This is a genomic window from Oceanicella sp. SM1341, from assembly GCF_003448965.1.
Lineage (GTDB): Bacteria > Pseudomonadota > Alphaproteobacteria > Rhodobacterales > Rhodobacteraceae > Paroceanicella.
Genome location: NZ_QRGC01000014.1, coordinates 1 through 55,895, shown reverse-complemented (window position 1 = coordinate 55,895; position 55,895 = coordinate 1). Strand labels below are relative to the sequence as shown.

Annotated in this window: 51 protein-coding genes, 1 tRNA gene and 1 pseudogene; 26 read left to right on the top strand and 27 right to left on the bottom strand. The window is 71.8% G+C overall.

The genetic code is table 11. The features are described 5' to 3' along the window. Positions 1 to 87 precede the first annotated feature (87 nt). Entirely contained in the window at positions 88 to 909 is an 822-nt protein-coding gene (gene hisN, locus D3P35_RS14005) for a histidinol-phosphatase (protein WP_118135361.1), read from the top strand. A 75-nt stretch (positions 910 to 984) separates the two neighbouring features. Here hisN and D3P35_RS14000 read toward each other — a convergent pair whose 3' ends face one another. Together D3P35_RS14000 and D3P35_RS13995 are read right to left on the bottom strand one after the other, a co-directional pair. Then, on the bottom strand, positions 985 to 1,959 hold the full coding sequence (locus D3P35_RS14000; protein WP_157982152.1) for an alpha/beta fold hydrolase: 975 nt from the start codon (positions 1,957 to 1,959) through the stop codon (positions 985 to 987). A 5-nt stretch (positions 1,960 to 1,964) separates the two neighbouring features. Beyond that, positions 1,965 to 2,255, bottom strand: a complete 291-nt coding sequence (locus D3P35_RS13995) for an SCP2 sterol-binding domain-containing protein (RefSeq protein WP_118135359.1) — start codon at positions 2,253 to 2,255, stop codon at positions 1,965 to 1,967. Positions 2,256 to 2,354: 99 nt separating this feature from the next. On the opposite strand from D3P35_RS13995, the gene D3P35_RS13990 reads away from it, so the two are divergent. The 5 genes from D3P35_RS13990 to D3P35_RS13970 all read left to right on the top strand — a co-directional run bounded on the left by D3P35_RS13990 (position 2,355) and on the right by D3P35_RS13970 (position 7,652). Further along, a complete protein-coding gene (locus D3P35_RS13990) occupies positions 2,355 to 2,951 on the top strand; it encodes a tetratricopeptide repeat protein (protein WP_232830509.1) in 597 nt (198 codons plus the stop codon). A 64-nt stretch (positions 2,952 to 3,015) separates the two neighbouring features. Continuing rightward, on the top strand, positions 3,016 to 6,090 hold the full coding sequence (locus tag D3P35_RS13985; protein ID WP_118135358.1) for a helicase-related protein: 3,075 nt from the start codon (positions 3,016 to 3,018) through the stop codon (positions 6,088 to 6,090). A 7-nt stretch (positions 6,091 to 6,097) separates the two neighbouring features. Next, positions 6,098 to 6,388, top strand: coding sequence for an RNA-binding S4 domain-containing protein (locus D3P35_RS13980; protein WP_118135357.1), 291 nt, complete (start codon positions 6,098 to 6,100; stop codon positions 6,386 to 6,388). 113 nt (positions 6,389 to 6,501) lie between these two features. Further along, positions 6,502 to 6,840: a ferredoxin FdxA gene (gene fdxA, locus D3P35_RS13975; RefSeq protein WP_118135421.1), complete on the top strand. Its 339-nt coding sequence runs from the start codon at positions 6,502 to 6,504 to the stop codon at positions 6,838 to 6,840. A 293-nt stretch (positions 6,841 to 7,133) separates the two neighbouring features. Then, the gene (locus tag D3P35_RS13970; protein ID WP_118135356.1) at positions 7,134 to 7,652 is read left to right on the top strand and encodes a CarD family transcriptional regulator; all 519 of its coding nucleotides are present in this window, start codon (positions 7,134 to 7,136) and stop codon (positions 7,650 to 7,652) included. Positions 7,653 to 8,238: 586 nt separating this feature from the next. On the opposite strand, the gene cobS is transcribed toward D3P35_RS13970, so the two are convergent. Continuing rightward, positions 8,239 to 8,982 (bottom strand): adenosylcobinamide-GDP ribazoletransferase, encoded by a 744-nt coding sequence (cobS, locus tag D3P35_RS13965; protein WP_232830511.1) that lies wholly within the window; start codon positions 8,980 to 8,982, stop codon positions 8,239 to 8,241. Between the two features lie 156 nt (positions 8,983 to 9,138). On the opposite strand from cobS, the gene cobT reads away from it, so the two are divergent. Next, positions 9,139 to 10,149, top strand: a complete 1,011-nt coding sequence (gene cobT / locus D3P35_RS13960) for a nicotinate-nucleotide--dimethylbenzimidazole phosphoribosyltransferase (protein ID WP_118135354.1) — start codon at positions 9,139 to 9,141, stop codon at positions 10,147 to 10,149. Positions 10,150 to 10,297: 148 nt separating this feature from the next. On the opposite strand, the gene D3P35_RS13955 is transcribed toward cobT, so the two are convergent. Beyond that, positions 10,298 to 11,020: a tyrosine-protein phosphatase gene (locus D3P35_RS13955; protein WP_157982151.1), complete on the bottom strand. Its 723-nt coding sequence runs from the start codon at positions 11,018 to 11,020 to the stop codon at positions 10,298 to 10,300. 137 nt (positions 11,021 to 11,157) lie between these two features. After that, positions 11,158 to 11,231 (bottom strand) — tRNA-Cys (locus D3P35_RS13950). A gap of 218 nt (positions 11,232 to 11,449) precedes the next feature. Here D3P35_RS13950 and D3P35_RS13945 point away from each other — a divergent pair. From D3P35_RS13945 to puuE, 6 genes and pseudogenes are all read left to right on the top strand, one after another. Next, complete coding sequence (locus tag D3P35_RS13945; protein ID WP_118135352.1) at positions 11,450 to 12,103, top strand: protein-L-isoaspartate O-methyltransferase; 654 nt, start codon at positions 11,450 to 11,452, stop codon at positions 12,101 to 12,103. Between the two features lie 58 nt (positions 12,104 to 12,161). Next, a complete protein-coding gene (locus tag D3P35_RS13940) occupies positions 12,162 to 13,580 on the top strand; it encodes a TolC family outer membrane protein (protein WP_157982150.1) in 1,419 nt (472 codons plus the stop codon). A gap of 131 nt (positions 13,581 to 13,711) precedes the next feature. Beyond that, positions 13,712 to 14,071: a hypothetical protein gene (locus D3P35_RS13935; RefSeq protein ID WP_157982149.1), complete on the top strand. Its 360-nt coding sequence runs from the start codon at positions 13,712 to 13,714 to the stop codon at positions 14,069 to 14,071. Positions 14,072 to 14,167: 96 nt separating this feature from the next. Then, on the top strand, positions 14,168 to 17,164 hold the full coding sequence (locus D3P35_RS13930; protein ID WP_118135420.1) for a valine--tRNA ligase: 2,997 nt from the start codon (positions 14,168 to 14,170) through the stop codon (positions 17,162 to 17,164). A 63-nt stretch (positions 17,165 to 17,227) separates the two neighbouring features. Next, positions 17,228 to 18,328 (top strand): pyridoxal phosphate-dependent aminotransferase, encoded by a 1,101-nt coding sequence (locus D3P35_RS13925; protein WP_118135349.1) that lies wholly within the window; start codon positions 17,228 to 17,230, stop codon positions 18,326 to 18,328. A 169-nt stretch (positions 18,329 to 18,497) separates the two neighbouring features. After that, positions 18,498 to 19,388: pseudogene (puuE, locus tag D3P35_RS13920) on the top strand (allantoinase PuuE); the annotation flags it as partial. A gap of 232 nt (positions 19,389 to 19,620) precedes the next feature. Here the strand turns inward: puuE and D3P35_RS13915 are convergent. Next, positions 19,621 to 20,715: an alkene reductase gene (locus D3P35_RS13915; protein WP_118135347.1), complete on the bottom strand. Its 1,095-nt coding sequence runs from the start codon at positions 20,713 to 20,715 to the stop codon at positions 19,621 to 19,623. Between the two features lie 182 nt (positions 20,716 to 20,897). Here D3P35_RS13915 and alc point away from each other — a divergent pair, with 182 nt between their 5' ends. From alc to D3P35_RS13895, 4 genes are all read left to right on the top strand, one after another. Beyond that, positions 20,898 to 21,908 carry an allantoicase gene (gene alc / locus D3P35_RS13910; RefSeq protein WP_118135346.1) on the top strand — a complete coding sequence of 337 codons (1,011 nt, stop codon included), beginning with the start codon at positions 20,898 to 20,900 and terminating at the stop codon, positions 21,906 to 21,908. Positions 21,909 to 21,910: 2 nt separating this feature from the next. Continuing rightward, on the top strand, positions 21,911 to 22,375 hold the full coding sequence (locus D3P35_RS13905) for an ureidoglycolate lyase (RefSeq protein WP_370031376.1): 465 nt from the start codon (positions 21,911 to 21,913) through the stop codon (positions 22,373 to 22,375). A gap of 17 nt (positions 22,376 to 22,392) precedes the next feature. Then, positions 22,393 to 23,586: a winged helix-turn-helix domain-containing protein gene (locus D3P35_RS13900; RefSeq protein ID WP_118135344.1), complete on the top strand. Its 1,194-nt coding sequence runs from the start codon at positions 22,393 to 22,395 to the stop codon at positions 23,584 to 23,586. A 66-nt stretch (positions 23,587 to 23,652) separates the two neighbouring features. Continuing rightward, complete coding sequence (locus D3P35_RS13895) at positions 23,653 to 24,270, top strand: hypothetical protein (RefSeq protein WP_118135343.1); 618 nt, start codon at positions 23,653 to 23,655, stop codon at positions 24,268 to 24,270. Between the two features lie 313 nt (positions 24,271 to 24,583). On the opposite strand, the gene D3P35_RS13890 is transcribed toward D3P35_RS13895, so the two are convergent. Continuing rightward, on the bottom strand, positions 24,584 to 25,615 hold the full coding sequence (locus D3P35_RS13890; RefSeq protein ID WP_118135342.1) for a GlxA family transcriptional regulator: 1,032 nt from the start codon (positions 25,613 to 25,615) through the stop codon (positions 24,584 to 24,586). Positions 25,616 to 25,804: 189 nt separating this feature from the next. On the opposite strand from D3P35_RS13890, the gene D3P35_RS13885 reads away from it, so the two are divergent. Together D3P35_RS13885 and serB are read left to right on the top strand one after the other, a co-directional pair. Beyond that, positions 25,805 to 27,181 (top strand): class II 3-deoxy-7-phosphoheptulonate synthase, encoded by a 1,377-nt coding sequence (locus D3P35_RS13885; protein ID WP_118135341.1) that lies wholly within the window; start codon positions 25,805 to 25,807, stop codon positions 27,179 to 27,181. Positions 27,182 to 27,266: 85 nt separating this feature from the next. Further along, positions 27,267 to 28,115 carry a phosphoserine phosphatase SerB gene (gene serB / locus D3P35_RS13880; RefSeq protein WP_118135340.1) on the top strand — a complete coding sequence of 283 codons (849 nt, stop codon included), beginning with the start codon at positions 27,267 to 27,269 and terminating at the stop codon, positions 28,113 to 28,115. A gap of 7 nt (positions 28,116 to 28,122) precedes the next feature. Here the strand turns inward: serB and D3P35_RS13875 are convergent, their stop codons facing one another. Next, positions 28,123 to 28,782: a PAS domain-containing protein gene (locus tag D3P35_RS13875; RefSeq protein ID WP_157982148.1), complete on the bottom strand. Its 660-nt coding sequence runs from the start codon at positions 28,780 to 28,782 to the stop codon at positions 28,123 to 28,125. Positions 28,783 to 29,005: 223 nt separating this feature from the next. Here D3P35_RS13875 and D3P35_RS13870 point away from each other — a divergent pair, with 223 nt between their 5' ends. The 3 genes from D3P35_RS13870 to D3P35_RS13860 are packed head-to-tail and all read left to right on the top strand — an operon-like array spanning position 29,006 to position 31,084. Then, positions 29,006 to 29,899 carry a YicC/YloC family endoribonuclease gene (locus D3P35_RS13870; RefSeq protein WP_118135338.1) on the top strand — a complete coding sequence of 298 codons (894 nt, stop codon included), beginning with the start codon at positions 29,006 to 29,008 and terminating at the stop codon, positions 29,897 to 29,899. A 10-nt stretch (positions 29,900 to 29,909) separates the two neighbouring features. Further along, entirely contained in the window at positions 29,910 to 30,554 is a 645-nt protein-coding gene (gene gmk / locus D3P35_RS13865) for a guanylate kinase (RefSeq protein WP_198670622.1), read from the top strand. Next, a complete protein-coding gene (locus D3P35_RS13860) occupies positions 30,551 to 31,084 on the top strand; it encodes a gamma carbonic anhydrase family protein (protein WP_118135336.1) in 534 nt (177 codons plus the stop codon). Before gmk ends, D3P35_RS13860 begins: the two co-directional genes overlap by 4 nt. 378 nt (positions 31,085 to 31,462) lie before the next feature. On the opposite strand, the gene D3P35_RS13855 is transcribed toward D3P35_RS13860, so the two are convergent. Further along, positions 31,463 to 32,077: a histidine phosphotransferase family protein gene (locus D3P35_RS13855; protein WP_157982147.1), complete on the bottom strand. Its 615-nt coding sequence runs from the start codon at positions 32,075 to 32,077 to the stop codon at positions 31,463 to 31,465. A gap of 45 nt (positions 32,078 to 32,122) precedes the next feature. Between D3P35_RS13855 and D3P35_RS13850 the strand changes: the two genes are divergently transcribed. The 3 genes from D3P35_RS13850 (at position 32,123) to D3P35_RS13840 (ending at position 34,154) form a co-directional block, all read left to right on the top strand. Then, positions 32,123 to 32,302 carry a DUF3553 domain-containing protein gene (locus tag D3P35_RS13850; RefSeq protein WP_118135334.1) on the top strand — a complete coding sequence of 60 codons (180 nt, stop codon included), beginning with the start codon at positions 32,123 to 32,125 and terminating at the stop codon, positions 32,300 to 32,302. A 230-nt stretch (positions 32,303 to 32,532) separates the two neighbouring features. Continuing rightward, on the top strand, positions 32,533 to 33,321 hold the full coding sequence (locus tag D3P35_RS13845; RefSeq protein WP_118135333.1) for a GNAT family N-acetyltransferase: 789 nt from the start codon (positions 32,533 to 32,535) through the stop codon (positions 33,319 to 33,321). Beyond that, positions 33,318 to 34,154 carry a 1-acyl-sn-glycerol-3-phosphate acyltransferase gene (locus D3P35_RS13840; RefSeq protein WP_118135332.1) on the top strand — a complete coding sequence of 279 codons (837 nt, stop codon included), beginning with the start codon at positions 33,318 to 33,320 and terminating at the stop codon, positions 34,152 to 34,154. Before D3P35_RS13845 ends, D3P35_RS13840 begins: the two co-directional genes overlap by 4 nt. Positions 34,155 to 34,873: 719 nt before the next feature. Here D3P35_RS13840 and D3P35_RS13835 read toward each other — a convergent pair. The 6 genes from D3P35_RS13835 to mazG form a co-directional block, all read right to left on the bottom strand. Beyond that, positions 34,874 to 35,512, bottom strand: coding sequence for a thiamine phosphate synthase (locus tag D3P35_RS13835; RefSeq protein WP_118135331.1), 639 nt, complete (start codon positions 35,510 to 35,512; stop codon positions 34,874 to 34,876). 178 nt (positions 35,513 to 35,690) lie between these two features. Next, a complete protein-coding gene (locus D3P35_RS13830; RefSeq protein WP_118135330.1) occupies positions 35,691 to 36,113 on the bottom strand; it encodes a cupin domain-containing protein in 423 nt (140 codons plus the stop codon). Positions 36,114 to 36,367: 254 nt separating this feature from the next. Beyond that, positions 36,368 to 37,645: a phosphopyruvate hydratase gene (gene eno / locus D3P35_RS13825; RefSeq protein WP_118135329.1), complete on the bottom strand. Its 1,278-nt coding sequence runs from the start codon at positions 37,643 to 37,645 to the stop codon at positions 36,368 to 36,370. Next, positions 37,642 to 38,073 carry a Fur family transcriptional regulator gene (locus D3P35_RS13820; protein ID WP_118135328.1) on the bottom strand — a complete coding sequence of 144 codons (432 nt, stop codon included), beginning with the start codon at positions 38,071 to 38,073 and terminating at the stop codon, positions 37,642 to 37,644. The genes eno and D3P35_RS13820 overlap by 4 nt, the downstream gene beginning before the upstream one ends. 470 nt (positions 38,074 to 38,543) lie before the next feature. Then, positions 38,544 to 39,545 carry a Fe(3+) ABC transporter substrate-binding protein gene (locus tag D3P35_RS13815; protein ID WP_118135327.1) on the bottom strand — a complete coding sequence of 334 codons (1,002 nt, stop codon included), beginning with the start codon at positions 39,543 to 39,545 and terminating at the stop codon, positions 38,544 to 38,546. Between the two features lie 179 nt (positions 39,546 to 39,724). Further along, complete coding sequence (mazG, locus tag D3P35_RS13810; protein ID WP_118135326.1) at positions 39,725 to 40,639, bottom strand: nucleoside triphosphate pyrophosphohydrolase; 915 nt, start codon at positions 40,637 to 40,639, stop codon at positions 39,725 to 39,727. A 131-nt stretch (positions 40,640 to 40,770) separates the two neighbouring features. Here mazG and D3P35_RS13805 point away from each other — a divergent pair, with 131 nt between their 5' ends. Then, positions 40,771 to 41,943 carry a M20 aminoacylase family protein gene (locus D3P35_RS13805; RefSeq protein ID WP_118135325.1) on the top strand — a complete coding sequence of 391 codons (1,173 nt, stop codon included), beginning with the start codon at positions 40,771 to 40,773 and terminating at the stop codon, positions 41,941 to 41,943. Between the two features lie 973 nt (positions 41,944 to 42,916). On the opposite strand, the gene D3P35_RS13800 is transcribed toward D3P35_RS13805, so the two are convergent. The 12 genes from D3P35_RS13800 to D3P35_RS13745 all read right to left on the bottom strand — a co-directional run. Next, positions 42,917 to 43,915, bottom strand: coding sequence for a P1 family peptidase (locus D3P35_RS13800; RefSeq protein ID WP_118135324.1), 999 nt, complete (start codon positions 43,913 to 43,915; stop codon positions 42,917 to 42,919). A gap of 4 nt (positions 43,916 to 43,919) precedes the next feature. Further along, positions 43,920 to 44,852: a glyoxylate/hydroxypyruvate reductase A gene (locus D3P35_RS13795; protein ID WP_118135323.1), complete on the bottom strand. Its 933-nt coding sequence runs from the start codon at positions 44,850 to 44,852 to the stop codon at positions 43,920 to 43,922. A gap of 32 nt (positions 44,853 to 44,884) precedes the next feature. Next, positions 44,885 to 46,024, bottom strand: coding sequence for a rod shape-determining protein RodA (gene rodA / locus D3P35_RS13790; RefSeq protein WP_118135322.1), 1,140 nt, complete (start codon positions 46,022 to 46,024; stop codon positions 44,885 to 44,887). A 15-nt stretch (positions 46,025 to 46,039) separates the two neighbouring features. Next, on the bottom strand, positions 46,040 to 47,977 hold the full coding sequence (gene mrdA, locus D3P35_RS13785) for a penicillin-binding protein 2 (protein ID WP_118135321.1): 1,938 nt from the start codon (positions 47,975 to 47,977) through the stop codon (positions 46,040 to 46,042). Next, complete coding sequence (gene mreD, locus D3P35_RS13780) at positions 47,974 to 48,501, bottom strand: rod shape-determining protein MreD (RefSeq protein WP_118135320.1); 528 nt, start codon at positions 48,499 to 48,501, stop codon at positions 47,974 to 47,976. The genes mrdA and mreD overlap by 4 nt, the downstream gene beginning before the upstream one ends. Beyond that, positions 48,498 to 49,409, bottom strand: coding sequence for a rod shape-determining protein MreC (mreC, locus tag D3P35_RS13775; protein WP_118135319.1), 912 nt, complete (start codon positions 49,407 to 49,409; stop codon positions 48,498 to 48,500). Before mreC ends, mreD begins: the two co-directional genes overlap by 4 nt. Before the next feature lie 54 nt (positions 49,410 to 49,463). Next, positions 49,464 to 50,501, bottom strand: coding sequence for a rod shape-determining protein (locus D3P35_RS13770; protein WP_118135318.1), 1,038 nt, complete (start codon positions 50,499 to 50,501; stop codon positions 49,464 to 49,466). A gap of 449 nt (positions 50,502 to 50,950) precedes the next feature. Beyond that, the gene (locus D3P35_RS13765; protein ID WP_118135317.1) at positions 50,951 to 52,516 is read right to left on the bottom strand and encodes a 2-isopropylmalate synthase; all 1,566 of its coding nucleotides are present in this window, start codon (positions 52,514 to 52,516) and stop codon (positions 50,951 to 50,953) included. A gap of 228 nt (positions 52,517 to 52,744) precedes the next feature. Then, on the bottom strand, positions 52,745 to 53,587 hold the full coding sequence (locus D3P35_RS13760; protein ID WP_118135316.1) for a hypothetical protein: 843 nt from the start codon (positions 53,585 to 53,587) through the stop codon (positions 52,745 to 52,747). A 21-nt stretch (positions 53,588 to 53,608) separates the two neighbouring features. Then, positions 53,609 to 54,436, bottom strand: a complete 828-nt coding sequence (locus D3P35_RS13755) for a hypothetical protein (protein WP_118135315.1) — start codon at positions 54,434 to 54,436, stop codon at positions 53,609 to 53,611. A gap of 11 nt (positions 54,437 to 54,447) precedes the next feature. Further along, positions 54,448 to 55,332, bottom strand: coding sequence for a DUF2927 domain-containing protein (locus D3P35_RS13750; protein WP_157982146.1), 885 nt, complete (start codon positions 55,330 to 55,332; stop codon positions 54,448 to 54,450). 37 nt (positions 55,333 to 55,369) lie between these two features. Further along, on the bottom strand, positions 55,370 to 55,895 hold a 526-nt coding region (locus D3P35_RS13745; protein WP_118135313.1), incomplete at its 5' end, for a DUF2927 domain-containing protein.

Sequence of the window (55,895 nt, the reverse complement as noted above, 5' to 3'; positions counted from 1 at the left end):
GGCGGCCCTTTCGCCCGGCCAAACCCGTTGACCATCGGTCTGCGATGTGAAATCCCCGAGGGCCTTCACCGGCTGCGGGGATTTTTCATGACCGACGACCTTTCCGCGGCGCTCGCCGACCCGGCCCTGCAGGCCGAGCTGCTCGACACCGCGCATGCCCTGGCCGATGCCGCCCGCGAGGCGACGCTGCGCCATTTCCGCTCCGCCGGCCTCGCCGCCGAGACCAAGCGCGACGATCACTTCGACCCCGTCACCGCCGCCGACCGCGAGGCCGAGGCCGCGATGCGCGAGATCCTCGCCCGCCGCCGCCCGGATGACGGCATCCTGGGCGAGGAGCACGGCACGCGGCCCGGCACCAGCGGCCTCACCTGGGTGCTCGACCCGATCGACGGCACCCGCGCCTACATCTCCGGCTGCCCGAGCTGGGGCGTGCTGATCGGGCTCGACGCGGGCGCGGGCCCGGTGCTCGGCATCGTCGACCAGCCCTGGACCGGCGAGCGCTTCATCGGCGGTTTCGGCACGGCGCGGATGGAGCGCGGCGGAGCTGCCCGCCCGCTCGGCGTGCGGCCCTGCGCCGAGCTCGCCGCCGCCACGCTGTTCACCACCTTCCCCGAGGTCGGCACCCCGGCCGAGCGCGCCGGCTTCGAGGCGGTGCGCGATCGCGTGCGCCTCACCCGCTACGGGCTCGACTGCTACGCCTACGCGCTCATCGCCCTCGGCCAGGTGGATCTCGTCATCGAGGCCGGGCTGCAGCCCTATGACGTGCAGGGCCCCATCGGCGTGATCGAGGCCGCGGGCGGCATCGTGACCGACTGGCAGGGCGGCCCGGCCCACCGCGGCGGCCGCGTCCTCGCCGCCGGCGACGCGCGGGTGCATGCCGCGGCGCTGGAATTGCTCTCCCGCGCCTGAACGGCCCCGCCCGCGCCGGCCGGTTCTCTCTTGCCGTGAGCGGCCGGGCCCCTGCCGCGCGGGCACGCGATTCCCTCAGCCCGGCAGCAGGCCCTGTGCGCGCAGCAGCCGGTCGGTCTCGGCCCAGGCGATCTCCTGCAGCTCGGGGCGTTCCATCCAGGTCTCGTGGCGCCCGCCCTCGAGCTCCAGCAGACGGCCCGAGGGGCTGCGGGCCATGCGCTCGCGGATCGCTTCGGGCGAGACCACCTGCTCGTCGCTCCCGAGCAGGGTGAGCAGGGGCACCGGGGGTGTGTCCTTCGGGGCGAGCGCGTCGATCTCGCGGAAGGCCTCGTGCAGCCAGCGCCAGCTCGGGCCGCCGAGGCCCAGCTCCGGATGCGCCGCGAGATGGCCGCGCATCCACTCGTAATGTGCGGCGTCGGAGGTGAGCACGTTGCCCTCGAAGGGCTCGGTGGCGGCGTAGTAGCCGCGGTCGCCGCCGCGCAGGTGCCAGCGGCCGAGGCCGATGCGGGTGACGATCCGCGCCGCAAGCCGCGCGCTGCGGCCCGCCGTCTCGGAAAGATCGAACCCCCACATCGGCGCCGAGATCACCGCCGCCTGCACCTCGAGCCCGGAGAGCAGCGCCCGCAGCGCGATGCAGCCGCCCATGGAATGGGCGAAGAGCAGCCGCGGCCCGGGCAGGGCGGCCACCTCGGGTGCGGCCAGCACCGCGGCGAGATCGGCCTGGTAGGCGGCGAAATTCGCCACATGGCCAAGGTCGGTGCGCCCGCGCGGCCGGGTGGAGAGGCCCTGGCCCCGCCAGTCGATCACCACCGAGCCATAGCCGCGGCCGGCGAGCGCGCTCATCACCCGCCCGTATTTCTCCGCATACTCGGTGCGGCCGGGAAAGATCAGCGCCGTGCCGCGCGCCCCCGGCGGGGTGAGCGCGAAGCGCAGCCGCACGGTGCTGCCCGGCGGGCGCGGCCAGCCGAAGCCCGGCGCGCGCACGTAGAGCGCCCGGGTGCCCTCCGGCGCCTCTGCGAGGGCGGCGTTGAAGGGGGCGTCCTCGGCCAAGAGGCTCAGCCAAGCAGCCCGGCGAGCTTCATCGCCGTGCCCATCGAGCCGTCCACCTTCAGCTTGCCGGTCATGAAGGCGGTGGCCGGTTTCACCTTACCCTCGATGATGCCGCGGAAGGTCTCCACGCTGGCGGTGAGCGTCACGTCCGCCTCCGAATCATCGATGGTGACGCCGTTCTCGTCGATCCGGATCGAGCCCTCGTCGCGGATGACGAACTTCGCCGATCCGTCGAACTTGCGGTCCCCGACCTTCTGCCGCAGGGCTTTCACGCCGGCCTTGACCATTTCACTCATCCTGCTCTCCGCTTTGTGAGGGCCGGCGCGCGCCAGCCTCTCGATTTATTCACAGCGGCTGGTAATCTAGGGCACATGTCCGGAGTGCAAAAGACATTGATGGTTCTCGCGCTGCTGGCCGCCCCCGCGCCACTGCTGGCGCAGGCGATGGTGCCCGGCGGCGAGGCCGTGCCCGAGGGGCCGGTGACCGAGCCTGTCGAGCAGTCGCGCCCGAACCATGACGAGGAACTGGCCATCCTGCTCGACCGGCTGTCCGACCCCGACGCGCCGGCGCCCGAGCGCATCGAGCAGCGGGTGATCGAGCTCTGGTCCGATTCCGGCTCCGACACGGCGAACCTGCTGCTGCGCCGCGGCCAGGACGCGCTCAACGCCGAGGATTACGAGGCCGCGATCGAGCATTTCTCCGCCCTGATCGACCATGAGCCCGGCTTCGCCGAGGCCTGGAACGCCCGCGCCACCACCTTCTTCATGATGGATCTGCCGGGCCTCTCCGTGCCCGACATCGAGCAGGCGCTCACGCTCAACCCGCAGCATTTCGGCGCGCTGGCGGGCCTGGGCATCATCCTCGAGCAGACCGGCGAGGCAAAGGGCGCGCTGGCCGCCTTCCGCGCCGCACAGGCGCTCAACCCGCACCGCGACCAGGTGAACGAGGCGGTCGACCGTCTTGCCACCGAGGTGGACGGCCCCGATATCTGAGGATATGAGCGGGAGAGGCTGACGGCACCGGTGCCGCGGCCGAATACCCACCCGAAGGGCGGACATGCTGGATACTGCGCACCCGCGAGACCGGACCGTGACGGCCGTCCTCGGGCCGACGAACACGGGCAAGACCCATTACGCCATCGAACGCATGCTCGGGCACCGCACCGGCGTGATCGGCCTGCCGCTGCGGCTGCTGGCGCGCGAGGTGTATGACCGCATCGTGGGGCTGCGCGGCCCATCCGTGGTGGCGCTGGTCACCGGCGAGGAGCGCATCGTGCCGCCGCGCGCCCAGTACTGGGTGTGCACGGTGGAGGCGATGCCGCTGGAGATCGGCGCCGATTTCGTGGCGGTGGACGAGATCCAGCTCTGCGCCGACCCCGAGCGCGGGCACGTGTTCACCAACCGGCTGCTCTTCGCCCGCGGCCTGCACGAGACGCTGTTCCTGGGCTCGGACACCATCCGCCCGCGCATCGCCTCGCTCATCCCCCAGGCGCAGTTCCAGCGCCGGGAGCGGTTCTCCAACCTCACCTACGCCGGCTCCAAGAAGCTGTCGCGCCTGCCGGAGCGCTCGGCCATCGTGGGGTTCTCGGTCGACAACGTCTATGCCGTGGCGGAGCTGCTGCGCCGCCAGCGCGGCGGGGCGGCGGTGGTGATGGGCGCCCTCAGCCCGCGCACCCGCAACGCCCAGGTGGCGCTCTACCAGAACGGCGACGTGGACTACATGGTGGCCACCGACGCGATCGGCATGGGGCTGAACCTCGACGTGCGCCACGTGGCCTTCGCCGGCCTGTCGAAATTCGACGGCCACCGCCACCGCCGGCTGCATGCCAACGAGCTCGCCCAGATCGCCGGCCGCGCCGGCCGCCACACCAATGACGGCACCTTCGGGGTAACGGGCGAGGCCGGCCCCCTCGACGAGGAAATGATCGACGCGATCGAGCAGCATCGATTCGCGCCGCTGAGCAAATTGCAGTATCGTAACGCGAAGCTGGAGTTCGGCACCGTGCCGGGGCTGATCGCCTCGCTCGAGGCGCCGGCCGGGCACCCCGACCTCATCCGCGCGCGCGAGGCGGACGACCTCGCCGCGCTGAAGGCGCTCTGGGCCGATGACGCGGTGCGCGACAGCATCTCCGGCCCGAAGGCGGTGCGCCGGCTCTGGGACGTGGCCCAGGTGCCGGACTTCCGCAAGGTGAGCCCGACCGAACATGCGACGTTGCTGGCGCGCATTTATCAGTTCCTGTCCTCCGGGCGGGCGTGTATACCCTCCGACTGGCTGGCAGGGCAGATACAGCGCATCGACCGGACCGAAGGGGACATCGATGCGATTTCCAAGCGGCTGGCCTATATCCGGACCTGGACCTATGTCGCGCAGCGCAGTGGCTGGGTCGAGTCCGAGGAGCATTGGCGCGGGGAGACCCGGGCCGTGGAAGATCGCCTGTCCGATGCCCTGCACGAGCGGCTGACGCAGAGATTTGTCGACCGGCGCACGAGCGTGCTCATGCGGCGGTTGAAACAGAGGGAGAGCCTGGTGGCCGAAGTGAACGAAACCGGTGATGTGACCGTCGAAGGTCAGTTCGTGGGCCGGCTGGAAGGGTTCCAGTTCAGCCCCGATCCGAAAGCGGCCGGCGATGAGGCCAAGACCCTGAAAGCCGCCTCCCTCCAGGCGCTTCAGGTGGAGTTCAACCGCCGGGCGGACCGTTTCTACAACGCGCCCGACCCCGAGATCGGCATGACCGAGCAGGGCGGGCTGATGTGGGGCGAGCATGCCGTCGGCCGTCTCGTGGCCGGGCCGGACGCCCTGTCGCCGGAGGTGAAGGCCTTCGTCGACGAGAGCGCCGACCCTTCGGTGGCCGAGAAGGTCACCCGCCGGCTCACCCACTGGATCAACCGGCGCATCGCCGCCCAGTTCGAGCCGCTGCTGGCGCTGAAGAACGACGAGAGCGTGACCGGCCTCGCCCGCGGCGTGGCCTTCCGGCTCGTCGAAGCGCTGGGCGTGCTGCCGCGCGCCGAGGTGGCGGCGGACGTGAAGTCGCTCGACCAGGACGCCCGCGGCATGCTGCGCAAGCATGGCGTGCGCTTCGGCCAGTACACGCTGTTCCAGCAGGCGCTGCTCAAGCCCGCGCCCACCCAGCTGCGCCTGGTGCTCTGGTCGCTCGAGCAGGGGCTCGACGAGTTCCCCTCCGCGCCGCCGCCGGGCCTGGTGACCATTCCCGAGGTGCAGGGCGCGCCCGAGGGCTACTACGCCCGCGCCGGTTACCACGCCGCAGGCCCGCGCGCGATCCGCATCGACATGCTCGAGCGCCTCGCCGACCAGATCCGCGCGCGCGACACCCGTAGCGGTTTCGAGGCCACGCCCGACATGCTGTCAATCACCGGCCTGACGCTGGAACAGTTCGCGGCCCTGCTCTCCGGCCTCGGCTATCGCGCCGAGCAGGGCGAGCGGCCGAAGAACCGCCCCGGCGTGGCCGAGGGCGAGGCTCCGGCCGCAGCCGAAGCGGCCCCCGCCGATGCTGACACCGCCGAGGCTGACACCGCCGAGGCCCCGGCCGTGAGCGGGGACGCCCCCGCCGAAGCCGCGCCCGAGGCGCTTTCCGAGGAGGCCGCGCCGGTGGCGGAGGACGCTCCGGCTGAAACCGCTGCCGAGACCCCCGCGGAGGAAGCCCCGGTCGAAACCCCGGTCGAAACCGCTGCCGAGGCGCCTGCCGAAGAGGCCGCCCCCGAGGCTGAAGCGGAAGCTGAAGCCCCCGCCGAAGCGGAAGCCGAAGTGCCCGCCGAGGCCGAGGCCGAAGCCGCTCCCGAGGTTCCGGCCGAGGGTGAGGACGGTGCGCCGGCGGAGATGGAAGTCTTCTACACCTTCACCTGGGCCCCGCCGCGCCGCGATGCGAATCGCAACCGCCGCAAGGGCCCGCCGCGCCGCGACGCCAAGCCCGAGGGCGAGCCCTCCGGCCGGCGCGAGGGCGGCAAGCCCTCCGGGGGCAAGGGCAAGAAGGGCAAGGGCAAGCCGCGCGACGAGGCGCAGGGCGGCAACAAGCCCCGCGTGTATTCCTCGGGGCAGAACCGCCGGCCCGAGAAGGCCATCGACCCCGACAATCCCTTCGCCGCCCTCGCGGCACTGAAGCTCAAGAAGGACTGAGCGCGGATTGCAGCACGACCCCGGCATCCGGCTCGACAAGTGGCTCTGGCACGCGCGGTTCTTCAAGACCCGCAGCCTGGCCGCGAAGCTCGCCGGCGCCGGGAAGGTGCGCATCAACGGCGCCCGCACCGAGAAACCGGCCGCCACCGTGCGGCCGGGCGACGTGCTCACCTTCCCCCAGGGCAACGCCGTGCAGGTGGTCCGGATACTCGCGCTGGGCGAGCGGCGGGGCCCGGCGCCCGAGGCCCGCAGCCTCTACGAGCCGGTTGACGCCCCGGCACCCAGCGGGGCGAATTGACTGCCCGCGCGAATTCCCCCCTTGAACCCGTCACGGGCCGGCCATAAAACGCCGATGAACGCGAAAGCGTAAGCGCTTCACACCCTTTTTCTGTGGAATACGGGGCCGCCTACATGACCTATGTCGTCACGGACAACTGCATCGCCTGCAAATACACGGACTGTGTCGAGGTCTGCCCGGTGGATTGTTTCTACGAGGGTGAGAACATGCTCGTGATCCATCCGGACGAGTGCATCGACTGCGGCGTGTGCGAGCCCGAGTGCCCCGCCGATGCCATCCGCCCGGACACGGAGCCGGACATGGAGCAGTGGGTGGAGTTCAACCGCAAATACTCCGAGGCCTGGCCGAACATCGTCCAGCGCCGCGACCCGCTGCCCGAGGCCGAGGAGAACGACGGCAAGGAGGGCAAGCTGGCCTCCATGTTCTCCGCGGAGCCCGGCGAGGGCAACTGACGCGCCAGCGGCCCGCCCCGGCCCGGGCGGGCATCCGCGCCGCTGACGCAACCATTCCGGACGTTGGTTAACCGCGTCTGCACGATTCTCGTGCGCCCATCTTCCAGAATCGACAATATGATGCTATATATGCGTCACAATGTTGGATGCACGGCTCACATGTCAGGTCCCTGACCTGCCGGGAGCCCGTTTCTCTCGCCAGACGAAGCCTCCGCGGGGCTGTCATGCAGGCAGCTCTGGGGTGTTCGTTTCTTTGCGAGAGGCGCGCCGCAGGTCCGTAAGAGGAAGACGCAATGACGAAACTTAAGGCGGATGGGAGGTCGGAGTTCCGGCCGAACGATTACGTCGTATACCCGGCCCATGGGGTCGGTCGCATTCTCACGATCGAGGTTCAGGAAATCGCCGGTCTGAAGATGGAGCTCTTCGTTATCTCGTTCGAGAAGGACAAGATGACCCTGCGCGTTCCCACCGCGAAGGCCAACTCGGTCGGCATGCGGTCGCTGTCCACGCCCGACATCGTCGGCAAGGCGCTCGAAACCCTCAAGGGCCGTGCCCGGGTGAAGCGGGCCATGTGGTCGCGCCGCGCCCAGGAATACGAACAGAAGATCAATTCCGGCGATCTCGTCTCGATCGCCGAGGTGGTGCGCGACCTGCACCGCAACGACGACCAGCGCGAGCAGTCCTACTCCGAGCGCCAGCTCTACGAGGCCGCGCTCGAGCGCCTGACCCGCGAAGTGGCCGCCGTCGACGGTGTCGACGAGCAGCGCGCCGCGAAGAAGGTCGACGAACTGCTCGACTGCCGCGCCGCCTGAACCGAGCTGCACCGGGCGCCTCGCCCGGTTCCCGAGAAAGCCCGCGTCCCCGCCGGACGCGGGTTTTTTCGTGGGCGGGGGAACGCCCGCCTCGCCGAGGGGGCCTGCGGCCCCCGCAGCTCGACAGGCGTGGCGAAGGCCTCTCCGGACCTCCGCCCCCGGCGTGCCCCGGGGCAAGGCGCTTCACCGCGGCGCTGCGTCTGCCGGGCGCTCCTTGCCATAACCTGGCAGCGTCCCGGGAGCGCCCGGCTTCCCCCTTCCGCCCGGGCGACCAGCCCGGGCCGCGCCCGACCCTCCCCCCGGGAGGGCGCGATGGCGATGCCCTGAGCCGCACAGCCGTCGTCCGGAGCTTTGGGGATAAACCGCTGACCACAGGTGTTCCTGCGCCCACCCAGGGTCGGGCGCGGCCCTTCGCGCCTGGGGGAATCCCTGGGAGAGGCGGTGTGAAAGGGAAGATGCAGGTTGCGCGCCGGGCAGGGGCAGGGCATGCGCGCTCCCGGCTCCCGGCTCCCGGCTCCCGGCTCCCGGCTCCCGGCTCCCGGCTCCCGGCTCCCGGCTCCCGGCTCCCGGTTCGGCGCCGCACTCCTCAGCCGAGGCAGGCCACCAGCCCGGCCAGCGCCGCGGTCTCGGCGATCTGCTGCGTGGCGCCCAGCACGTCTCCGGTCTGCCCGCCCAGCCGGGCGCGGGCCAGCAGGCAGACCGCGGCGCCGCCCGCCGCGGCGAGCGCGCAGGCCAGCAGCCCGGCCAGCCCCAGCGCCAGCCCGCCGCCGAGCAGGCAGAGCCCGGTTCCGAGCGCCAGTGCCGCCAGCGGCGGCCGGCCCACCCCGGCCGAGAGCCCCTCGCCGCGCGCGTTCGGCAGCCGCATCGCGACGGCCATCGCGGCGCGCGAGGCTGCGGCGGCCAGCGCCAGGGCCGCGACCGGGCTCCAGCCGGGCAGGGCCGCGAGGGCCGACCAGCGCGCCAGCGTCACCAGCACGAGCGCCACGGCGCCGTAGCTGCCGATGCGGCTGTCCTTCATGATCTCGAGCCGCCTGGCCCGGTCTCGCCCGCCCCAGAACCCGTCGGCGCAATCGGCCAGCCCGTCCTCGTGCAGCGCGCCGGTGGCGAGGGCCAGAAGTGCGAGCGCCAGCGCCGCCGCCATCCCGCCCGGCAGCCCGGCGAGGCGGGCCAGCACCAGCGCGGCGCCGGCAGCCGCCCCCAGGAGCGCCCCCACCAGCGGCCAGGCCCAGGCCGAGGCGGCCAGCCGGCCGGCGATGGCCGCGTGGTCGACCGGCAGCGGCAGGCGGGTGAGCAGGGCGGCCGCGGCGCCCGGGTCGCGTGGCGAGATCAGCGGCTGCGGCGGGCCGCCCTGGCCGGGCACTGGGTGGGGCACTGGATCGGGCACTGGATCGGGCACGGGCACTCCGGCGCCGGGGCGCATCTTGCGGTGACAGGGAGCGGCCATATAGACAGGCGGCGCGGCACAAGACAATCACGGGAGCCCGACATGACCTTCTCCTCCGCGGCCGAATTCGCCACCCTCGTGCGGGGGGCGCCCGCGTTCGACGAGGCGGCTGCCGCCGCTGCCCGGGCCCGCGACGTGACCCTCACCAAGCCGCCGGGCGCGCTCGGCCGGCTGGAGGAGCTGGCGATCTGGTACGCGGGCTGGCGCGGCGCGCCGCTCGGCGCGCTGGAGCGGCCGCAGGTGGCGATCTTCGCCGGAAACCATGGCATCACCGCGCGGGGTGTCTCGGCCTTCCCGGCCGAGGTGACGGCGCAGATGGTGGAGAATTTTCGCCACGGCGGCGCCGCGATCAACCAGCTCTCCCGGGTGGCGGGCGCGGTGCTCTCGGTCGAGGCGCTGGAGCTCGACCGCCCGGTGGCGGATTTCACCGAAGGTCCGGCCATGAGCGAGCCCGAGCTGGTCGCCGCCCTGCGCGCCGGCTGGGAGGCGGTGGACCCCGCCTCGGACCTGCTGGTGACAGGCGAGATGGGCATCGGCAACACCACCTCCGCCGCCGCGCTCGCCGCCGCCCTCTGGGGCGGAGACGCCGAGGGATGGGTAGGCCGCGGCACGGGGGTCGACGATGCCGGCCTCACCCGCAAGGCCGCGGTGGTGCGCGCCGGGCTCGCGGCAAACCCCGGCGCGCCGGGCGATCCGCTCGAGGCCCTGCGCTGCCTCGGCGGGCGCGAGGTGGCAGCGATGACCGGCGCGATGGCCCGGGCGCGGGCGCAGCGCATCCCGGTGCTGCTCGACGGGTTCATCTCCTGCGCGGCGGCCTCGGTGCTGGCCAGGCTCGCGCCCGGGGGGCTCGATCATTGCCTCGCCGCACATGTCTCGGCCGAAGCCGGGCACGCGCGGCTGCTCGAGCGGCTCGGGAAGCCGCCGCTGCTCGCGCTCGGGCTGCGGCTGGGGGAGGGGTCGGGGGCGGCGCTCGCGATCGGGATCGTGCGCGCGGCGCTCGCCTGTCACAGCGGCATGGCGAGCTTTGCCGAGGCGGGGGTGTCCGGCGCCTGACCCGGCCTGCCGCGCGCGGCGCGGTTGCGGAGCGGGGCGGAACCCGTCCCCCGTCCGTGCTCCGCACGGCCGCACCGGGGGCATGCCCCCGGTGGTGCGGGTCGGCAGACCCGCACGGGGACGGCCGGCGCCCGGCCCCCCGGCGGGGTCACTCGCGGCGCAGGATCTTCTCGACCACCCAGGACATCGGCCCGGTGCTGCGGAACCCGGCCTTGATGGCGGCGGGGTCGTAGCGGGTCTCGACCCATTCCTCCAGCCCCATGCCGCTCTCCGCCGTCTCCGCGAGACAGGTCTCGTAGAACCGGTCCAGGATGCCGGTCTTGGCATGCTTGAAATGCCCGTAGCGCGCCGAGAGCTGGCCGAGCGCCTGCTCCAGCGGCTGGCCCTCGATCAGGTGCATGTGCAGCACCGAGACGAAGCCCGCCCGGTCGGCCCCGGACTTGCAGTGGTAGAGCACCGGCGCCTCGGCCTCGCGCATCGTGCGGACCAGCTCGCGGAATTCCTCGCGGCTGGGCAGCTCGCGCGAACGCACGCGCACCCGCGTGAAGGTGAGGCCGAGCTTCTCGCAGGCCAGGATCTCCAGCGGCAGCGAGCCGAACAGCATGCCGCCGCGCAGCGAGATCACCGTGCGCCCGCCCTCGCGCGCGAACCGCGCCAGCAGCCCGGGCGAGGGCTGAGCCGAGCGCGCGCCGGTTTTGCCCAGCCGATGGTAATTGGGGTAGATGAGCCGGAAGACCCCGTGGTCCTGCAGCAGCATGTTCGACCAGGCGCGAAACCGGCCCCACCAGCTCGTCGGCGGTTCCGACCAGCGCTGCAGGTCGCGCTGGCGGCGGCGGGCGCGGGCTTCGGGGCTCTTGGAAAACGGGTTCATCACGCGGACGGGCTTCCCCTGGCAAGGACGCCCCCCCGAGCAGGCGGGCCGGTCTGGCGGGGCTGGCATACCCCGGGCCGGGCCGGGCTCAGCCCCCGGAGGCGAGGGCGCGGCGACTGCGGGCAGGCGGCCCGGTGTGGAGGCGACGACCGGAATCGAACCGGTGTACACGGATTTGCAATCCGCTGCGTAACCACTCCGCCACGTCGCCGGAAATCCTCCCGCGCCGCAGTCAGCCGGGGCTATAGCAAGCCGCGCCGGAGGTGACAAGCGGATATCCGCGCCGGTCCCGGCGCGCGTTTACCTTCCCGCAATGGCAATCGGGTCACATGCGGGAGGGGAGGGGCGCCCGGCCCGGGGGCAGATGATTGCTCCCCCAGACCTTTTGTGGCAATACCGGATCGAACCGAGTGTAGCTGAGGCCCGAACATGACCGATTTCGCCGCCGCCCGCACCGCCATGGTGGATTGCCAGATCCGGCCCTCCGACGTGACGCTTTACCCGATCATTGCCGCGATGCTCGATGTCCCGCGCGAGAAATTCGTGCCGGTGGACATGCGCGACGTCGCCTATGTCGGCGAGCATGTGCCGGTGGGCGAGAATCGCGTGCTGCTCGACCCGCGGGTCTTCGCCAAGATGCTCGACGCGGTGAACCCCGGACCGGACGCGCTGGTGCTCGATATCGCGCCGGGCTGCGGCTATTCCTCCGCCGTGCTCGCCCGGCTCGCCGCCGCTGTCGTGGCCGTCGAGGAGGACGCCGACCTCGCCCGCTTCGCCACCGCCGCCCTGGCCGAGACCGGCGCCGATACCGTGATCGTCGAGAACGCCCCGAACGCCGGCGGCGCGCCGGAGCACGGGCCCTTCGACCTCGTGCTGATCAACGGCGGCGTGGAGCAGGTGCCCCAGGCCATCGTGGAGCAGGTGAAACCCGGCGGCCACATCATCGCCATCTTCGTGGAAGGGCCCTTCGGCCAGTGCCGGGTGGGAACCTGCACCGGTGCATCGGTTGCGTGGCGGAATGTATTTGACGCAACGGCCCCGGTCCTTCTAGGGTTTGAGAAAGAACAGGAATTCGCATTCTGAATTTCGGATGGGCCGGCCCTCCGGGTGGCTCGAGAGAACGGCGGGACGGGAGAAACGGATGAAGCTGGACATGTCGCGGCGCGCAATCGCCGGGATCGCGGTTGCGCTCGGGATGGGGCTGCCGGTGGCGGCCACGGCCCAGACACTGCCCGACGCGCTCGTGAAGGCCTACGAGAGCAATCCGACCCTGCGCATCAGCCGCGCGCAGCTGATGCAGGCCGACGAGCAGGTGGCACAGGCCCGCTCCGACCTGCTGCCGGACATCACCGGCAACGGCTCGCTCGGCGCGGTGTCGGAGTTCACCCGCCAGGGCCGCACCGTGGGCCCGGAGGACACCACCCAGCTGCAGGCCGGCGCCTCGATCGACGGCTCGCTGACCCTGGGCAGCTTCGGCCGCACCCAGGCGCAGATCGACAGCGCCGTGGCCTCGGTGCTCGCCGCCCGCGCCTCGCTCGTGGGCGTGGAGCAGGACGTGCTGCTCGACGCCGCCACCGCCTTCATGGACGTGCGCCGCGACATCCGCTTCGTCGACATCGCCCGCAACAACGTCCGCGTCATCAACGAGCAGCTGCGCGCCACGCAGGACCGGTTCGAGGTCGGCGAGGTGACCCGCACCGACGTGAGCCAGGCGGAGGCCGCCCTCGCCGCCGCCCGGGCAAACCTTGCCGCCTCCACCGGCTCGCTCGCGCAGTCCCGCGCCGCCTATCTCGCCGCCGTGGGCGAGCAGGCGGGCGACCTCTCGCCGCCGCCGCCGATCCCCGACCTGCCGCAGTCCGAGGCCCAGGCCGAGGCCGTGGCGATGCGCGAGCACCCGGTGCTGATCGCCTCGCGCTACACCGAGGAAGCGGCGATGCACGACGTCGAGCTCGCCCGCGCCGGGCTCAACCCGCTGCTCACCCTCAACGGCTCGGTCTACTACGACCACAACCAGGCCGCCTTCCACGACAATTCCACCAACGAGGACACGCTCGGCGCCCTCATCCAGCTGCAGATCCAGGTGCCGCTCTACCGCGGCGGCGAGCTCGACAGCATCGTGCGCCAGGCCGAGGCGATCGTCTCGCAGCGCCGCTCCGAGACCCAGGACACCGCGCGCACCATCCGCCAGTCGGTGCAGCTCGCCTGGTCCGGCCTCGCCGTGGCCCGCGCCTCGATCCGCGCCAACCGCGAGCAGATCGCCGCCGCCGAGGTCGCCTTCAACGGCGTGGTGGAGGAGGCGAAATACGGTGAGCGCACCACGCTCGACGTGCTCGACTCCGAGCAGACCCTGCTGGAGGCCCGCTCCGACCTCGTCTCCGCCCAGCGTGACGAGTTCGTCGCCGCCTACAACCTGCTCTCGGCCATGGGCCTGCTCACGGTGGCGCATCTCGGCCTCACCGTCACCCCCTACGACCCGACGGCGAACTACGAGTACGTGCGCACCAACCCGCCCAACGACGATGGCCTGCGGCTCGAGAAGATCGTCGACCGCTGGAACTGACCGCCGGGCCCTGTCCCGATCCGGCACGAACCGCCGCCCGCGCCCCGCGCCGGGCGGCGTTTTCGTGCGGGCGAGGGGGGGCGGCGCATTGCCTGTCGGGCGTGAAACGCCTATCCATGGGGGGCGGGGCGATGTGGCCCCGCAGCGAGCTTCGAGGCGGCATGGCCGGCACCGGCGACACCCATCACGACACTCCCAGCGTCGAGGACGTGCTGTCCTCGATCCGCCGCCTCGTGACCGAGGAGGAGAACAGCCGCCGCGGCCCGCGCGAGGCGCCGCCCCCCGCCGGGCGCCTCGTGCTCACCCGCGAGATGCGCATCGACGGGCCCGAGCCCGAGAGCCTGTCGGAGGCGGCGGACCTCGCCGACCACATCCGCCAGATCGTGCGCGCCGAGCTGCGCGGCGAGCTGGGCGAGCGCATCTCCGCCAACATCCGCCGCATGGTGCGCCGCGAGGTGGCCCGCGCCCTCGACGCCCGCGACAAGGGCTGAGCGGCGCGATTCTGCCCCGCGCGCGCATGCTGGCACTTCAATATCGCCGCCGCCCGCGCTAGAGAGCATTCCTCGGACGTTACGGGAATGCAGGCGATGACCATGGAAAAGACCTTCGAAGCCGCCGCCGCAGAGGCTCAGATCTCCGCTGCCTGGGAAAAGGCCGGCGCCTTCCGCGCGGGCGCGAACGCCTCGCGCCCGGAAACCTTCTGCATCATGATCCCGCCGCCGAACGTAACCGGCAGCCTGCACATGGGCCATGCCTTCAACAACACCCTGCAGGACATCCTCGTGCGCTGGCACCGGATGCGCGGCTTCGACACGCTCTGGCAGCCCGGGCAGGACCATGCCGGAATCGCCACCCAGATGGTCGTGGAGCGCAAGCTCGCCGCCGAAGGCCAGCCCTCGCGCCGCGAGATGGGCCGCGAGGCCTTCATCGACAAGGTCTGGGAGTGGAAGGAGCAGTCCGGCGGGACGATCATCAACCAGCTCAAGCGCCTCGGCGCCTCCTGCGACTGGGACCGCAACGCCTTCACCATGGACGAGACCTTCCAGCGCGCCGTGCTGAAGGTCTTCGTGACCCTCTTCGAGCAGGGGCTGATCTACCGCGGCAAGCGCCTCGTGAACTGGGACCCGCATTTCGAGACCGCCATCTCCGACCTCGAGGTGGAGAGCATCGAGCGCCCGGGCCACATGTGGCACTTCAAGTACACGCTCGCCGGTGGCGAGACCTACGAGTATGTCGAGAAGGACGAGGACGGGAACGTCACCTTCCGCGAGACGCGCGACTACATCTCCATCGCCACCACCCGCCCCGAGACCATGCTCGGCGACGGCGCCGTGGCCGTCTCCCCCGATGACGCGCGCTACGCGCCCATCGTCGGCAAGATGGTGCACCTGCCGCTCTGCGACCGCCTGATCCCGATCATCACCGACGAGTACCCGGACCCGGACTTCGGCTCCGGCGCGGTGAAGATCACCGGCGCGCATGACTTCAACGACTACCAGGTGGCGAAGCGCAACAAGCTGCCGATGTACCGGCTGATGGACACGAAAGGCGCCATGCGTGCCGACGGTGCCCCCTACGAGGCCGCCGTGGCCCAGGCCCGCGCCATCGCCGCCGGCGCCGAGGCCTCCGAGGCCGAGATCGACGCGCTCAACCTCGTGCCGGAGAAATACCGCGGCATGGACCGCTTCGACGCCCGCAAGGCGGTGATCGCGGACATCAACGCCGCCGGCCTCGCCGTCATGGTCGAGGAGAGCCGCACCGACAAGGAGACCGGAGAAACGGTCACCGAGATGGTGCCCTTCGTCGAGGCGAAGCCGATCATGCAGCCCTTCGGCGACCGCTCGAAGGTGGTCATCGAGCCGATGCTCACCGACCAGTGGTTCGTCGACACCGAGACGCTGGCGAAGCCCGCCATCGAGGCGGTGCGCTCCGGCGCGACGCAGATCCTGCCCGAGCGCGACACCAAGGTGTACTTCCACTGGATGGAGAACATCGAGCCCTGGTGCATCTCGCGCCAGCTCTGGTGGGGCCACCAGATCCCGGTCTGGTACGGGCCCTCCGTGAGCCATGGCGAGAAGGGCGAGGATACGTTCGACGTCTGGAACTGGGCCGAGCCCGTGCCCTTCTGCGCGCCCACCTATGAGGAGGCGCTGGAGCAGGCGAAGGCCTATTACGCCGGTACCGGCGCCTTCGGCCATGTCCTCCCCGAGGCGGTCGAGAGCATGCTCGCCTCCAAGGGCCATACCCGTGACGATGCCGAGGGCCAGCAGATCGCGCTGTGGCGCGACCCGGACGTGCTCGACACCTGGTTCTCCTCCGGCCTCTGGCCCTTCGGCACCCTTGGCTGGCCGGACCAGACCCCCGAGCTCGCCCGCTACTACAAGACCGACGTGCTCGTCACCGGCTTTGACATCATCTTCTTCTGGGTCGCCCGGATGATGATGCTCGGCACGCATTTCATGAACGAAGTGCCCTTCCACACCGTCTATGTCCACGCGCTCGTCCGCGACGAGAAGGGCAAGAAGATGTCGAAGTCGCTCGGCAACGTGCTCGACCCGCTTGAGCTCATCGACGAGTACGGCGCCGACGCGGTGCGCTTCACGCTGGCCTCCATGGCCGCCATGGGGCGCGACCTGAAGCTCTCCACCGCCCGCATCGCCGGCTACCGCAACTTCGGCACCAAGCTGTGGAACGCCGCGCGCTTCGCCGAGATGAACGGCTGCAAGCCGGTGGGGCAGGACATCCCGCAGGCGCGGGAAAGCGTGAACCGCTGGATCATCGGCGAGACCGGGCGCATCCGCGCCGCCACCGACGAGGCGCTGGCCGCCTACCGCTTCAACGACGCCGCGAACGGGCTCTATGCCCATGTCTGGGGCGTGGTGTGTGACTGGTACGTGGAATTCGCCAAGCCGCTGCTCGCCGAGGGCCATCCGGCGCGGGAGGAGACGCAAGCCGTCATGGCATGGGTGCTCGACCAGTGCCTGGTGCTGCTGCACCCGTTCATGCCCTTCATCACCGAGGAGCTCTGGGGCGCCATCGCGACACGCCCGAAGATGCTCGTGCACACCGACTGGCCGGAGTATGGCGCCGAGATCGCCGATGCGGCGGCCGATGCCGAGCTGGGCTGGGTGATCGGGCTCATCTCCGACATCCGCTCCCTGCGCGCCGAGATGAACGTCTCGCCCGGGGCGAAGGTGCCGCTGGTGGTGATCGAGGCGGATGCGCAGGCCGAGGCCCGGCTGGCCGGCGCCTCCGAGCTCATCGCCCGCATGGCCCGCGTGCCGGAGATGCCGCGCGCCGGGGCGGCGCCCAAGGGGGCCGTAACCCTCGCCGTGCCCGGCGCCACGCTGTGCCTGCCGCTCGCCGATGTGATCGACATCGCCGCCGAGAAGGCCCGGCTGGAGAAGGGCCTCGCCAAGCTGGAGAAGGAGGTCAAGGGCCTCACCTCCAAGCTCGGCAACGAGGCCTTCCTCGCCAAGGCGCCGGAAGAGGTGGTGGAGGAGCAGCGCGAGCGGCTCGACGCCGCGACCACCGAGATCGAGAAACTGCGCGGCGCGCTTGCCCGCGTGGCGGAAATGGCCTGACGCGCACCGGCTAAACTCCGGCCCCCCGGGCGCGATTGGGGGGCCTTCGCAAAGGTCGGGAAGATGACGCCCCGCTATACCCCTCTCATCGACAGCCTGCCGGCGTCGGTGCCTTTCGTCGGTCCCGAAACCCAGGAACGGGCCACCGGCCGGGTGTTCGACGCCCGGCTCGGCGCCAACGAGAGCGTGTTCGGCCCCTCGCCCAAGGCGATCGAGGCGATGGAGGCCGCGGCCCGCGAGGCCTGGATGTACGGCGACCCGGAAAACCACGACCTGCGCGAGGCACTGGCCGCGCATCACGGCGTGGGCCCGGAAAACGTGGTGGTGGGCGAAGGCGTCGACGGGCTGCTGGGCTATCTCGTGCGGCTGGTGACCGGGCAGGGCACGCCGGTGGTGACCTCGATGGGCACCTACCCCACGTTCAACTTCCACGTGGCGGGCTATGGCGGCCGGCTCGAGACCGTGCCCTACAAGGGCGACGCGACCGACCCCGCGGCCCTGCTCGACAAGACCCGCGAGACCGGCGCGCCGCTGGTCTACCTCGCCAACCCCGACAACCCGATGGCCGGGCTGCACGCGCCGGGCGTGGTCACCGACATGATCGCGAACCTGCCCGAGGGCGCGCTCCTGTGCCTCGACGAGGCCTATATCGACCTCGCCCCCGAGGCGGCCGCGCCTGCAATCGACGTGAACGACCCCCGCGTGATCCGCTTCCGCACCTTCTCCAAGGCGCATGGGCTGGCGGGCGCGCGGGTGGGCTACGCGCTCTGCGCGCCGGGTCTCGCCTCGGCCTTCAACAAGGTGCGCAACCATTTCGGCATGAGCCGGGTGAGCCAGGCCGGCGCCCTCGCGGCGCTGGGCGACGGCGCCTGGCTCACGCTGGTGCGCGGCGAGGTGGCCCGGGCGCGGGAGCGCATCGCGCAGATCGGCGCGGCGAACGGGCTGGAGGCACTGCCCTCCGCGACCAATTTCGTCACCCTCGACTGCGGGCGCGACGGCGATTTCGCCCGCGCCCTGGTGCGCGAACTGGCGGCGCGCGGCATCTTCGTACGCATGCCCTTCGTGGCCCCGCAGGACCGCTGCATCCGCGTCTCCGCCGGCACCTCCGCCGATCTCGACCTGCTGGAAACCCGGCTGCCCGAGGCCCTGCGCGCGCTCCGCTGAGGGGCGAACGCCCGCCTTGCCGAGGGGGCCTGCCGGCCCCCGCAGCGCGGCGGGCGTGGCGAAGGCCCCGAAGGGCCTCCGCCGGCCCCGGCCCCGCGTCCGGCGCGGGCTGGACAGGCCGGGGCGCCTCGCTAGGATCGGGCGGAACCCGACCCGGAGGAGACCCAGGATGACCGACTACCCCCGCGACATGATCGGCTACGGCGCCACGCCCCCCTCACCGCGCTGGCCGGGCGGCGCGCGCGTGGCGGTGAACTTCGTGGTGAACTACGAGGAGGGCGGGGAGAACAACATCCTGCACGGCGATGCCGCCTCCGAGGCCTTCCTGAGCGAGATCGTCGGCGCCGCGCCCTGGCCGGGGCAGCGGCACATGAACATGGAATCGATCTACGAATACGGCGCGCGGGCAGGCTTCTGGCGGCTCTACCGCATGTTCACGTCGCGGCGCCTGCCGGTGACGGTGTTCGGCGTGGCCACGGCGCTGGCGCGCAACCCCGAGGCGGTGCGGGCGATGAACGATGCCGGCTGGGAGATGGCCACCCACGGGCTGAAGTGGATCGACTACCGCGACGTGCCCCGCGAGGTGGAGGCGGCGCATATCGCCGAGGCGGTGCGCCTGCACACCGAAGTGGTCGGCCGCCCGCCGGAAGGCATCTACCAGGGCCGGACCAGCGAGAACACCATCCCGCTCTCCATGGAGGCCGGCTGCTTCGAGTACTCGGCGGATGTCTATGCTGACGAGCTGCCCTACTACATCGACGGGCCGGACGGACCCTTCCTGATGGTGCCCTACACGCTCGATGCCAACGACATGCGCTTCGCCACGCCGCAGGGCTTCAACTCGGGCGACCAGTTCTTCGCCTACCTGCGCGACACGTTCGAGGTGCTGCGCGAGGAGGGCGGACGGATGATGTCGGTGGGGCTGCACTGCCGGCTGGTGGGGCGCCCGGGCCGGGCCGCGGCGCTGGCGCGCTTCCTCGACCATGTGCAGGCGGCCGGGGCCGATGCCTGGGTCACGACGCGGCTCGATATCGCGCGGCACTGGCGCCGGGAATTCCCGCAGGGCTGAGCGCCCGCCCGAGCCCGGCCGCAAGGCCGGGCGAGACGGGGGAATGGCCCGGAACGGGCCTCCGCATGATTCATGTCTCGCGGGGAACGTCCCTCCGGGGCATCGAGCCCCGTCGGGCCGTGCGCGGCCCGGGCGTGGCGCGCGGGCGGCAGATCGCGGGCTTGCCGCTTGGGCGGGGCGCTCCCGCCCGGCGGTGTGCCGGACGGGAGCGCGAAGGGTCGGCTCAGGCGGTTTCGCGCTCGAGGAACGGGTAGTCCACGTAGCCCTGGTTGCCGCCGCCGTAGAAGGTGGCGGTGTCGGGCGTGTTCAGGCCCGCATCGGTGCGGAAGCGCTCCGGCAGGTCGGGGTTGGCGATGAAGGCGCGGCCGAAGGCCACCGCGTCCACCGCGCCCGAGCTCACGCGCGCCTCCGCCTCTTCCACCGAGTAGTCGCCGTTGCCGATGTAGCGGCTGCGCACCTTGTCACGCAGGCGCTTGAGCACCGCCTTCTCCGCGTCGTCCTGCTGGGCGCCGGGGAATTTCTCCACGAAATGCACGTAGGCGAGGTTGAGCATGCCCAGCTCGTCGAGCAGCGCGCCGAAGGTCGCCTCGGGGTCGCTGTCGAGGCAGTCGTTCGAGCGCTGCGTGGGCGTGAGGCGGATGCCGATACGGTCCGACGGCCAGACCTGGTTCACCGCGCGCACCACCTCGAGCGTGAGGCGGATGCGGTTGTGGATCGAGCCGCCGTAGCTGTCGGTGCGCTGGTTGGTGGAATCGGAGATGAACTGGTGCAGCAGGTAGCCGTTGGCCGCGTGGATCTCCACGCCGTCGAAGCCGGCATCCTTGGCGCATTTCGCGGCGTGGCGGTAGTCCTCCACGATGCCGGCGAGCTCGGAGGTCTCCAGCGCGCGGGGCTCGGAGGTCTCCACGAACCCCTCTTCCACGTAGGTCTTCGACTTCGCGGTGATCGCGGAGGGCGCCACCGGCTTGCCGCCGTCGGGCTGCAGCGAGGTGTGCGAGATGCGCCCCACGTGCCAGAGCTGCATCACGATGCGTCCGCCCGCGGCATGCACCCGGTTCACGATCTGGCTCCAGGCGGCGACATGCCCGGGCGTGTAGATGCCCGGCGTGTCCTTGTAGCCCTTGCCCTGCGCCGAGATCTGCGTGGCTTCCGAGATGATCAGCCCGGCAGAGGCGCGCTGGGCGTAGTAGAGCCCGGCGATCTCGTTCGGCGTGCCGTCGGCCTGGGCGCGGTTGCGGGTGAGCGGGGCCATGAGGACCCGGTTGGGAACGGTGATCGCACCGATCTCGAGCGGCTTGAACAGGGCGTCATGCGCCATGGGGGGTGCTCCTCGGACTTCACTGAGAACTCGTGCATACACACATACATCGTTTCCGCGCCCAGAAAACCCCTTGCGGCGAATTGCTGTGCGAAACATGCGTATCTTTTCACCCGACTTGCCAAGCAGGGGCTCCGGCGGCTAGCTCTGGAAGGCGAAACCGCCTGCCAGGAGCATCCCCCATGTCCGATATCGTCGCCGCCCCCGCCGTTCTGCCGGACTGGGCGCTGGGAAAGATCAACCTCGCCTCGCCCCGGCTCGGCGCCGCCGCCATCCGCTGCACCGACGATTTCTTCGCCCCCATGGCGCGGATGCTCCAGGACGCGCCGGCGGTGTTCAAGCCGGACGTCTACGACGACAACGGCAAGTGGATGGACGGCTGGGAAAGCATCCGCCGCCGCAATGCCGGGCATGACTGGTGCATCGTCCGCCTCGGCGGGCCGGGCCGCATCGCGGGGGTCGATTTCGACACCTCGCATTTCACCGGCAACTACCCGCGCGCCGCCTCGCTCTGGGCCTGCACCGGCGCCACGCCCCCGGAGGAGGACGCGGGATGGACCGAAATCGTTCCCGCCACGCAGCTCTCGGGCAACGCCCACACCTTCGCCGAAGCCACCGTCGACGGCGCCTGGACCTTCCTGCGCCTCAACATCTTCCCCGACGGCGGCATGGCGCGCCTGCGCGTCTACGGCGACCCCCTGCCGGACTGGGAGGCCGCCGGCACCGGGGTGATCGAGCTCTCCGCCCTGCGCAACGGCGGCCGGGTGCTGGGCTGGAACGACGCGCATTACGGCGATGTCTGGGCGCTGCTCTCCGAGGGCCGGCCGGTGAACATGGGCGACGGCTGGGAAACCCGCCGCCGCCGCGAGCCGGGCCATGACTGGCTCATCCTCGCCCTCGGCGCGCCGGGCATCATCGAGCGGGTGGAACTCGACACCGGCCACTACCGCGGCAACTACCCCGACCGCGCCGGCCTGCAGGCCGCCGAGGTGCGCTTCGGCACCGATGACAGCATCATCACCCAGTCGATGTTCTGGCCCACCCTGCTCGAGCCGCAGAAGATGCACCCGGCGCAGATCCACGAGTTCGGCCCCGACAGCCTCAACGCCATCGGCACGGTGACCCACCTGAAGCTCAACATCTTCCCCGACGGCGGCATCGGCCGGCTGCGCATCTGGGGCCGGCGGGCATGAGCCTGCCCGACCTCACCCCCGAGCCGCTGACGCCCGAGGCCTTCGCCCCCTTCGGCCGGGTGATCTGGGACGATCCGGCCACCGCGAAGGAGATCAACGCCGGCTTCACCACCCGCTACCACGCCCTCGCCACCGCCGAGACCGACGCGGAGACGGTGCTCTCGATCTTCCGCGGCCGCCCCCGGCCGCTGGAGGCCGCGATGCTCGAGCGCCACCCGAAGGGCAGCCAGGCCTTCGTGCCGCTCGGCGGGCGCGACTGGCTCGCCGTGGTGGCCCCCGGCCCCGACCCCGCCGGCCTGCGCGTGTTCCACTGCCGCGGCGACCAGGGCCTGCAATACGCCACCGGCATCTGGCACCACCCGCTGCTGGTGCTGGGCGCCGAGCAGGACTTCCTCGTGGTCGACCGGGCCGGCCCGGGCGGCAACCTCGAGGAGACCTTCTTCGAGCCGCGCCACATCGCGCTCTGAGCCCGGGAGCGCGCGCGATGCTCCACCTGCCGAACCGCGATGCCCGCCGGCTGTTCCTCCACCTCCACGGCCTGTCGGAGAGCCCGAACCGCAGGCTGAGCCCCGCCGGGCTCATGCAGGTGATCGAGGGGCTGGGCTTCGTGCAGGTCGACAGCATCGCCACCGTGGAGCGCGCGCATCACATGATCCTGCACGCGCGCTCCCGGGCCTATCGCCCGGCCGATCTCGACCGGCTGCTGGAGCGCGACCGGCTGCTGTTCGAGAACTGGACGCATGACGCCAGCATCATTCCCGCCGCCCTCTACCCGCACTGGAAGCCGCGCTTCGCCCGCGAGCGCGCCCGTCTGGCCGAGCGCTGGGCCGGCTGGCAGGGGCGCGACTACGAGGCAGAGCTCGACCGCGTGCTCGCCCATGTCGCCACCCATGGCGAGACCACGGCCGCCGACCTCGCGCCCGAGCGCCCGGGCAGCTCGCGCGAGTGGTGGGGCTGGAACCCGGAGAAGACCGCGCTCGAATACCTCTGGCGCACCGGCGCGCTCGCCATCGCCCGGCGCGAGAGCTTCCGCAAGATCTACGACCTGCCCGAGCGCGTGCTGCCCGACCATCACCACCTGCCCGAACCCGACCACGACGCCTGGGTGGACTGGGCCTGCGAAAGCGCGCTCGACCGTCTCGGCTTCGCCACGCCGGGTGAGCTCGCCGCCTTCTGGCAGGCCGTCTCGCCCCAGGAGGCGAAGGACTGGGTGGCGCGCAACCGCGAGCGGCTGGAGGTGGTGGAATTCGGCACCGCCGACGGCTCCGGCCGGCATGTCTTCGCCCGCCCCGGCCTCGCCGAACGCGCCGCGGAAGCGCCCGAGCCGCCGGGCCGCATCCGCGTGCTCAGCCCGTTCGACCCGCTGCTGCGCGACCGCAACCGCGCCCTGCGCCTGTTCGGCTTCGACTACCGCATCGAGATCTTCGTGCCGGCTCACAAGCGCAAGTATGGTTACTACGTCTTCCCGCTTCTGGAGGGCGACAGGCTGATCGGGCGCATCGACATGAAGGCCCGCCGCGCCGAGGGCCGGTTGCATGTAACCGCGCTCTGGCCCGAGCCCGGATTGAAGTTTTCGGGGGGAAGACAGGCCCGGCTGGAGGCAGAACTCACCCGGATCGCCCGGTTTTCCGGCTGTCTCGAAGTGACGTGGGAGCCGGGGTGGCTGCGTTTACCTTGACTCGATTTACCGATTGAGCGGCCCTGCTCTCCGCGAGAATATAAAGGCAACAAAGGGGGCTGTGCCATGATGGTTCTGTCTGCATCCTATCTGTCTACTCCGATCCAGGTTCTTATCGAGGACCGCCTGATCCAGCTGCGCCAGAAGATCGTTCAGGGTCAGGCGGGGGCAGAGGCGGTGTCGGCGGATGACGCGAAACTGACCGACACTGACGGTGTCGCGCTGGCCGTGTCCGAAACGGCCGAGGGCCGGGCCACGGTGGACGAACCCCAGCTCCGCCGCGAGCCGCCACCCGAACGCGCGGCACCCGAGCAGGCCGCCGCGCGGCCCGAGCCGGGGCCCGAGCGCGCCGCCCAGCCGGGCACGGGCGTGATCGTCGGCGCCGCCGACAGCACCGCGCCGGAGCGCAGCCCCGCCGTGATCTCCCTGCGCCAGACCGAGGCGGGCGGCGCGCTCGACCTGGCACCCGGCGCCGAGGCGGTGATCCGCATCGACGGGGCGCTGGCCGCCGGGCTCAACGAGGTCGGCATCGGCTGGACCGGCATCGACACCGTGCGCCTCACCTTCGCCGCCGGCGGCAGCATCCTGGTGCGCGGCGTGAGCGGCGCCTCCCTCGCGCTGCTCTTCGGCAACGGCCAGGCCCACCACGTGAGCCGCTCGGTGGGCGTCGACCGCCGCATCTGACCGCCGGGCCCCCCGGCCCCGAAGCGCGCAGACCACCGGGGCCCGCGCGGGCGGGGGAGCGCCGGTCACACGGGCAGGCAACGTCGCCCCAGCCGCAGCCGCCGTCTCCCGGCCTTGCCGAAACGGCGGGCAGGGCATGCAGCCGCCCGGCGCGCCGGCCAGGCGGCCCGATCACGCCGCAGGCCGAGCGCGCGGCCGGGCTTCGGGCCGATGAGCTGCGCGATCTCGGGCAGCGCGCAGCGGGGCAGGGCGCCGGCGGCCTCCCCGGCGTGGGGCGCGCAGACGCGGGCCGCGTGAGTGGCTCCGGCCGGTGTCAGATCTTCCCTGAGAGCCGCGCGTCGTCCGGGCTTTCCGCCGCTCGGGGCCCCGTCTCCGTCCTGCCGCCGGTCTGCGCGGTGCCGCGCTCACGGTAGGGGGTGGTGCTGAAACAGGCCCGGTAGCATTTCGAGAAATGCGAGGGCGAGGTGAAGCCGCAGGCCAGCGCCACGTTGATCACCGACATGTCGGTCTGCAACAGCAGGTGCCGGGCCTTCTGCAGCCGCAACTCCATGTAATAGCGCTTCGGCGAGCGGTCGAGGTAGCGGCGGAACAGCCGCTCGAGCTGGCGCGTCGACATGCCCACCGCCATCGCGAGGTCGGCCGGGCTCTCCGGCTCCTCGATGCGCTCCTCCATCAGCTTGATCACCGAGGCGAGCTTGGGGTGGCGCACCCCGATGCGCGTGGGGATCGACAGGCGCTGCTCGTCGCGGTCGGTGCGCATGGTGGTGTAGATCATCTGGTCGGCCACCTGTGCGGCGAGATCGGCGCCATGCGCCTCCGCGATCATCTTCAGCAGCATGTCGGCCGAGGCCGAGCCCCCGGCCGAGGAGCAGCGGTTGCCGTCGATCACGTAGATGTTGGCGGACAGCTCCACCTCCGGGAAGGCCTCCATGAAGGCGTCGCGGTTCTCCCAGTGGATGGTGCAGCGCCGGCCGTCGAGCAGCCCGGCGCGGGCCACCGCGTGGCTCCCGGTGCAGATGCCGCCCAGGGCGATGCCGCGCCGCGCCTCGCGCCGCAGCCAGTTCAGCACCGCGCGGGTGGAGGCGGCCTGCACACCGGTGCCGCCGCACACCAGCAGCACATCGTCGCGCTCCAGCTCCTCCAGCCCGATGTCGGGGGTCACACGCAAGCCGTTGGAGAAGGTCACCGCCTCGCCGTTTTCCGCCGCCACCACCCAGGTGTAGAGCACCTTTCCCGCCACCCGGTTGGCGATGCGCAGCGGCTCGATGGCGCAGGAAAACGAAAGCAGGGTCGCGTTTTCGAGGATCAGGAACACGAAGCGCTTCGGTTTCAGTGCATCGCTCATCCGGCTCCGCTCGCTCCCTGTCTCAGGCTGGCATCATGGGAACACGTTGAAATCAGCGCATGGCCGAGGTCAATACGCGATTTGCGCAACGGTGTGTGAGCGCGCACCCGCGGGGAGTTTAGGCTGGTTTCAGCCGGGCGCCTCGCCTATATGGGGGCGCACAAAACAACCATGAAAGGGGAAACCGACATGTCCGGCACATGGACCAAGACAGACTGGCGGTCCAGGCCTCGGATCCAGATGCCCGAATACACGGATCAGGAGGCGCTGAATACTGTCGAGAGACAGCTGGCAAAGTATCCTCCGCTGGTGTTTGCGGGCGAGGCGCGCCGCCTGAAGGCCGCCCTGGGCGAGGTGGCCGAGGGTCGTGCTTTCCTGCTTCAGGGCGGCGACTGCGCCGAGAGCTTCGAGGAATTCGGCGCCGACAACATCCGCGACACCTTCAAGGTGCTGCTGCAGATGGCCGTCGTGCTCACCTATGGCGCCCGCCTGCCGGTGGTGAAGGTGGGCCGCATGGCCGGCCAGTTCGCCAAGCCGCGCTCCGCGCCGATGGAAACCGTGGCCGGCACCGAGCTGCCCTCCTACCGCGGCGACATCATCAACGGCTTCGACTTCACGCCCGAGGCCCGCATCCCCGACCCGTCGCGGATGCTGCAGGCCTACACCCAGGCCGCGGCGACGCTGAACCTGCTGCGCGCCTTCAGCCAGGGCGGTTTCGCCGACATGCACCGGGTGCAGAGCTGGAACCTCGGCTTCGCCGGCGGCGAGGGCTACGAGAAGTACCAGGACATGGCCGACCGCATCTCGCATGCGCTCGACTTCATGTCGGCGGCCGGTGTCACCTCCGAGACCGCCGCCTCGATGAGCCGGGTGGACTTCTACACCTCGCACGAGGCGCTGCTGCTGGAATACGAGGAGGCGCTCACCCGCGTCGACTCCACCTCCGGCCAGACGGTCGCGGGCTCCGGCCACATGATCTGGATCGGCGACCGCACCCGCCAGCCCGACGGCGCCCATGTCGCCTTCGCCCGCGGCGTGCTGAACCCGATCGGGCTGAAATGCGGCCCCTCGCTCTCGACCGATGACCTGCTGCGCCTCACCGACCTGCTCAACCCGAAGAACGAGCCCGGCCGCCTCACCCTCATCGCCCGCTTCGGCGCGGGCAACGTGGGCGAGCACCTGCCTAAGCTCGTCGAGGCGATCGAGCGCGAGGGCCGCAAGGTGGTCTGGTCCTGCGATCCGATGCACGGCAACACCATCAAGTCGGACTCGGGCTACAAGACCCGGCCCTTCGAGCGGGTGCTCTCGGAAGTGCGCGAGTTCTTCGCCGTGCACCGCGACCTCGGCACCCATGCCGGCGGCGTGCATTTCGAGATGACCGGGCAGGACGTGACCGAGTGCACCGGCGGTGTCTCGGCCGTGTCGGACGCCGATCTCTCCAGCCGCTACCACACCGCCTGCGACCCGCGCCTCAACGCGGCCCAGGCGCTGGAACTGGCCTTCCTCGTGGCCGACGAGCTGCACCGCACCGCACCCGCGCCGGCGCGCACCGTCGCCGCCGAGTAAGCTTCCCCGGGGCCCCCACGCGGGGCCCCGCTGCTGTCCCGACCCCTGACGGCCGGCGCGCCCGGCCGAACCGAGGCACCCCCCCATGACCGACCCGATCCTCGTCATCACCTCCGCCGCCGGGGTTTCCGACGCCGTGCTCGCGCGCCTTGCCGCCGCCGGCGGCAGCCCGCGCCGCCTCGCCCCCACCGCCGCGGAGGCCACGGGCGACATCGAGGCCCTGCGCGCCGTGCTCGCCGGCGAGCCGCTCGACCTCAACACGGTGCCGGCGGCCAACCGCGAAAAGCGCCTGCTCATCGCCGACATGGACAGCACGATGATCCCGGTGGAATGCATCGACGAGATCGCCGACTTCGCCGGGGTGAAGCCGCAGGTCTCCGAGATCACCGAGCGGGCGATGCGCGGCGAGCTCGATTTCGAGGCCGCCCTGCGCGCCCGCGTCGGCCTGCTGAAGGGCCTGCCGGAAAGCGTGCTGGAGGAAACCTACACCAGCCGCATCTCGCTCAACCCCGGCGCCCGCACCCTGGTGCGCACCATGGCGGGGCGCGGCGCCGTCACAGCGCTCGTCTCCGGCGGGTTCACCTATTTCACCGCCCGCGTCGCCGCCGAGGCGGGTTTCGCGGTGAACCAGGCCAACACGCTGATCTTCGAGGACGGCAAGCTCACCGGCGCGGTGCAGACCCCGATCCTCGGCCGCGAGGCCAAGCGCGAGGCGCTGCTCAAGCTCTGCGCCGAGGCCGGCATCACCCCCGCCGACGCCATCGCCGTGGGTGACGGCGCCAATGATCTCGCGATGGTCGAGCTTGCCGGGCTGGGCGTGGCCTACAAGGCCAAGCCCGCCCTGGCCGAGCGGGCCGACGCCCGCATCGCGCACGGCGACCTCACGGCGCTGCTCTCGCTCCAGGGGATCGGGGCGGAGAGCTACGCCGGCTGAGGCCGCGTCAGTCCCGGTCGACCAGCCGCAGGTGGCCGCGGCGGCGCTCGGTGCCGGGCTTGCGCGCCCCGCCCTCGATGGCGCGGAACGGCGCCGGGGCATGGGCAAAGCCCGGCGCCGGCTCGGCGAAGCCGGGGCCCCGCGGCGGCTTGCCCGGCTCGCTGCCCGCCTTCACCTCGATGGTGCGGATGTTCGCCGCCCGGATCGACAGGCGCACCGGCGGCACGTCGGTGTCGAGCCGGCCCTTCACCTGCAGGCAGCCCAGGATGCGCGACACCTCGCCGAAATCGCTGCGCAGCGGCAGCAGGATCATCTCGGCGGGGCGATGGTCGCCCGAGGGCGCATGCGCGTCGAGTTCCAGGTGCGCGATGCAGGGCCCGCCCAGCACCTGGCCGAGCGCGGTGTCCAGCGCCACGCGGTCGTTCATGCGCATGAGCGCGCGCAGGCTCATGCCGCGCAGCTCCATGCCCATCATCTCGCACAGGGTCATCCCCGCCAGGCGGATGCGCACGTTCGAGCCGCCCAGGTGCTCGAGGATGAACATGTTTTCCAACGCGGATTCGAAATGCCGCGGGTCAATCTCAGAGCGATAGGGCGCGGCGCGCCCGTTGCGCAATTCTTCCCAGTAATCCGACAGTTCGCGCAGTGTCGGATCCGAAATCACCATCGGTGCCGCCCCCTCTTGTCCCGTTTCGGGACGCTTACCGGATTGCCTGTCCTGTTCCGAGCCATCATACGGTGCCATTTTAGTACAATTCTCCGAATTTGTCGCTGACAAGATCGTCTCTGCCCGGTACCTCGCAAGTCGCGTGCCAGCTTCGGGGCGCCCGCCGGTCTTGCGCCGGGGCGGCCCGTCTGTATTGTGCCGCCAATCGCAGCAGGAGGGCAGAATGGTGCAGTCGATGACCGGATTCGCCGAGGCGACAGGGGCGGACGAGCGCCTGTCCTGGCGCTGGGAGGCGCGCGGCGTGAACGGCCGCGGGCTCGATGTGCGCCTGCGCCTGCCCGAGGGCTGCGAGGCGCTCGACCCGGTGCTGCGCGCCACCTTCTCCAAGGCCTTCTCGCGCGGCAACATCACCGTGGGCCTGCGCATCGGCCGCGCCCAGGGCGCCGCCGACAGCCGCATCGATTTCGCCGCGCTCGAGACCGCGGTCGCGCTGCTGGCGGAGGCCGAGCAGGCCGCCATCTCCGCCGGGCTCGCGCTGCAGCCCACCACGCCGGACCGGCTGCTGGCCCTGCCGGGCGTGCTGGTGAGCGGCGAGGGCGAGGAGATGCTCACGCCCGAGCGCCGCGCCGCCCTCACGGCCGGCATCGAGGAGCTTGCCACCGCCTTCGCCGCTGCCCGCGCCGGGGAGGGCCAGGCCCTCGCCGCCATCCTCGCCGGCCAGGTCGACGAGATCGAGGCCCGCATCGCCGAGGCGCGCGACACCGCGGAGGCCCGCGCCGCCCGCTCCGGCGCCACCCTGCGCGAGAAGGTGGCCGCCCTGCTCGAGGCCGGCGCCCCGGTCGACGAGGCGCGGCTGGCGCAGGAGCTCGCCCTCCTCGCCGTGCGGGCCGACGTGACCGAGGAGCTCGACCGGCTCACCGCCCATGTGGCCGCCGCCCGCGCGCTGCTCGCCGCCGACGGGCCGGTGGGCCGCAAGTTCGATTTCCTCGCCCAGGAGTTCAACCGCGAGGCCAACACCCTGTGCTCCAAGGCCGGCGCGCCGGACCTCACCCGCGTGGGGCTGGAGCTGAAGGTGCTGATCGACCAGATGCGCGAGCAGGTGCAGAATGTCGAGTGACGCGGCCTCCCTGCCGCGCCGCGGCCTGCTGGTGATCCTCTCCTCGCCCTCCGGGGCGGGCAAGTCGACCCTGTCGCGCCGGCTGCTGGCCGACGACCCGCAGGTGAGCTTCTCGGTCTCCGCCACCACCCGCAGCCCGCGCGCGGGCGAGGTGGACGGGCGCGAGTACCATTTCCGCAGCGTCGAGACCTTCCGCACCATGATCGACGAGGGCGGGCTGCTGGAATGGGCCGAGGTGTTCGGCAATTACTACGGCACCCCCCGCGCCCCGGTGGAGGCCGCCATCGACGCCGGCCGCGACGTGCTCTTCGACGTGGACTGGCAGGGCGGCCAGCAGATCCGCAACTCGCCGCTCAAGGATGCCGCGATCTCGATCTTCATCCTGCCGCCCTCCATCGCCGACCTGGAAAGCCGCCTGCGCGGCCGCGGCCAGGACAGCGAGGAGGTGATCGCCGGGCGCATGTCACGCTCGCGCGACGAGATAAGCCACTGGGCGGAATACGATTACGTGCTGGTGAACGACGATCTCGACCGCTGCGAGGCCGAGCTGCGCGCCATCCTCACCGCCGAGCGCCTGCGCCGCGACCGGCAGCCGGGGCTGATGGGGCGGGTGCAGCGGCTCAACGCCGAATTCGAAGGGAGGACACGCGCATGAACGGCTTGCACAGGCTCGACGGCATCTCGCCCGACCTGCCCGAGGACGGCGATTACTGGATCGCCCCCGGCGCGCATCTCATCGGCAAGGTCACGCTGATGTCGGGCGCGAGCGTGTGGTTCAACGCCGTGCTGCGCGGCGACAACGAGCGCATCACCGTGGGCCCGGGCTCCAACGTGCAGGACGGCGCGGTGCTGCACACCGACATGGGCTGCCCGCTCGACATCGGCGCCAATGTCACCATCGGGCACAAGGCGCTGCTGCACGGCTGCACCATCGGCGAGGGCTCGCTGATCGGCATGAACGCCACGGTGATGAACAACGCCCGCATCGGCCGCGGCGTGCTGATCGGCGCCGGCGCCATGGTGACCGAGGGCAAGGAGATCCCCGACGGCTCCCTCGTGCTCGGCGCGCCGGGCAAGGTGGTGCGCAGCCTCGACGAGGCCGCCCGCGAGGGGCTGCTCGCCTCCGCCCGCGGCTACCAGGCCAACATGCGCCGCTACCGCGCCGGCCTCGCCCCGCAGGTCTGACCCGCCCCGCTCGCTCGCCCCGGCACGAGCCTCGCCCGCAAGCGCGGGGCGAGCCCGGCGGCCTCCGTGTGCCCTCTCCGGGCCTGCAGGGCGCAGTACGCGGCCGGGCCTCCCCGGCGCTGATCCACTTCACGCAACCGGGGCGCGGACCGGCCCCGCGCTCCTGCAACGCAGCCGCGTGCCTCCCGGGACGCGGGCCAGCCCCGCGCCACCGCAGCATGGTCCCGGGACGCGGGTCAGCCCGGCAGCTCCCCCGGAGCGTGCGGATCGACAGGGCGCCCGGTGGCGCGGGGCCGGCCCGCTGCCCGAGGCGCGCGGATGGTCCCGCCGCCGGGTGCCGATCGATCCGGTGTCGCGCCGGCTTCCCCGCGCCGGGGGTCACATCAGGCCGGAGAGCACGATGGCGAAGCCGCCTTCGCCCTCGGAGAGGGTCGGGGTGAGGGTTTCCTCGGCCGCGAAGGCGCGCAGCAGCAGGAAATGCACCTGGGCCGAGCTGCATTCCGCGAAGGGTTCGCCCTGGCACAGGTGCGCCCATGGCCCCGGCTCGAAGCGCGTGCGCCGGCCTTCCGCGTAGAGACGGATGGCGCCCTCGTCCACCTCCACGTGCACGGTGCCGCCGAGCGGCAGGGCGGATTCGGCGCAGAGCACCATGAGGAACATCAGCCGTGCCTCGCGTCGCCTCAGCGCGGTGGCCTCCCATTCGACGTTGATGCGCCCGCCGGCATACATGCCCGACAGCCCCTGGGCGAGGCCGCGGGCGTCGAGCACCTCCTCGCCCGCCGCACCGAAGGCCACCCGGAAGAAGCGCAGTTTCGCGCTCGCCGTATCGGCGCTTTCGGCCAGCAGCGCGAGCTCGGGCGAAGGCGGAATGAGCGACTGCAACAGCTCCAGCCCGTTGCCCACGGCGCCGATCGGGCTTATCAGGTCATGACAGACGCGGGAGGAGACCAGGGTCGCCAGGGCAATCGGATCCTTCGCGGGCGTATCGCTCATCCGCTGGCCCCGCTTCCCGCCGGACCCGCCAACCGGAGTGACGCCATGAACGAATTTCTCGAGCCGGGCGCGATCGTCCGAAACCCCGAGGCCCCGGAATGGGGCCGCGGACAGGTGCAGTCCATCATCCATGACCGCATCACGGTGAACTTCGAAAACGCCGGAAAGGTGGTCATCGATGGCACCCGCATCGCCCTCGAGGTGGAGAGCCCGGATCCCTACTGACCCCGGCCGCAGCTTCCTGTGTGCGCGCTCAAGGTTAAGCCGGGGTTAATCCCAGATCAATCCTCCGGCGCGCGGCCCCGCCGGAGCGCCCCCTGTGCCGCCTCGCGGCGCTGCCGGAAGCGGTTGCGTCCGCCTGCACGGTTCCTTAGGTTGCGGCTCGCTTCCGTCGGGCAGGGCCGGCGCTGGAAACGGGGCAGGCAGGAAACGGGGTAGGCCAGAAACGGGGTAGAATGCGTCGGGACCAGAACACCTTCACGATCAGGATCGCGTCCTCGCCCGAGGACGTGGCGGCCGCCCAGCGGCTGCGCTACCGTGTCTTCGTCGAGGAGATGGGGGCCCATGCCAGCCCCGAGGACGCGGCGCTGCGCCTGGAGCGTGATGCGTTCGACGCCTATTTCGACCACCTGATCCTGATCGACGAGGCCGCCCGCCCGGAAGACCCGCTCGACCGCGTGGTGGGCGCCTACCGGCTGATGCGCTCCGACGTGGCGCGCAGCGGCCCGGGCTTCTACGGCCAGTCCGAGTACGACCTGAGCCTGCTTCTCGACGGCCCGCGCGCCTCGGTGGAGCTGGGCCGCTCCTGCGTCCACCCCGATTACCGCGGCGGCCTTGCCATGCACCTGCTCTGGTCGGCGGTGGGCGAATACGTGATCCGCAACGATGTCGAGATCCTGTTCGGCGTGGCGAGCTTCCACGGCGCCGACCCCGAGCCGCTCGCCGAGCCGCTGTCCATGCTCTGGCAGAACCACCTCGCCCCGCCGGACCTGCGCGTGCGCACCCTGCCGGAGCATTACGTGGAGATGAACCGCATCCCGCGCGAGCGCATCGACCACAAGCGCGCCATGCTCGCCGTGCCCTCGCTCATCAAGGCCTACCTGCGGCTGGGCGGCTTCGTGGGCGATGGCGCCTATTGCGACCACGCGTTCAACACCGTGGATGTCTGCCTGGTGATGGACACCGGGCGCATGCAGGCCCGCTACCGCGACTACTACGGCCGAACCGAAGGAATCCTCGAATGACATGGAAGGCCGAGGCGCCGCCGGTCTACCCCTCCGCGAGCGTGCCGGGGCGGGTCACGGGGGCGTTGCGCCTCGTCGCCCTGGCGCTGGTCACGCTGGTGCTGTTCCTCGCCTACCTCGCCGCGCGCGGGCTCAGCCGGATCGCCGGCGGCGCCGGCCACCGCGCGGTGCGGGTGCTCTGGGCGCGCACCGCGCTGTGGCTCTGCGGGCTGCGGCTGGTGGTGAGCGGGGCGCGCATGCCGCATGGCGGGGCACTGGTGGCCAACCATTCGAGCTGGATCGACATCTTCACCCTGATGGCGGCGGCGCCGGTGAACTTCGTCTCCAAGTCCGAGGTGCGCAGCTGGCCCGGCATCGGCTGGCTCGCGGCCGCCACCGGCACGCTGTTCATCGAGCGCCGCCAGTCCGCCGCCCGGCGCCAGACCGAGGAGATGCGCGCCCGCATCACCTCCGGCCAGCTCCTGTGCTTCTTCCCCGAGGGCACCAGCACCGACGGGTTGCGGGTGCTGCCGTTCAAGAGCTCGCTCTTCGCCGTCTTCCTCGACCCGCTGCTGCAGGACGCGGTCTGGGTGCAGCCGGTCTCGGTGATCTACCAGCCCGCGCCCGGCGCGCCGGCGATGCTCTACGGCTGGTGGGGCGACATGGATTTCGGCCGCCACATGTGGGACATCATGTGCCTCTCGCACGGCGGGCGGGTGCAGGTGGTGTTCCACCCGCCGCACCGCGCCGCCGATTTCACCGACCGCAAGGCCCTTGCCCGCATCTGCGGCGAGCAGGTCTCCGAGGGCATGGCCCGCGCCCGCGCCGACCTGCCCCCCGCCGTCGAGGCCTGAGCCCCCCGGCCGGCCGCGCTTCCGCCCATCGTGCCGCCCGCCACGCCGCCGCATCGGTGGCGCTGGGCGGCAGTTGGCGTCGGGGGAGCGGATGTCATGCAAGGCGCCCCGGCTGTCTCCCGGCGCCGCGCCATGCTTCGGGCGCCAACGCGGTGCCGGATCCGGTGACGGTGACGGTGACGGGCAAGCGGTGCGGGGCCTGGCGATGGCGGGTGCCGTACGGCGTTCCGTGACTGCCGGCTGCGGCGTCGGCCCCTCGACCACCCGCGCCCTGTGCCATCCTTCGATTGCCGACGCTGCGCCGGATCGCGTGACTGCGGGGGCCGTGCCGGGCCTCGCGGTGGCTGGTGCCGTACGGCGCTCCGTCCCTGCGAGTGCGGCGCCGGCCCCTCGCCCGCCCGCGCCGTGCGCGGCCCATCGGCTGCCGACGCTGCGCCGGATTCCGTGATTGCAGCAGCCGTGCTGGGACTGGTGGTTGCTGGTGCCGTGGGAGGCGCCCCGGCGGCGGGTGCCGGGCGCGCCCGCCTGGCTGGCCCTGCGAGGCACGGTTCCCGCCTGGCCACCGCGGCTGTCTCCCGGCGCTGGATCGGCGGTGCTGCGTTCGTGCGGGACCCGCCGCGTGGCCGTCGCGCGCGGGCGGGGCCGCGACGGCCCGAAGGGGGCTCGATGCCCCCGAGGGACGTGTTTCCCCCCGCGTGGCAGGCGGTGTGCTGCCGGGCTCAGGCCGCGGGCAGGTTCAGCGCGCGGATGGCGGCGACCGGCCCGTCCGGATGGGCCCAGATCTCCGCCCCGAGGGCGTAGAAATCGGCGGCGAAGCCCAGCTCGGCCACCAGCTCGGGGGTGATGCCGCCCTCGGCCACCGAGGGGGTCTCGATCATCTCCGACCACCAGCGGATCAGGTCCGGGTCGGCGAGCTTGCCGGCGCCGAGGCTGCCCTGGTCGCCGAAGGGCCCGAAGGAGACGTAATCCGCGCCGATCTCCGCCGCGGTCATGCCGGCATGGCGCGAGCTGCCGCACCAGGCGCCGATGATCCGGTCCGGGCCGAGCACCTTGCGCACGTCGCGCACCGAGCGCGAGGCGTCCATCAGGTGCACGCCGTCGAGGCCCAGCGGCTCCACCAGCCGGAAATGCGTCTCGATGGTTACCGCCACGTCACGGGCATGGGCGAGCTCGCGCAGCGTGTCGGCGGCGCGGCGGATCTCGTCCTCGTCGGTCTCGGCGAGGGAGATGCGCAGGCAGGCGATCTCGACACGGTCCAGCACCTCGGCGAGGCGCGGCGAGAAACTGCCGAGCTCGATCCGCGGCGGGGTGACGAGGTAGATCTGCGGCGGTGCTGGCGGGTCTTCGACGTCGGACATGGGGCGTGGCTCCGGGATGGGCTTCGGGTCGGGGTGATAGCGCGGCCGGGCGGAATGCTCAATCCCCGCGGCAGGCCGGGGGCTCATGGCCGCGGCGCGCGACAGGGCAGGCTGGCCGGACGGCCCCACGCCGGGCCACCTCCGGGAGTGCGCGGCCCGGCCCGGGCGCGTCGCCCGCTCACTCCGGGCTGCGGCCCGGCGGCACCCAGCCCGGCGGCGCGAGGTCGAAGCCGGCGAAGTCGAAGCCCGGCGAGACGATGCAGCTCACCAGCACCCAGCCGCCCAGCGGCACCGCCGCCTGCCAGGCGCCGGCGGGCACGATGAGCTGCGGGGCCTCGCCGGCCGCGAGGTCGGGGCCCAGGACATGGTCCGTGTCGTCGATGGAGAGGGTGAGCGGGTGGCCGGCATGCCAGAGCCAGATCTCCGTCGCGTCCACCCGGTGCCAGTGCGAGCGCTGGTCGGCCTCGAGCAGGAAGTGGATCGCGGTGCCGGAGGGGCGCACGCCCTCGGGGGCCACGGCGCGCCAGGTCTCCCGATACCAGCCGCCTTCCGGGTGCGGCTCGAGCCCGAGGCTGCGGATGATGTCGCCTGCGTCCTGCATGGTGGTGCTCCCTGTCTTCGCGGCACGAGCTGCGCCGGGGGCCCCGCGCTCCGGCCGGGCCGCGACGGCCCGAAGGGGGCTCGATGCCCCCGAGGGACGTTTTTCCCCCGCGCCGTGCCCGGAGGGATGCGGAGGCCCGTTCCGGGCCGTTCCCCTGGTGTCGGAAGGCGGGCGGGGCCCGCCTTCCTCCGGTGCGCAGCCGGGGCCGCGCAGCGTCTTGCGGCCGCGCGGGCCCGCCCCGCTCAGGCGCGGCTTCAGCCGCGCAGGATCGAGCGGCCGGCGTAGATCGCCGCCGTGCCCAGCTCTTCCTCGATGCGGATCAGCTGGTTGTACTTCGCCAGCCGGTCGGAGCGCGACAGCGAGCCGGTCTTGATCTGGCCGCAGTTGGTCGCCACCGCGAGATCAGCGATGGTCGCGTCCTCGGTCTCGCCCGAGCGGTGCGACATCACCGAGGTGTAGCGCGCGCGGTGCGCCATCTCGACCGCTTCCAGCGTCTCGGTGAGCGAGCCGATCTGGTTGACCTTCACCAGGATCGAGTTGCCCACGCCCTGCCTGATGCCGTCCGCGAGGCGCTTCGAGTTGGTCACGAACAGGTCGTCGCCGACGAGCTGGCAGCGGTTGCCGATCTTGTCGGTGAGCAGCTTCCAGCCGGCCCAGTCATCCTCGGACATGCCGTCCTCGATGGAGATGATCGGGTAGGTGTCGACCAGGTTGGCGAGGTAGGCGGCGTTCTCCTCCGCCGACATCACCTTGCCCTCGCCCTTCATGTCGTACTTGCCGCTCCGGTAGTACTCGGTCGCGGCGCAGTCGAGGGCGAGGTAGACCTCCTCGCCGGGCTTGTAGCCGGCCTTCTCCACCGACTTCATGATGAAGTCGAGCGCCTCGGCGGCCGAGGAGAGGTTCGGCGCGAAGCCGCCCTCGTCGCCGATGCCGGTGTTGTGGCCGGCGGCGGAGAGCTCCTTCTTGAGGGTGTGGAAGATCTCCGAGCCCATGCGGATCGCGTCGCGCATGGTCTCTGCCGCCACGGGCATGATCATGAATTCCTGGATGTCGATCGGGTTGTCCGCGTGCTCGCCGCCGTTGATGATGTTCATCATCGGCACCGGCAGGGTGCGCGCCGAGGGGCCGCCCACGTAGCGGTAGAGCGGCAGGCCCACGGTCTCGGCCGCGGCCTTGGCGGCAGCGAGCGACACGCCGAGGATGGCGTTGGCGCCCAGCCGGCCCTTGTTCTCGGTGCCGTCGAGGTCGATCATCACCTGGTCGAGCTCGGTCTGCAGGGTGACATCCATGCCGATCAGCGCCTCGGCGATCTCGCCGTTCACCGCCGCGACCGCCCTGGTCACGCCCTTGCCGAGGAAGCGGGACTTGTCGCCGTCGCGCAGCTCGACCGCCTCATGCGCGCCGGTGGAGGCGCCGGAGGGCACCGCGGCGCGGCCGAGGGAGCCGTCCTCGAGCAGGATGTCGACCTCGACCGTCGGGTTGCCCCGGCTGTCGAGGATCTCGCGGCCGGTGATGTCGATGATTGCCGTCATGTAGTGTCCTTCCCAGGCGTTTTGAGCGGGACGCCGAACAGTTCCAGCCGGTGCCCGCGGAGATCGTATCCGAGCCGTTCCGCCACGCGTTTCTGAAGCGCCTCGATTTCCTCGTCCACGAATTCGATCACCTCGCCGGTGGAGATGTCGATCAGGTGGTCGTGGTGGTCGCGCTCGGCATCCTCGTAGCGGGCCCGGCCGTCGCCGAACTCCAGCTTGTCGAGAATGCTGGCCTCCTCGAAGAGCTTCACCGTGCGATAGACGGTGGCAAGGGAGATGTTGGCGTCGATGTCCGACGCCCGGCGGTAGAGTTCCTCGACGTCCGGATGGTCCTGTGCCGCCTCGAGCACCTGCGCGATCACCCGGCGCTGCCCTGTCATGCGCAGGCCGATGCTCTCGCACCGCTCGATGATGTTGCGACCGGCCATCCCCGTCTCCGCCTGTTCCGGACCTCTGGTACCCCAAAGGCGGCGCGTGGAAAAGCCCCCGCGGACCGGGGAGGGGCCGCGGGCCGGGCGGAGGTGGCACGGGCGTCCTGCCGGAAGGCTCGGCGGCGGATCATGCCGGCGGTGCCGCGGGCCGGGCCCGGGTGGCGCCGGTGCGGGGGAGGGGCATCCTGCCGGGCGGTCAGGGTACGGCGGGGGCCATGCCGGGCGGCGTATCGGGCCGGGATATGGGCGCAGGCGGGGCCCGGAGGCGGCTGGCGCCGGGGGCAGGGCGAAGGCCGGGATCCCGCGGTGACCGTCTCGCCTGCGTGCGGGGGGGTGGCCCGGGCGCCGGCGCAGCGCGGCCCTGACGGGCGCTCCGCGCGGTGCGGGAACGGCTCTGGCGCGGTGCCGCCCCCCTCGGGAGGGGAGGCGGCGGGGAGAGGGCCGCCCCGGGGCCGGGGCGGCGGGTGTCACTCGTCGTAGCCGGTGCGCTCGACGATGCGCAGGGCCTCGGCGCGGTGGGAGGCCACCTCGGTGAGGGGGATCGAGTCGGGCTCGAACTCGCCCCAGGCCGCCACGGTCTCGGAGAACTCCACGCCCTCTTTCAGCGGGAACTCGTAGTTGAGCTCGGCGTAGAGGTGCTGGGCCTCCTCGGTGGTGAGGAATTCCATCAGCTTCAGCGCGTTGTCGCGGTTGGGCGCCGCGGCGGTCATCGCCACGCCGGAGACGTTCATGTGGGCGCCGCCGCCCTCGAACACCGGGTAGACCACGTTCACCGACGCGGCCCATTCCTTCTGCTCCTCGTCGTTGAGCATCAGGCCCATGTAATAGGTGTTGCCGAGCGCGATGTCGCATTCGCCGGCCCAGATCGCCTTCACCTGGGCGCGGTCGTTGCCCTGCGGCTTGCGGGCGAGGTTGGCCTTCAGCCCCTGCACCCATTCCTCGGCCGCCTCCGCCCCGTGATGGGCGACATAGGCCGAGATCAGCGCGATGTTGTAGTTGTGCATGCCCGAGCGGGTGCAGAGCCTGCCCTGCCATTTCGGGTCGGCGAGGTCCTCGTAGCTGGTGACCGCGCCCTCTTCCACGCGCTCCTTGGAGGCATAGACCACGCGCGAGCGGGCGGTGAGGCCGAACCACTGGTTGCCCTCGTCGCGGAACGCGGCGGGGATGTTGGCGGCGATGACCTCGCTCTCGACGGGCTGGGTGACCCCGGCCTCGACCACGGCGGAGAGGTTGGCGATGTCCACCGTCAGCACCAGGTCGGCGGGGGTGCGGTCGCCCTCGGCGCGCAGGCGCTCGATCAGGCCCTTGTCGATGAAGACGACATTCACCGCGATGCCGGTTTCCTCGGTGAAGCGCTCGAAGAGCGGGTCGATGAGGCTGGGTTCGCGGGTGGAGTAGACGTTGACCTCCTGCGCGAGGGCAGGAAAGGCCGCAAGCGTGAGGCCGGCGGCAAGGGCGAGGCGTTTCATGAGCGGGTCCTCCCGGATGACTCGTTATTTCGTACCCCGCATTAGGCCAGCGCCGCGCGCCCGGTCAATGCCTGATCAAAACACTCGGGGAGGATGGCGGGAAGGGGCGGGCCCGGGGCCACGGGCCGATCGCGCCATGTATCGACCGCCTAGCGTGCTTGCGCGGCGGGAAGCACGCCTCACGCGCGGCCGGTGTCGCTGCGGGCGCGGTCTTCTGCCGCGGGCTGCGCGCCGGCCTTCGCGGCCTTCTCCTCGGCCTTGATCGCATCCCAGTGCGCGTCCATCGCGGCGAGCCCGGCCTCGGCCGGGGTGCGGCCCTCGGCGGCGAGCCTCTGCTCCACACCGCGGAAGCGCCGCTCGAACTTCGCGTTCACCCGGCGCATGGCGGCCTCGGGGTCGAGCCCGAGGTGGCGGCCGAGATTGGCCATCACGAAGAGCAGGTCGCCGTATTCCTCCTCGCGGTCGGCGGCACTGTCGGCCTCGGCGAGCTCGCGCGCTTCCTCGACGATCTTGTCGAGCACATGCGAGGCGTCGGGCCAGTCGAACCCCACGCGGGCGGCGCGGTTCTGCAGTTTCACCGCGCGGGTGAGCCCGGGCAGGGTGACCGCCACGCCGTCGAGCGCGCTCGGCGCCCGGGCGGGCTTGCCCGCGCGCTCGGCGGCCTTGATGCGCTCCCAGTCCGCGGTCTGCTGCTCGGGCGTGCGCGCGCCCGCGGCATCGCCGAAGACATGCGGGTGGCGGCGGACCATCTTGTCGGAGACCGCGCGCACCACGTCCTCGAAGGTGAAGCTGCCCTCCTCCTCGGCCATGCGGGCGTGGTAGACGGTCTGCAGCAGCAGGTCGCCGAGCTCGGAGCACAGCTCCGCCCGGTCACCGCTCTCGATCGCCTCGGCCACCTCGTAGGCCTCCTCCACCGTGTAGGGCGCGATGGAGCGGAAATCCTGCTCGAGGTCCCAGGGGCAGCCGTCCTCGGGGTCGCGCAGGCGGCGCATGATCTCCAGCAGCCGCGGCAGGCCGGCGGCCGTGTCATGCACCAGCGCCTCGGAGGCGGCGCGGGCAAGCGGGGGCCGGGGCTGGGAATTTCGGACGGTCATGGGGCGCTCTCCTCCGGGCTGCGGGCCCGCCCTTGATGGGCGGGATCCGGGCCGGGATCAAGGGGGGCGCTTGGCGATTGACGCACTGCGGCGGGGCGGCTTTGATGTGTCACCAACTTCAGGAGAGGTCCATGCCCGTCATCAACCGCATCGCAGAGTTCCACCCCGAGATCACCGAGTGGCGACGCCACCTGCACGCGAACCCGGAACTGCTGTTCGACACCCACAAGACCTCGGCCTTCGTGGCGCAGAAGCTGCGCGAGTTCGGCTGCGACGAGGTGGTGGAGGGCATCGGGCGCACCGGCGTGGTGGGGCTGATCCGCGGCAAGGCGAGCGGCTCGGGCAAGGTGATCGGCATGCGCGCCGACATGGACGCCCTGCCCATCACCGAGCGGCGCACGGACGTGCCGCACAAGTCGACCAACCCCGGGGTGATGCATGCCTGCGGCCACGACGGCCACACCGCCATGCTGCTGGGCGCTGCCAAGTACATGGCCGAGACGCGGAATTTCGACGGTGCGGTTGCCGTGATCTTCCAGCCGGCCGAGGAGGGCGGCGGCGGCGGCAAGGAGATGGTCGACGACGGCATGATGGAGCGCTTCGGCATCAACGAGGTCTACGGCATGCACAACTGGCCGGGCTTCCCGGAGGGCTCGTTCTGGACCCGGCCCGGCCCGGTGATGGCGGCGGCCGACCAGTTCGATTTCAGGATCGTCGGCAAGGGGGCGCATGCCGCAAAGCCGCACGAGGGGCGCGACCCGATCCAGTGCGCGGTGCAGATGGTCTCGGCCTTCCAGACCATCGTCTCGCGCAACCTCGACCCGCTGGAGAGCCTGGTGATCTCGGTGACCAAGTTCATCGGCGGCACGGCGCATAACGTGATCCCGGGCGACGTGACCATCTCCGGCACGGTGCGCACCCTCACCGACGAGGTGCGCGAGCTGGCCGAGCAGCGCATGCGCGGCGTGGCGCTGGGCATCGCCGCGGCGCATGACTGCGAGGTGGAGATCGACTACCGCCGCGGCTACCCGGTGGTGGTGAACCACGAGGCCGAGACCGAGTTCGCCGCCTCGGTGGCGCGCACGGTGGTGGGCGAGGACAAGGTGCGCACCGACGCGACCCCGGTGATGGGCGGCGAGGATTTCGCCTACATGCTCGAGGCGCGGCCGGGCAACTTCGTGTTCATCGGCCAGGGCGACACGGCGGGCGTGCATCACCCGGACTATGATTTCAACGACGACATCATCCCCCTCGGCGCCACCTACTGGGCGAAGCTGGCCGAAACCGCGATGCCGGCCGGCTGAGGGACGCCCCCCCCGGCGCGGGGGCTGGGGAGGCCTCCCGCCCCTCCGTTGACACCCGCGCTGAGCGCGGCCGTCGCCTCCGCGTTGGGCCGTGCCGGCCCGCGGTGCGGGCCGGCGGCCCCGGCTCGCCCGACCGGGGGTGAGGGGGTGGCCGAGCGGCAGCGGGACACCGGGCGCGCAGCAGCTGAGCACAGTGCTGAGGGCCGCGTCCGACCCTGGGTGGGCGCGGACCACGCCTTTGGTCGGCGGTTTATCCCGAAAGCTCCGGACGAGGGTTGTGCGGCAAGCAGCATCGCCATCGCGCCCTCCCGGGGGGAGGGTCGGGCGCGGCCTGGGCTGGTCGCCCGGGCGGAAGGGGTGGGGCTGTCGTTGCTTTGTCTGAAAGGAGGGGCCGGGACGCATGTTCAGCAGGCAGCAGGCAGCAGGCAGCAGGCGTGCCGGGCGGTGACCGACTGTCGCGGCGTGTCACCGCTGTTCAATCTTCGGTGACATGAGGCATGGGTGCGGGCGCCGGATGCGCAGCATCCGGCCCGGCCCAAGGACACGGACACCGACAGGTGGCCGTGTCGCAGGAGGGCTCCGCCCGGGATCCTGCCCGCCCGACGGTCGTGCTGCTCCGTCCCGCGCCCTGCGGTCGGCATCGCCCTCGCCGAGGCGGTGAGGGCAGGGTCATGGTGCGAGCCCCCCCTTATGCCGGGCATGTTCTCCGCGACCGACGGGCACGCATCCTGCGTGCGTTCCGCAGTGCTGTGGGCTCCCGAGCGCGGGCGCCGGGTGCGCAGCACCCGGCCCGGCCCAAAGGGGCGGTCACCGACAGGTGGGCGCATCGCGGGAGAGCCCCGGCCGCAGGTCTTCGGCGGGCGGGGGCGCTCCCGTCCTCCGTCGACCCGCCCTTCGGGCGCGTCTCCTGCGGTTTGGGCCGGGCCGCGCGTGCCGCGCGGCGGGGGGCGCTTCGGGGGGAGCCTCGTTCGGCTCAGAGATCGCGCCAGGCGGGGAGGGTGTCGATTGCGGTGGCCTCATAGACGCCTCGGGCGATGGCGCGGGAGAGGCAGGTCGCGGCCATGGTGCCGAGGATGTAGAGCGTCTCGGCGTCGGTGCCCGGTTCGCGGCCGGTGGAGAGGGCGAAGACCGTGTCGCCGTCGAAGGGCGTGTGCGCCGGGTGCAGCGCGCGGGAGAGCCCGTCCTGCGCCATGATCGCGAGGCGGCGGGCCTGCGGCTTGGTGAGGGCGGCGTCGGTGGCCACGGCGGCGATGGTGGTGTTCGCGCCGGGCACCGGGCGCTTGGAGGGGATGGCCGTGGGCCGGGGCGCGCGGGGCGGCATGGGGATGCCGCCGAATTCGGCCCCGATCTCCCAGGGGGCGGCGAGGAAGGCCTTCGTGCCGGGGATCAGGGCGGAGCCGAGGGCGTTCACCGCCACGACCGCGCCCACGGTGAGCGGGGCCGCGCCCTCGCGCTCCCAGACCAGCGAGGCGGAGCCGAGACCGCCCTTCAGCCCGGCCGTGGCGGCGCCGAAGCCCGCGCCGACGGTGCCGAGGGCGAAGGCGCCGGGGCCCGCCGCCGCCGCCGCCGCCCGGCCGAGACTGCGGTAGGGCAGGGCCTCGCCCGCCCCCGAGGGGTCGCGCCGGCGGGGCAGGTCGAAGAGGATGGCCGAGGGCACGATGGGCACGAGGGAGCCCGCCACCGCGAGGCCGCGGCCCGCGTCGCGCAGCCATTCCATCGTGCCCGACGCCGCCTCCAGCCCCCAGGCGGAGCCGCCGGAGAGCACCACCGCGTCGGCGAGCTCGTTCAGCGCGTCGGCCTCGATGGCGGAGATCTCGCGCGTGCCGGGGCCGCCGCCGCGCACGTCCGCCGCCGCCACGGCCCGCCTGTCCGGCAGGATCACCGTGGTGCCGGTGCCGTACTCCGGCGCCTCGGCATTGCCGAGCGCGATGCCGGGCACGTCGGTGATCAGGTTCAGCGGGCCGGGGCGCATGGGCTCAGTAGCCGGCCGAGCGGTCGACGAGATGCAGGAGCGGCTCGCCCGCCTCGGCGCGGCGCATGTTCTCGGCCACCACGTGTGCCGCGGTCTCGGGCCGGGTGGCGGAGGCGATGTGCGGGGTCACCGTCACGCCCTTCGCGGCCCAGAACGGGTGCTCGGGCGGCAGCGGCTCCTGGCGGAACACGTCGAGCGTGGCGTGGCCGAGGGCGCCGGAGGCGAGCGCCGCGAGCAGGGCGTCATCGTCGATCAGCGGGCCGCGGCCGGGGTTCACGATGCAGGCGCCCTTCGGCAGGGTGGCGAGGCGCTTCGCGTCGAGCAGGTTCTCGGTCGACGGGGTGAGGGGCAGCAGCAGCACGAGGATTTCGGCGCGGGCCAGCGCCTCCTCCAGCCCGTCGTCGCCGGAGAGGCAGGTGACACCGTCGAGCGTCTTGGGGCGGCGGCTCCAGCCCACCACGTCGAAGTTGAGCGCCGCGAGCGCCCGGGCGCAGGCGCCGCCGAGCTGGCCGAGCCCGAGCACCGACACCTTGCGGTGGCGGGCCAGCGGCGGCACCACGGCGTTGCGCCACGTGCCGTCCTGGCCGTGGATATGCGCGTCCATCCCGAGGTGGTGGCGCAGCACGTGGCCGGTGACGAACTCCACCATGCCCTCGACGAGGCCGGGGTCGACCATGCGGGTGAGCGGCATGGTGAGCGTGGGGTTGCCGACGATCTTCTCGACCCCCGCCCAGAGGCTGAACACCGCCTTCACGCCCGGCACGGTGGAGAAATCCGACAGCGCGCCGCCGGGGGCGTAGATGACGTAGTCATAGGCGCCGCCATCGGCCTCGGGGGCGAGCTCGACCTCGAGCCCGGCCGCCTCGAAGGCGGAGGCGAGGTGGGGCGACCATTCGGGCCAGTAGCGCTGCGGGGCGGCGAGAAGTGCACGGATCACGGGAGGTCCTTGAAGCTTGGGAGGAGGGGATGTCAGCGCGGCTTGTGGACATGCGCCGACTGCAGGAGCCCGAAGGCCCCCATCAGCACCAGCATGGCCGAGCCGCCGTAGGAGACGAGGGGCAGCGGCACGCCGACCACCGGCGCCAGCCCCATCACCATCGCCATGTTGATGGCGAAGTAGAGGAAGAAGGTGGCGGTGATGCCGCCGGTGAGCAGCGAGCCGAACCGGTCGCGGTTGGTGAGGGCGGAGAGGGTGCCGAGCGCGATCAGCAGGGTGTAGAGCCCGAGCAGCGAGACCGAGCCCACGAAGCCGAACTCCTCCGACAGGGTGGTGAAGATGAAGTCGGTGTGCTTCTCGGGCAGGAAGTTCAGCCGGCTCTGGGTGCCCTGCATGAAGCCCCGGCCGGTGAGCCCGCCCGAGCCCATGGCGATGGTGGACTGGGTGATGTGGTAGCCGGCACCCAGCGGGTCGGACGAGGGGTCGAGGAAGGTGGAGATGCGGCGGAACTGGTAGTCCTTCAGCAGCTGCCACTCGGTGCCCTGGCTGGTCATCACGGTGAAGACCACGGCGCAGGCGCCGAGGGCGGCGGTGCCGAAGTACCACAGGCTGACGCCCGCGAGGAACATCACCACCGCCGCGCCGATGCCCAGCAGCAGAGCGGTGCCGAGGTCGGGCTGCATCAGCACCAGCCCCATGGGCAGGAGCGTGAGGATGATCGGCGGGATCACCCAGAGCGGGCGGGATACCTTCTCGGGGTCGAGCCAGTCGTAGTAGCGGGCCAGCACCATCACGAGGGCGATCTTCATCACCTCCGAGGGCTGGAGCTGGAAGAAGCCGAGGTTGATCCAGCGCTGGGCACCCATGCCGACATGGCCGATGAATTCCACCGCCACCAGCAGCGCGAGCGAGCCGAGATAGGCCGGTATCGCCATGCTGCGCCAGAAGCGGATGTGGACCATCGCGATGACCAGCATCAGCGTGAACCCGGCGCCGAAGCGCATCATCTGGCGCTGGGACCAGGGCTCGAGCGAGCCGCCGGCCACCGAGAACAGCATCAGGAAGCCCACGCCCGCCACCGCGGCCAGCAACACCGCGATGCCCCAGTGGAAGTAGAGGATCTTGGCCGGCCCGGAGGGGATGCGGCTGCCCGGTGGTGGCACGAAGCTCATCGCGTGTCGCCCTCCTCAGGCCCGGTCCTGCGCGGGGGCGCGCGCCTGCGGCGCCTCCGGCTCCAGCGCGCGGCGCTGCTCGATCTCCTCGCGGTCGGAGGCGGGGTAGGCGCTGAGCGGCGGCGGGCCCTTGTAGAGCGCCTGCAGCAGCAGGTCGCGGCAGATCGGGGCGGCCACGGAGGAGCCGCCGCCGCCGTGCTCCACGATCACCGACACCGCGTAGCGCGGCGCCTTCACCGGGGCATAGGCCACGAAGAGCGCGTGGTCGCGCCGGTTCCAGGGCAGGTCCTCGTTGCGGAACACGCCCATGCGGCGCTCCTCGGCGGTGATCTGGCGCACCTGGCTGGTGCCGGACTTGCCGGCCATGGCCATCGCGTCGTCGACGATGCGCGAGCCCCAGCCGGTGCCGTGGCGCTCGTTCACCACGCCGTTCATGCCGCCGCGCACCGCGGCGAGGTGGCGGGGGTCGATGCCGAGATCGGGCGCCTCCTCGGGCGGGATGAGCTTGCTGTCCACGCCGCGGATCAGCCGGGGCACCACGGCGCGGCCGGTGGCCACGCGCGCGCTCATCACCGCGAGCTGCAGGGGCGTGGCGAGCACGTAGCCCTGGCCGATGCCGGCGTTGATCGAATCGCCCACCAGCCAGGCCTGGTTCTGGGTGCGCTGCTTCCACTCCCGCGTGGGGGTGAGCCCCTCGGAGATCGCCGGCAGCGGCAGCTCGTGGCGCACGCCGATGCCCAGCCGGTTGGCCATGTGGGAGATCTTGTCGATGCCCACGCGCCGGGCCATCTCGTAGAAATAGACGTCGCAGGAATGCTTCAGCCCGTCATGCATGTTCATATGGCCGTGCCCGCCGCGGCGCCAGCAGTGGAAGCGGCGGTTGCCCACCTCCATGTAGCCCGGGCAGTAGACCGTCTCGTTCGGATTGGTCACGCCGTCGGCGAGGGCGGCGAGCGCCACGGTCATCTTGAAGGTCGAGCCCGGCGGATAGGCGCCGGAGACCGACTTGTTGGAGAGCGGGCGGTAGGGGTCGTTCAGCAGCCCGCTCCAGTTGGCCGAGGAGATGCCGAAGACGAAGAGGTTGGGGTCGAAGCCCGGCGCCGAGGCCATGGCCATCAGATCGCCCGTCTGCACGTCGATCACCACGGCCGCGGCGCTCTGGCCGGCGAGGCGCTGCAGGGCGAAGTTCTGCAGGCCGAGGTCGATGGTGAGCTGGAGGTTGGCGCCGGCGGTGCCCTCGGTGCGGTCGAGCTCGCGCATCACCCGGCCCACCGAGTTCACCTCGATGCGGCTCAGGCCGGCATGGCCGCGCAGCTGGCCCTCGTCGAGCTTCTCCACCCCGGTCTTGCCGATCTGGAACCGCGGGATCTGCAGCAGCGGGTCGGGGTCTTCCTGCTCCTGCAGGTCGCGCTCGGAGACCGGGCCCACGTAGCCCACCAGGTGCGAGGTCGCCTCGCGCTCCGGGTAGAAGCGCGACAGGCCCACCTCGGGGATGATGCCGGGCAGGGCGGGGCTGTTGGCCGAGACCCGGGCGAACTCGGCGTAGTTGAGGTGCTCGGCCACGGTCACGGGCACGAAGGCGCTCTTCTGGCGCGCCTCCTTGAGCACCCTTGCGCGCTGGGCCTCGGGGATGTCGATGAGCCGGGAGAGGCGGTCGAGCGCCTCCTCGGGGTCGCCGGCCTGCTCGCGGATCATCACGATGCGGTAGTTCTGCCGGTTGACCGCCAGCGCGCGGCCCTCGCGGTCGAAGATCAGGCCGCGGGCGGGGGGGATGAGCCGCATGTTGATGCGGTTTTCCTCGGCCAGCAGGCGGTAGCGCTCGGAGTTCTCCACCTGGAGCTGGCGCATGCGCCAGCCCAGCACGCCCACCACGCCGAGCTGGCCGCCCAGCAGCAGCAGCCCGCGGCGCGAGATGCGCGGGCCGTCCTTCTTCTGGAACTGCAGGCGGCTCATGCGAGGCTCCTCTCTGCCGAAGCCCGGCCGCGCGGGCCGGTGAGCGGGCGCAGCGCGAAAGCGACGAGCGGGTAGAGCAGCACGGTGCCGGCGGCATGCTGCCACAACAGGCCGAAGGCCGGGCGCGGCGAGAAGGTGAGCCAGAGCGCCACGCACTGGAAGGCGAGCAGCCCGATGAACAGCCCGCCCGCCACCAGCCATTCCATCATGAAGGGCCCGCGCACCAGCCCCTCGGACATGCGGCGCAGCAGCTCGCCCGCCCCGATCAGCCCCAGCACGCCGATGCCCAGCGGCCCGCCGCGCAGCAGGTCCGCCGCGAGGCCGATGGCGAAGACCAGCAGCAGCGGCGCCGCCTCCGGCCGGCGGATGAGCCAGACCGCGATCGGCAGGTAGACGAGGTCGGGCATCGGCATGTCGGTGGCCGAGAGCCCCACCGGCGCGAGCGAGATCAGGAGCCCCAGCGCCGAGACCAGCGGCAGCGCCACCATGCCTGCCCAGGTGCGCGTGCTCTCCCGGCTGCTCATTGCGTCACGTCCTGCGAGAGGTCGGGCAGCTCGGGCAGGGCGATGGGCCCGCCGGGCAGGATCAGCCCGCCCGGGCCCTCGATGCGCGGCGGCGGCGCGAAGCGCAGCACGCGCAGGAACTCGAGCCGCCGGTAATCCGCCGCGAGGCGCACGCGCACGGTGCCGTTCTGCAGGGTCACCACCTGGCCCACCAGCAGGTCGGGCGGGAAGATGCCGCCGTCGCCCGAGGTCACCACCCGGTCACCGGGGCTGATCTGGTCAACCGATTCGAGGAAGTCGAGCCGCGGGGCGTCGGTGTTGTCGCCCGAGATGATGGCGCGCCGGCCGGAGGGTTTCACGATCACCGGCACGCGGGAGTTCGCGTCGGTGAGGAAGATCACCCGCGCCGTGTCGCGCCCCACGCCCGACACCCGGCCGACGAGGCCCAGCCCGTCCACCGCGGCGGAGCCGTCCTCCACGCCGTCGCGCTCGCCGATGTTCAGGAGGGCGGACTGCAGGAAGGGCCCCCCCGAATCCGCCACCACCTCGCCGGTGACGAAGGCGAGCCGGGGCGAGAGGTGGACGTTGTTGAGCGCGCGCAGCCGGGCGTTCTCCTGCTCGAGCTGCACGGCGGCCTCGCGCCAGCCGCGCAGGCGCTGCAGCTCGCGGCGCAGCTCCTCGTTCTGCTCGTAGACGCGGGAGTAGGACTGGAAGTCCTCCGCCATGCGCACCAGCCCCGCGAAGGGGGTGGAGGACCATTCGATGGAGGGGGCGACGGTGTCGATCAGCGCCATGCGCAGCCGCTCCACGCGCGGGCTGTCGATGCGCCAGAGCGCGAAGAGCGCCACGCAGACGGCGGCCAGCACCGCCAGCAGGATCTGGCGGAAGGTGCGCCCGAAGCTGGGTACGGTTTCGCGGTTTGAGGCCAATCCGGTCCCCTTGCCCGTTCCGTCAGGCGTGCGCCGGGCGGCTGCCCGCCGGGCTTACACGCCGTAATCGATAACGTGCACCAGTTGTTTCTCGAATTCCAGCGCCTTGCCGGTGCCGAGCGCCACGCAGTCGAGCGCCGCATCGGCCACGGTGATGGCGAGGCCGGTCTGCTCGCGCAGCGCCATGTCGAGGTCGCCGAGCAGCGCGCCGCCGCCGGTGAGCATCACGCCGCGGTCGACGATGTCGGCCGCGAGGTCCGGGGGCGTGGCCTCCAGCGCCGTCATCACCGCTTCGCAGATCTGCTGCACGGTCTCCGACAGCGCCTCGGCGATCTGCACCTGGGTGATCTCGGTTTCCTTCGGCACGCCGTTGAGCAGGTCGCGGCCGCGGATCTCCATCGTCAGGCCCCGGCCGTCCTCCGGCATGCGGGCGGTGCCGATGGAGGTCTTGATTCGCTCCGCGGTCGACTCGCCCACCAGGATGTTGTGCTGCCGGCGCAGGTAGCTGATGATCGCCTCGTCCATCCGGTCACCGCCCACGCGCACCGAGCGGGCATAGACGATGTCGCCCAGCGAGAGCACCGCCACCTCGGTGGTGCCGCCGCCGATGTCGACCACCATCGAGCCGGTGGGATCGGTGATCGGCATGCCCGCACCGATGGCCGCGGCGATGGGCTCGGCGATCAGCCCCGCCTTGCGCGCCCCGGCCGAGAGCACGCTCTCGCGGATGGCCCGCTTCTCCACCGGGGTGGCGCCATGCGGCACGCAGACGATCACCTTGGGCTTGGAGAAGGTGCCCGCCTTGCGGACCTTCCTGATGAAATGCTTGATCATTTCCTCGGCCACGTCGAAATCGGCGATCACGCCGTCGCGCATGGGCCGGATCGCCTCGATGGAGCCGGGGGTGCGGCCGAGCATGAGCTTCGCGTCCTCGCCCACGGCGAGCACTTCCTTGCGGCCGCCGCGCACGTGGTAGGCCACGACGGAGGGCTCGTTCAGCACGATGCCCTTGCCCTTCACGTAGATCAGTGTGTTCGCTGTCCCGAGGTCGATCGCCATATCAGACGAGAATACACCCGATAGTCCAAACATCGCTTCCCCGGTTTCCTTGAGTTCTGCCGATACGCCTCTAAGCGGCCGCGTGCCGCGGCTTCTCGCGCGCACCCTTATAGGAGGGGTGACGGAGTGGCGTAAAGGGCGATTCCGGACCGGATGCGCCGCACCTGCGACAAAATGGCGGGCGGTGCGCCCGGGGCGGCGCAAGGGCCGCGGCGGGACCGGCGAAACCCCGCCGAAGGCCGGCGGATGCTTGCCCGCGCCCCTCCCCGGCAGGCCCCGGCATGGCAGGAGCCGGCCCGCCCGGGGGCGAGGCGGCGCGGGAAGCGGGGCGGACCCGCGCCGGCCCGCGCGATATCCGGGCCGCGGCCCGTTCAGGTCCGGGTGCGCTCAGCGCGCCGCGCCCGGACACGAAAACGGGGCGGCCCGGAGGCCACCCCGCGAAAACGCGCCCCGGGCCTGCCCCGGGGCCTCGCGGCCTCCGCTCAGGCGCTCATGGCCTGGGGCGCGGATTTCTTGCGCCGCACGATGAGCTTGTTGAGCGCGTTCACATAGGCCTTGGTGGAGGCGACCACGGTGTCGGTGTCGGCGGACTGGCCGGAGGCGATCTTGCCGTCCTCCTCCAGCCGCACGGTCACGGTGGCCTGGGCGTCGGTGCCCTCGGTGACGGCATGCACCTGGTAGAGCTGCAGCGTCGCGCCCGTGTGCGGCACCAGTGCCTTCACCGCGTTGAACGCGGCGTCGACCGGGCCGTCGCCGGTGGCATGGGTCTCGTGGTCGGTGCCGTCGATCTCCAGCACGAGGTCGGCGGTCTGGGGCCCCTCGGTGCCGCAGACCACGCGCAGGGACTTCACCCGGATGCGCTCGTTGGCCGCCGAGGAGGCCTCCACCTCCATCAGCGCCACCAGGTCCTCGTCGTAGACCTCCTTCTTGCGGTCGGCCAGCGCCTTGAAGCGCACGAACACGTCCGAGAGCTGGTTGTCACCCAGCTCGTAGCCCAGCTCCTTGAGCTTGTTCTTCAGCGCGTGCCGGCCCGAGTGCTTGCCCAGCACCAGCGCGGTGGCGTTCAGCCCCACGTCGGCCGGGCGCATGATCTCGAAGGTGCCGGCGTGTTTCAGCATGCCGTCCTGGTGGATGCCGCTCTCGTGGGCGAAGGCGTTCTTGCCCACGATCGCCTTGTTGAACTGCACCGGGAAACCGGCGGCGGAGGCGACCATGCGGCTCGCCTGCATCAGCCGGGTGCTGTCGACGCCGGTGTTGTAGGGCATGATGTCGTTGCGCACGCGCAGCGCCATCACCACCTCTTCCAGCGCCGTGTTGCCGGCGCGCTCGCCCAGGCCGTTGATGGTGCACTCGATCTGCCGGGCACCGGCCTCCACCGCGGCCAGCGCGTTGGCCGTCGCCATGCCGAGGTCGTTGTGGCAGTGGGTGGCGATCACGCATTTGTCGAGGCCGGGCACCCGCTCGAGCAGCATGCGGATGATCTGCGCGCTCTCGCCCGGCGCGGTGTAGCCCACGGTGTCGGGGATGTTGATGGTGGTCGCACCGGCCTTCACCGCGGTCTCGATCGACTGGCAGAGGAAGTCCTCTTCCGTGCGGGTCGCGTCCATGGGCGACCACTGGATGTCCTCGCACAGGTTGCGCGCGTGGGAGACGGTGGCGGCGATCTTCTCCAGCACCTGTTCCTTGCTCATCGAGAGCTGGTGCTCGCGGTGCAGGGGCGAGGTGCCGATGAAGGTGTGGATACGCGGGCGCTTCGCGTGGCGCACGGCCTCCCAGCAGCGGTCGATGTCGCCGATGGAGGCGCGGGCGAGGCCGCAGATCACCGAGCGCTTGGCCAGCCGCGCGATGTCGGAGACCGCCTCGAAATCGCCCTCGGAGGCGATGGGGAAGCCGGCCTCGATGATGTCGACGCCCATTTCGTCGAGCAACTCGGCGATGGCGAGCTTCTCCTCGTGGGTCATCGACGCGCCGGGCGACTGTTCGCCGTCACGCAGGGTGGTGTCGAAGATCAGGACGCGGTCCTGCTTGGAAGGGGTGGTGCTGGTCATCTGGAGATGGTCCTTAGGTCCGGGTGGTGCGGCGCGATCCGGATACCCCTGAGCGCGCGCGCCGACGTCCCGGCACGCTCAGGGGCGGCTAAGGAGGAGAAGGGCAGCAAGCGGGAGGGCGCAGGATGCACCGCAGGCCGTCAGAATGCTGTTCCGATCATGTCTCATGGGCGGCAAGTATAGCGCCTCTCCCGCCGATTGAAAGCCGGAATCTCCGAAAGTTTCGGCTCAGGGCAGCGCCGGCGTGCCGCCATGCGCCGCGCGGTCGGCGAGCAGGGCGCGCGCGGCCACGGCGGGCAGCAGCGGCCTTGCCTGCTCCAGCGTCATGCCGGGGGCGAGCGCGGGGTCGTAGAGCATGCGCAGCTGCACCTCCTGCGCGCGGGAGGGGGGCGTGTCGAGGGAGAAGTCCTCCGCCCCGTCCACGAAGCTCGCGCTGGGGCGCAGCGCGAGGAGCATGCCGAGGCGGAAGCAGTTCGCCCGCCGCTCGGCACCGAGCGCGCCGGAGACGACCACGGCCGCCCCCGCGATCACCCCGGGCCGGGAGGTGTCGAAGACGAGGTTTGCAAAGCAGCTCAGCGCGTCCGGCGCCTCGCCCTCGCGGCGCAGCGCCGCCATGCCGGGGCCGAAGAGCCGCTCGGCCATGCGGGCCACGGTCTCGGGCGGGGTGATGATCATGCGGATCTCGGCGGGCGGGCCGTCAGCGGTGCCGGGCGCGAGCCCGGTCATCGGCAGGTAATGCGCGCCCGCCTCGGCGAGGGCGGCCACGTCTTCGGGCAGGGGCATCTCGGGGCCGGTGAGGTCGAGCACGAAGGCCTCCGGGCGCCGTTCCCAGCGGGTGACGACCGGGGCCTTGCGCGCCGCCTCCGGCTGGTCGGTGAGGAAGACCCCACGCTCGAAGGCCTCCTCCGGCGTGGCGGGCGGGGCGGACTGCGCGGCCTCCGCCGCATCCGTGCCCGGCGCGCTGCGCACGATGAGCGCATCCGAGCGTTCGGGCCCGTTCGGGTCGGTGCAGGCGGCGAGCGCGAGGGCAAGGGCGAGGCCGGGGAGCAGGTGGGGCAGCGAGAGGGGCATGAGGCGCAGTCTTTCAGATGGTCAGTACAGGCGGGGGTCGGCGACCGCGATGTCGAGGGCCCGCTTCCCGGCCGTGATCAAGGCGGCGCGTCGGGCTTCGGGGGTGCGCGCGGCGCGCAGCGCGGGGTCATGGTTCATGATGAGCGACGTGGTGTCCAGTATCGCGAAGTCCCGGTTCGGGCTCACGCCGATCATGCCGCCGGCCCGTGCGGCCCGGCCGTCGAGCGCGCTCAGCAGGGCGAGGTCGAGGCAATTGTCGCGCTGGGGCTGGCGCAGGGCGTCGGAGACCCAGACCTCGGCGCCGGTGAGCACGGCGGGATCCGCCCCCCCCTGAGCCCCGGCCTGCGCCCCGGCGAAGCAGCCGAGCGAGAGGGCGCGGGCGCCCGGGTGCTCGGTTGCCGGGTCCGGGGCGGGCACGGCGGCGAGCCTGCGGGCCAGTTCCCCGGGCGGCAGGATGAGCACCCGCAGGGCTGCGGGCGGGCTGGCCGGGGTGTCGAGCCCGGCCGCGTCGAGGAAGGCATCGGCGCGCCAGGTGAGGCGGGCGAGGTCCTGCGGGCGGGGGCCGGCGGGCGAGATCACCTGCAGCACCGGCCGCCCGGCCCAGTACATGTCCGCCGGGCCGGCGGCCGCCGCCGCCGCGAGTGTGGCAGCGAGCGGCGGGCCTGCGGGAAGCGTGTCGGAGACCGTGGGCCCGGCCCAGTCCATCGCTGGCGGGGTTGCGGCGGTGTGCGTCAGCGTGGCGGTCAGCATGCGGGCGCCGTCGAAGACGGCCACCTTCGGCCCGGTGGCGGGCGGGGCGCCGGCGCAGGCGGCGAGCAGCGGCACGATGGCGAGGAGGCGCAGGCGCATGGCGGGGGTCCTCAGGGCTGGTAGGGGGCGGCCGCGTCGGCGGCAAGGGCGCGGTCGGCCACGGCGGGCAGCAGCGGGCGCACCTCCTCCGCACTCATGCCGGGGGTGAGCGCGGGGTCGTAGAGCATGCGCAGCAGCAGCGCGTCATGCCGGGTGAGCAGGGCGAACTCCTCGTCGTCGTTGAACAGCGAGGGGCGCACGTCGTCGTCATCGTTGTAGAGGCCCATGGCCTGGGTGAGCTCCTCGTGGATGCACGAGAGCCGCATCAGGTCGCGCGTCTCCGACTTCATGATCATCAGCACGTTCTTCAGCTCGTGCGTCTCGTCATCGGCGACGGGCCAGAAGAAGCAGATCTCCTCGGCCGGCGTGTCGCGGATGCCGATGGAGACGCGGTTGTCCGAGCCGTCCTCCGAGCTGCGCAGCGCATCGGCCAACGCGGCCCGGCTCTCGTCATGGTAGAACAACACGATCATGTCGCCCGGCTCCAGCCCCTCGGGGCCCGAGCCGGTGACGGTGATCGGCACGCCGCTGAGCCTGGTGAGGCGGGCGGTGAAGTCGCGCGTCCAGCGCATGGTCTCCTCGATCTCGGGGCGCTCGGCATCGTGGTCGAAGATCAGCCGCACCCGTACCGGCTGCTCCCAGCGCTCGAGCGGCGTGGGCACGGGGCCGATGTCGTTGCCCTCGTCGTCGGTGCCGTGCTCGTAGTAGAGGGCGATGGTCTCGAAGTCGCGCACCAGCATGTCGCGGGTCACCGGCGCATCGGTGGGGTCGTAGTCGGTGCGCATGCGGTTGGTGGAGGAGAGCAGGTTTCCCAGCTCGCGGTACTGCGTCTCCAGCGGGCGTTCGCAGCCGGAGAGGACGAGCAGGCAGGCAGCGGCAAGAACAACAGATTTCACGGCAATGAACCCGGGCAGAAAGAGCGTGGGCCGACACTCAGTCGGCCGAGGGAATGGCCGCGGCCCCGGAAGCGAGGGCGCGGTCGGCGGCAGCGGGCAGGAACGGGCGCACCGCGGATGCGGGCTGCCCCGGATGGAGATGCGTATCGTATAGCATGGCGAGCAGAGCCGCGTCATGCCGCGTGAGCAGGGCGAATTCCTGGTCGTCGTTGAAGAGCGAGGGACGCACGCCGGGGCCGTCGTTGAACAGGCCGAGCGCCTGGGTGACCTCCTCGTGGATGCAGGCGAGGCGCACGAGGCCGGCGGTCTCGGCGGCGATCACCACCAGCGCGGCCGAGATCCGCCCCTCCCCGGTGAGCACCGGCCAGAACAGGCAGGGCGAGGGCGGCGGGTCGGCGCGCAGGGCCGGCACCAGCCGGCCGCCCTCGCCGAGACGGGGGGCGAGACGGTCGGCCAGCGCCCGGCGGGCGGGGGCGTCGGCGAAGCGCACCTGCAGCGTGCCCGGCGCGGGCGGGCCCGGGGCATCCCGCGCCGCCGTGACGGTGATGGCGCGGCCCGTGGCG

Bases quoted from the DNA above. Each gene is read 5' to 3' on its own strand.
- D3P35_RS13770 (WP_118135318.1), bottom strand. From the start codon at position 50,501: ATGTTTGGACTATCGGGTGTATTCTCGTCTGATATGGCGATCGACCTC.
- serB (WP_118135340.1), top strand. From the start codon at position 27,267: ATGACCGACCCGATCCTCGTCATCACCTCCGCCGCCGGGGTTTCCGAC.
- mazG (WP_118135326.1), bottom strand. From the start codon at position 40,639: ATGACCGTCCGAAATTCCCAGCCCCGGCCCCCGCTTGCCCGCGCCGCC.
- D3P35_RS13935 (WP_157982149.1), top strand. From the start codon at position 13,712: ATGTGGCCCCGCAGCGAGCTTCGAGGCGGCATGGCCGGCACCGGCGAC.
- D3P35_RS13830 (WP_118135330.1), bottom strand. From the start codon at position 36,113: ATGCAGGACGCAGGCGACATCATCCGCAGCCTCGGGCTCGAGCCGCAC.
- D3P35_RS13845 (WP_118135333.1), top strand. From the start codon at position 32,533: ATGCGTCGGGACCAGAACACCTTCACGATCAGGATCGCGTCCTCGCCC.
- D3P35_RS13940 (WP_157982150.1), top strand. From the start codon at position 12,162: ATGAAGCTGGACATGTCGCGGCGCGCAATCGCCGGGATCGCGGTTGCG.
- D3P35_RS13835 (WP_118135331.1), bottom strand. From the start codon at position 35,512: ATGTCCGACGTCGAAGACCCGCCAGCACCGCCGCAGATCTACCTCGTC.
- D3P35_RS13930 (WP_118135420.1), top strand. From the start codon at position 14,168: ATGACCATGGAAAAGACCTTCGAAGCCGCCGCCGCAGAGGCTCAGATC.
- fdxA (WP_118135421.1), top strand. From the start codon at position 6,502: ATGACCTATGTCGTCACGGACAACTGCATCGCCTGCAAATACACGGAC.
- D3P35_RS13860 (WP_118135336.1), top strand. From the start codon at position 30,551: ATGAACGGCTTGCACAGGCTCGACGGCATCTCGCCCGACCTGCCCGAG.
- D3P35_RS13850 (WP_118135334.1), top strand. From the start codon at position 32,123: ATGAACGAATTTCTCGAGCCGGGCGCGATCGTCCGAAACCCCGAGGCC.
- D3P35_RS13995 (WP_118135359.1), bottom strand. From the start codon at position 2,255: ATGAGTGAAATGGTCAAGGCCGGCGTGAAAGCCCTGCGGCAGAAGGTC.
- D3P35_RS13805 (WP_118135325.1), top strand. From the start codon at position 40,771: ATGCCCGTCATCAACCGCATCGCAGAGTTCCACCCCGAGATCACCGAG.
- D3P35_RS13990 (WP_232830509.1), top strand. From the start codon at position 2,355: ATGGTTCTCGCGCTGCTGGCCGCCCCCGCGCCACTGCTGGCGCAGGCG.
- D3P35_RS13900 (WP_118135344.1), top strand. From the start codon at position 22,393: ATGCTCCACCTGCCGAACCGCGATGCCCGCCGGCTGTTCCTCCACCTC.
- D3P35_RS13885 (WP_118135341.1), top strand. From the start codon at position 25,805: ATGTCCGGCACATGGACCAAGACAGACTGGCGGTCCAGGCCTCGGATC.
- D3P35_RS13755 (WP_118135315.1), bottom strand. From the start codon at position 54,436: ATGCGCCTGCGCCTCCTCGCCATCGTGCCGCTGCTCGCCGCCTGCGCC.
- D3P35_RS13820 (WP_118135328.1), bottom strand. From the start codon at position 38,073: ATGGCCGGTCGCAACATCATCGAGCGGTGCGAGAGCATCGGCCTGCGC.
- D3P35_RS13800 (WP_118135324.1), bottom strand. From the start codon at position 43,915: ATGCGCCCCGGCCCGCTGAACCTGATCACCGACGTGCCCGGCATCGCG.
- D3P35_RS13760 (WP_118135316.1), bottom strand. From the start codon at position 53,587: ATGCCCCTCTCGCTGCCCCACCTGCTCCCCGGCCTCGCCCTTGCCCTC.
- D3P35_RS13945 (WP_118135352.1), top strand. From the start codon at position 11,450: ATGACCGATTTCGCCGCCGCCCGCACCGCCATGGTGGATTGCCAGATC.
- D3P35_RS13855 (WP_157982147.1), bottom strand. From the start codon at position 32,077: ATGAGCGATACGCCCGCGAAGGATCCGATTGCCCTGGCGACCCTGGTC.
- D3P35_RS13915 (WP_118135347.1), bottom strand. From the start codon at position 20,715: ATGGCGCATGACGCCCTGTTCAAGCCGCTCGAGATCGGTGCGATCACC.
- alc (WP_118135346.1), top strand. From the start codon at position 20,898: ATGTCCGATATCGTCGCCGCCCCCGCCGTTCTGCCGGACTGGGCGCTG.
- D3P35_RS13875 (WP_157982148.1), bottom strand. From the start codon at position 28,782: ATGGTGATTTCGGATCCGACACTGCGCGAACTGTCGGATTACTGGGAA.
- rodA (WP_118135322.1), bottom strand. From the start codon at position 46,024: ATGAGCTTCGTGCCACCACCGGGCAGCCGCATCCCCTCCGGGCCGGCC.
- D3P35_RS13870 (WP_118135338.1), top strand. From the start codon at position 29,006: ATGGTGCAGTCGATGACCGGATTCGCCGAGGCGACAGGGGCGGACGAG.
- hisN (WP_118135361.1), top strand. From the start codon at position 88: ATGACCGACGACCTTTCCGCGGCGCTCGCCGACCCGGCCCTGCAGGCC.
- D3P35_RS13890 (WP_118135342.1), bottom strand. From the start codon at position 25,615: ATGAGCGATGCACTGAAACCGAAGCGCTTCGTGTTCCTGATCCTCGAA.
- D3P35_RS13985 (WP_118135358.1), top strand. From the start codon at position 3,016: ATGCTGGATACTGCGCACCCGCGAGACCGGACCGTGACGGCCGTCCTC.
- eno (WP_118135329.1), bottom strand. From the start codon at position 37,645: ATGACGGCAATCATCGACATCACCGGCCGCGAGATCCTCGACAGCCGG.
- cobT (WP_118135354.1), top strand. From the start codon at position 9,139: ATGACCTTCTCCTCCGCGGCCGAATTCGCCACCCTCGTGCGGGGGGCG.
- D3P35_RS13955 (WP_157982151.1), bottom strand. From the start codon at position 11,020: ATGAACCCGTTTTCCAAGAGCCCCGAAGCCCGCGCCCGCCGCCGCCAG.
- D3P35_RS13895 (WP_118135343.1), top strand. From the start codon at position 23,653: ATGATGGTTCTGTCTGCATCCTATCTGTCTACTCCGATCCAGGTTCTT.
- D3P35_RS13815 (WP_118135327.1), bottom strand. From the start codon at position 39,545: ATGAAACGCCTCGCCCTTGCCGCCGGCCTCACGCTTGCGGCCTTTCCT.
- mrdA (WP_118135321.1), bottom strand. From the start codon at position 47,977: ATGAGCCGCCTGCAGTTCCAGAAGAAGGACGGCCCGCGCATCTCGCGC.
- D3P35_RS13925 (WP_118135349.1), top strand. From the start codon at position 17,228: ATGACGCCCCGCTATACCCCTCTCATCGACAGCCTGCCGGCGTCGGTG.
- mreD (WP_118135320.1), bottom strand. From the start codon at position 48,501: ATGAGCAGCCGGGAGAGCACGCGCACCTGGGCAGGCATGGTGGCGCTG.
- D3P35_RS13765 (WP_118135317.1), bottom strand. From the start codon at position 52,516: ATGACCAGCACCACCCCTTCCAAGCAGGACCGCGTCCTGATCTTCGAC.
- D3P35_RS13840 (WP_118135332.1), top strand. From the start codon at position 33,318: ATGACATGGAAGGCCGAGGCGCCGCCGGTCTACCCCTCCGCGAGCGTG.
- D3P35_RS13970 (WP_118135356.1), top strand. From the start codon at position 7,134: ATGACGAAACTTAAGGCGGATGGGAGGTCGGAGTTCCGGCCGAACGAT.